At 71.3% G+C, this 57,671-nt stretch carries 47 protein-coding genes (1 of these 47 running past the window's edge); 29 read left to right on the top strand and 18 right to left on the bottom strand.

Annotated elements, in window-relative coordinates:
- The 3 genes from ACWCP0_RS12630 to ACWCP0_RS12620 form a co-directional block, all read right to left on the bottom strand.
- On the bottom strand, positions 1–1,021 hold the start of the coding sequence (locus tag ACWCP0_RS12630) for a lipopolysaccharide biosynthesis protein (RefSeq protein ID WP_451078813.1). It extends 1,160 nt beyond the left edge of the window; only the first 1,021 of its 2,181 coding nucleotides appear in the window; it begins with the start codon at positions 1,019–1,021; the stop codon falls past the left edge of the window.
- The gene (locus tag ACWCP0_RS12625) at positions 1,014–2,222 is read right to left on the bottom strand and encodes a DegT/DnrJ/EryC1/StrS family aminotransferase (RefSeq protein WP_451078982.1); all 1,209 of its coding nucleotides are present in this window, start codon (positions 2,220–2,222) and stop codon (positions 1,014–1,016) included. The genes ACWCP0_RS12630 and ACWCP0_RS12625 overlap by 8 nt, the downstream gene beginning before the upstream one ends.
- 160 nt (positions 2,223–2,382) lie before the next feature.
- Complete coding sequence (locus ACWCP0_RS12620; RefSeq protein ID WP_451078812.1) at positions 2,383–3,309, bottom strand: RNA polymerase sigma factor SigF; 927 nt, start codon at positions 3,307–3,309, stop codon at positions 2,383–2,385.
- Positions 3,310–3,549: 240 nt separating this feature from the next.
- Here ACWCP0_RS12620 and ACWCP0_RS12615 point away from each other — a divergent pair, with 240 nt between their 5' ends.
- The 6 genes from ACWCP0_RS12615 (at position 3,550) to ACWCP0_RS12590 (ending at position 9,324) form a co-directional block, all read left to right on the top strand.
- A complete protein-coding gene (locus ACWCP0_RS12615) occupies positions 3,550–3,918 on the top strand; it encodes an STAS domain-containing protein (protein ID WP_451078811.1) in 369 nt (122 codons plus the stop codon).
- A gap of 131 nt (positions 3,919–4,049) precedes the next feature.
- Positions 4,050–4,559, top strand: a complete 510-nt coding sequence (locus tag ACWCP0_RS12610; protein WP_451078810.1) for an ATP-binding protein — start codon at positions 4,050–4,052, stop codon at positions 4,557–4,559.
- A 167-nt stretch (positions 4,560–4,726) separates the two neighbouring features.
- Complete coding sequence (locus ACWCP0_RS12605; protein ID WP_451078809.1) at positions 4,727–5,395, top strand: peptidase; 669 nt, start codon at positions 4,727–4,729, stop codon at positions 5,393–5,395.
- Positions 5,396–5,408: 13 nt separating this feature from the next.
- Positions 5,409–6,389 carry a COG1470 family protein gene (locus tag ACWCP0_RS12600; RefSeq protein ID WP_451078808.1) on the top strand — a complete coding sequence of 327 codons (981 nt, stop codon included), beginning with the start codon at positions 5,409–5,411 and terminating at the stop codon, positions 6,387–6,389.
- Between the two features lie 470 nt (positions 6,390–6,859).
- A complete protein-coding gene (locus ACWCP0_RS12595) occupies positions 6,860–7,876 on the top strand; it encodes a neocarzinostatin apoprotein domain-containing protein (RefSeq protein ID WP_451078807.1) in 1,017 nt (338 codons plus the stop codon).
- Between the two features lie 14 nt (positions 7,877–7,890).
- Positions 7,891–9,324: a hypothetical protein gene (locus ACWCP0_RS12590; RefSeq protein WP_451078981.1), complete on the top strand. Its 1,434-nt coding sequence runs from the start codon at positions 7,891–7,893 to the stop codon at positions 9,322–9,324.
- Positions 9,325–9,399: 75 nt separating this feature from the next.
- Here ACWCP0_RS12590 and ACWCP0_RS12585 read toward each other — a convergent pair whose 3' ends face one another.
- Entirely contained in the window at positions 9,400–10,920 is a 1,521-nt protein-coding gene (locus ACWCP0_RS12585; RefSeq protein ID WP_451078806.1) for a peptide MFS transporter, read from the bottom strand.
- 474 nt (positions 10,921–11,394) lie between these two features.
- Between ACWCP0_RS12585 and ACWCP0_RS12580 the strand changes: the two genes are divergently transcribed.
- Together ACWCP0_RS12580 and ACWCP0_RS12575 are read left to right on the top strand one after the other, a co-directional pair.
- Complete coding sequence (locus ACWCP0_RS12580) at positions 11,395–12,072, top strand: response regulator transcription factor (protein ID WP_451078805.1); 678 nt, start codon at positions 11,395–11,397, stop codon at positions 12,070–12,072.
- A gap of 386 nt (positions 12,073–12,458) precedes the next feature.
- Positions 12,459–13,736, top strand: coding sequence for an ATP-binding protein (locus tag ACWCP0_RS12575; protein ID WP_451078804.1), 1,278 nt, complete (start codon positions 12,459–12,461; stop codon positions 13,734–13,736).
- A 155-nt stretch (positions 13,737–13,891) separates the two neighbouring features.
- Here the strand turns inward: ACWCP0_RS12575 and ACWCP0_RS12570 are convergent, their stop codons facing one another.
- Positions 13,892–14,401, bottom strand: coding sequence for a GtrA family protein (locus ACWCP0_RS12570; protein WP_351227793.1), 510 nt, complete (start codon positions 14,399–14,401; stop codon positions 13,892–13,894).
- Positions 14,402–14,571: 170 nt separating this feature from the next.
- Between ACWCP0_RS12570 and ACWCP0_RS12565 the strand changes: the two genes are divergently transcribed.
- The 3 genes from ACWCP0_RS12565 to ACWCP0_RS12555 are packed head-to-tail and all read left to right on the top strand — an operon-like array spanning position 14,572 to position 17,440.
- Complete coding sequence (locus ACWCP0_RS12565) at positions 14,572–15,711, top strand: 5-(carboxyamino)imidazole ribonucleotide synthase (protein WP_451078803.1); 1,140 nt, start codon at positions 14,572–14,574, stop codon at positions 15,709–15,711.
- Entirely contained in the window at positions 15,708–16,247 is a 540-nt protein-coding gene (gene purE, locus ACWCP0_RS12560; protein ID WP_451078802.1) for a 5-(carboxyamino)imidazole ribonucleotide mutase, read from the top strand. Before ACWCP0_RS12565 ends, purE begins: the two co-directional genes overlap by 4 nt.
- Before the next feature lie 11 nt (positions 16,248–16,258).
- On the top strand, positions 16,259–17,440 hold the full coding sequence (locus ACWCP0_RS12555; protein ID WP_451078801.1) for a dipeptidase: 1,182 nt from the start codon (positions 16,259–16,261) through the stop codon (positions 17,438–17,440).
- Positions 17,441–17,718: 278 nt separating this feature from the next.
- Here ACWCP0_RS12555 and ACWCP0_RS12550 read toward each other — a convergent pair whose 3' ends face one another.
- Positions 17,719–18,048 carry a hypothetical protein gene (locus ACWCP0_RS12550; protein WP_451078800.1) on the bottom strand — a complete coding sequence of 110 codons (330 nt, stop codon included), beginning with the start codon at positions 18,046–18,048 and terminating at the stop codon, positions 17,719–17,721.
- A gap of 110 nt (positions 18,049–18,158) precedes the next feature.
- On the bottom strand, positions 18,159–19,499 hold the full coding sequence (locus tag ACWCP0_RS12545) for a UDP-glucose dehydrogenase family protein (RefSeq protein ID WP_451078799.1): 1,341 nt from the start codon (positions 19,497–19,499) through the stop codon (positions 18,159–18,161).
- A 183-nt stretch (positions 19,500–19,682) separates the two neighbouring features.
- Here ACWCP0_RS12545 and ACWCP0_RS12540 point away from each other — a divergent pair, with 183 nt between their 5' ends.
- On the top strand, positions 19,683–20,840 hold the full coding sequence (locus ACWCP0_RS12540; protein WP_351227963.1) for an acyl-CoA dehydrogenase: 1,158 nt from the start codon (positions 19,683–19,685) through the stop codon (positions 20,838–20,840).
- A gap of 175 nt (positions 20,841–21,015) precedes the next feature.
- On the opposite strand, the gene ACWCP0_RS12535 is transcribed toward ACWCP0_RS12540, so the two are convergent.
- Complete coding sequence (locus tag ACWCP0_RS12535; RefSeq protein ID WP_451078798.1) at positions 21,016–22,233, bottom strand: LCP family protein; 1,218 nt, start codon at positions 22,231–22,233, stop codon at positions 21,016–21,018.
- 119 nt (positions 22,234–22,352) lie between these two features.
- On the opposite strand from ACWCP0_RS12535, the gene ACWCP0_RS12530 reads away from it, so the two are divergent.
- Positions 22,353–22,901: an acyl-CoA thioesterase gene (locus tag ACWCP0_RS12530; protein ID WP_451078797.1), complete on the top strand. Its 549-nt coding sequence runs from the start codon at positions 22,353–22,355 to the stop codon at positions 22,899–22,901.
- 80 nt (positions 22,902–22,981) lie between these two features.
- Here the strand turns inward: ACWCP0_RS12530 and ACWCP0_RS12525 are convergent, their stop codons facing one another.
- The gene (locus ACWCP0_RS12525) at positions 22,982–24,469 is read right to left on the bottom strand and encodes an LCP family protein (RefSeq protein ID WP_451078796.1); all 1,488 of its coding nucleotides are present in this window, start codon (positions 24,467–24,469) and stop codon (positions 22,982–22,984) included.
- A 176-nt stretch (positions 24,470–24,645) separates the two neighbouring features.
- Between ACWCP0_RS12525 and ACWCP0_RS12520 the strand changes: the two genes are divergently transcribed.
- Positions 24,646–25,662 carry a glycosyltransferase family 2 protein gene (locus ACWCP0_RS12520; protein ID WP_451078795.1) on the top strand — a complete coding sequence of 339 codons (1,017 nt, stop codon included), beginning with the start codon at positions 24,646–24,648 and terminating at the stop codon, positions 25,660–25,662.
- Between the two features lie 67 nt (positions 25,663–25,729).
- Here ACWCP0_RS12520 and ACWCP0_RS12515 read toward each other — a convergent pair whose 3' ends face one another.
- The 4 genes from ACWCP0_RS12515 to ACWCP0_RS12500 form a co-directional block, all read right to left on the bottom strand.
- On the bottom strand, positions 25,730–27,397 hold the full coding sequence (locus ACWCP0_RS12515; protein WP_451078794.1) for an LCP family protein: 1,668 nt from the start codon (positions 27,395–27,397) through the stop codon (positions 25,730–25,732).
- Positions 27,398–27,451: 54 nt separating this feature from the next.
- A complete protein-coding gene (locus ACWCP0_RS12510; RefSeq protein ID WP_451078793.1) occupies positions 27,452–29,206 on the bottom strand; it encodes an LCP family glycopolymer transferase in 1,755 nt (584 codons plus the stop codon).
- Positions 29,207–29,433: 227 nt separating this feature from the next.
- Positions 29,434–30,987, bottom strand: coding sequence for an LCP family glycopolymer transferase (locus tag ACWCP0_RS12505; RefSeq protein ID WP_451078792.1), 1,554 nt, complete (start codon positions 30,985–30,987; stop codon positions 29,434–29,436).
- Between the two features lie 127 nt (positions 30,988–31,114).
- Positions 31,115–31,867 (bottom strand): TIGR03089 family protein, encoded by a 753-nt coding sequence (locus ACWCP0_RS12500; protein ID WP_451078791.1) that lies wholly within the window; start codon positions 31,865–31,867, stop codon positions 31,115–31,117.
- 126 nt (positions 31,868–31,993) lie between these two features.
- Between ACWCP0_RS12500 and ACWCP0_RS12495 the strand changes: the two genes are divergently transcribed.
- The 3 genes from ACWCP0_RS12495 (at position 31,994) to ACWCP0_RS12485 (ending at position 35,871) form a co-directional block, all read left to right on the top strand.
- Positions 31,994–33,502, top strand: a complete 1,509-nt coding sequence (locus tag ACWCP0_RS12495) for a peptidoglycan recognition protein family protein (protein ID WP_451078790.1) — start codon at positions 31,994–31,996, stop codon at positions 33,500–33,502.
- 114 nt (positions 33,503–33,616) lie between these two features.
- Positions 33,617–34,708 carry a sugar phosphate nucleotidyltransferase gene (locus ACWCP0_RS12490; RefSeq protein ID WP_451078789.1) on the top strand — a complete coding sequence of 364 codons (1,092 nt, stop codon included), beginning with the start codon at positions 33,617–33,619 and terminating at the stop codon, positions 34,706–34,708.
- A gap of 119 nt (positions 34,709–34,827) precedes the next feature.
- Positions 34,828–35,871 (top strand): DNA-3-methyladenine glycosylase family protein, encoded by a 1,044-nt coding sequence (locus ACWCP0_RS12485; RefSeq protein WP_451078788.1) that lies wholly within the window; start codon positions 34,828–34,830, stop codon positions 35,869–35,871.
- Between the two features lie 145 nt (positions 35,872–36,016).
- On the opposite strand, the gene ACWCP0_RS12480 is transcribed toward ACWCP0_RS12485, so the two are convergent.
- The 3 genes from ACWCP0_RS12480 to ACWCP0_RS12470 all read right to left on the bottom strand — a co-directional run bounded on the left by ACWCP0_RS12480 (position 36,017) and on the right by ACWCP0_RS12470 (position 38,860).
- Positions 36,017–37,327, bottom strand: coding sequence for a coenzyme F420-0:L-glutamate ligase (locus ACWCP0_RS12480; protein WP_451078787.1), 1,311 nt, complete (start codon positions 37,325–37,327; stop codon positions 36,017–36,019).
- Complete coding sequence (gene cofD, locus ACWCP0_RS12475) at positions 37,324–38,280, bottom strand: 2-phospho-L-lactate transferase (protein WP_451078786.1); 957 nt, start codon at positions 38,278–38,280, stop codon at positions 37,324–37,326. Before cofD ends, ACWCP0_RS12480 begins: the two co-directional genes overlap by 4 nt.
- Positions 38,281–38,359: 79 nt before the next feature.
- Positions 38,360–38,860: a cysteine dioxygenase gene (locus ACWCP0_RS12470; RefSeq protein WP_451078785.1), complete on the bottom strand. Its 501-nt coding sequence runs from the start codon at positions 38,858–38,860 to the stop codon at positions 38,360–38,362.
- A 713-nt stretch (positions 38,861–39,573) separates the two neighbouring features.
- Here ACWCP0_RS12470 and ACWCP0_RS12465 point away from each other — a divergent pair.
- The 3 genes from ACWCP0_RS12465 (at position 39,574) to ACWCP0_RS12455 (ending at position 45,352) form a co-directional block, all read left to right on the top strand.
- On the top strand, positions 39,574–39,837 hold the full coding sequence (locus ACWCP0_RS12465) for a WhiB family transcriptional regulator (RefSeq protein WP_077974550.1): 264 nt from the start codon (positions 39,574–39,576) through the stop codon (positions 39,835–39,837).
- A gap of 248 nt (positions 39,838–40,085) precedes the next feature.
- Positions 40,086–43,760, top strand: a complete 3,675-nt coding sequence (locus ACWCP0_RS12460) for a glycosyltransferase (protein WP_451078784.1) — start codon at positions 40,086–40,088, stop codon at positions 43,758–43,760.
- Positions 43,757–45,352, top strand: a complete 1,596-nt coding sequence (locus ACWCP0_RS12455; protein ID WP_451078783.1) for a DUF5719 family protein — start codon at positions 43,757–43,759, stop codon at positions 45,350–45,352. Before ACWCP0_RS12460 ends, ACWCP0_RS12455 begins: the two co-directional genes overlap by 4 nt.
- 105 nt (positions 45,353–45,457) lie before the next feature.
- Here the strand turns inward: ACWCP0_RS12455 and ACWCP0_RS12450 are convergent, their stop codons facing one another.
- Positions 45,458–45,904, bottom strand: coding sequence for a metallopeptidase family protein (locus ACWCP0_RS12450; RefSeq protein ID WP_451078782.1), 447 nt, complete (start codon positions 45,902–45,904; stop codon positions 45,458–45,460).
- Positions 45,905–46,200: 296 nt separating this feature from the next.
- Between ACWCP0_RS12450 and ACWCP0_RS12445 the strand changes: the two genes are divergently transcribed.
- The 8 genes from ACWCP0_RS12445 to ACWCP0_RS12410 all read left to right on the top strand — a co-directional run bounded on the left by ACWCP0_RS12445 (position 46,201) and on the right by ACWCP0_RS12410 (position 54,991).
- Positions 46,201–46,626, top strand: coding sequence for a DUF3499 domain-containing protein (locus ACWCP0_RS12445; RefSeq protein ID WP_451078781.1), 426 nt, complete (start codon positions 46,201–46,203; stop codon positions 46,624–46,626).
- Between the two features lie 115 nt (positions 46,627–46,741).
- The gene (locus tag ACWCP0_RS12440; RefSeq protein ID WP_451078780.1) at positions 46,742–48,121 is read left to right on the top strand and encodes a phosphomannomutase/phosphoglucomutase; all 1,380 of its coding nucleotides are present in this window, start codon (positions 46,742–46,744) and stop codon (positions 48,119–48,121) included.
- A gap of 379 nt (positions 48,122–48,500) precedes the next feature.
- On the top strand, positions 48,501–48,683 hold the full coding sequence (locus ACWCP0_RS12435; RefSeq protein ID WP_351227744.1) for a Trm112 family protein: 183 nt from the start codon (positions 48,501–48,503) through the stop codon (positions 48,681–48,683).
- Between the two features lie 57 nt (positions 48,684–48,740).
- Positions 48,741–49,877 carry an SIS domain-containing protein gene (locus ACWCP0_RS12430; protein ID WP_451078779.1) on the top strand — a complete coding sequence of 379 codons (1,137 nt, stop codon included), beginning with the start codon at positions 48,741–48,743 and terminating at the stop codon, positions 49,875–49,877.
- 160 nt (positions 49,878–50,037) lie between these two features.
- Positions 50,038–51,189 (top strand): mannose-6-phosphate isomerase, class I, encoded by a 1,152-nt coding sequence (manA, locus tag ACWCP0_RS12425; RefSeq protein ID WP_451078778.1) that lies wholly within the window; start codon positions 50,038–50,040, stop codon positions 51,187–51,189.
- A 123-nt stretch (positions 51,190–51,312) separates the two neighbouring features.
- On the top strand, positions 51,313–52,290 hold the full coding sequence (locus ACWCP0_RS12420; RefSeq protein WP_451078777.1) for a cation diffusion facilitator family transporter: 978 nt from the start codon (positions 51,313–51,315) through the stop codon (positions 52,288–52,290).
- Positions 52,291–52,726: 436 nt separating this feature from the next.
- Positions 52,727–54,184, top strand: coding sequence for an adenosylhomocysteinase (ahcY, locus tag ACWCP0_RS12415; protein WP_451078776.1), 1,458 nt, complete (start codon positions 52,727–52,729; stop codon positions 54,182–54,184).
- A 192-nt stretch (positions 54,185–54,376) separates the two neighbouring features.
- On the top strand, positions 54,377–54,991 hold the full coding sequence (locus tag ACWCP0_RS12410; RefSeq protein WP_451078775.1) for a hypothetical protein: 615 nt from the start codon (positions 54,377–54,379) through the stop codon (positions 54,989–54,991).
- Between the two features lie 48 nt (positions 54,992–55,039).
- Here ACWCP0_RS12410 and ACWCP0_RS12405 read toward each other — a convergent pair whose 3' ends face one another.
- Complete coding sequence (locus ACWCP0_RS12405) at positions 55,040–56,065, bottom strand: RDD family protein (RefSeq protein WP_451078774.1); 1,026 nt, start codon at positions 56,063–56,065, stop codon at positions 55,040–55,042.
- Between the two features lie 174 nt (positions 56,066–56,239).
- On the opposite strand from ACWCP0_RS12405, the gene ACWCP0_RS12400 reads away from it, so the two are divergent.
- Positions 56,240–57,247 carry a stage II sporulation protein M gene (locus ACWCP0_RS12400; RefSeq protein ID WP_451078773.1) on the top strand — a complete coding sequence of 336 codons (1,008 nt, stop codon included), beginning with the start codon at positions 56,240–56,242 and terminating at the stop codon, positions 57,245–57,247.
- Positions 57,248–57,671: the final 424 nt, after the last annotated feature.

Raw genomic sequence — 57,671 nt, 5'->3', positions numbered from 1 at the left:
GCGCGAACACCACCAGGACCAGGACGACGGGCACCAGCAGGATCACCATCCGCCGCAGCGCGCCGCGTACCCCGCCCGCGAGGGTCTCGGGGCTGTGCGAGGCGTGCGCGGTGAGCGAGGAGGCCATGTTGATGGCCATGAACTCCATGGTGCCGCCGACGGTGTACGCGATGTAGAAGAAGCCGTTGTGCGCGGCGTCGAAGCGGACGGCGACCATCACCGGCAGCAGGTTGATCATCGCCAGCGAGAACAGCGCCCCGACCGAGTCCCCGGCCAGGAACCGCCCGATGTCCCGCAGCCGCAGCGGCTCCCGGTCCCGGTCGGCGGCGGCCTGGCGGGGGATGAGCCGGCGGAACACCAGCCAGCCGAGCGGGAGTACGGAGAGGGCGATCGCCGCGGCCCAGGAGACGAAGACGCCGAGGACGGGCATGGCGGTGGCGAACGCGGCGAGCAGCAGCAGCTTGCCGATCGAGAACACCGCGTTGCCGACGGGCACCCAGACCGCCTTGCGCAGCCCGGTCAGCACCCCGTCCTGCAGGGTCAGCAGCGCCCAGGCCACACAGGCGGCGGTGAAGACGAGCCCGGCGGTGAGCCCGCGCAGCGGGGCGTACGACGGCCCCCAGAGGTCCAGCGTGACCAGGAAGACCGCACACGCCACGCACACGACGGCCGAACTGGCCGCGTACGCCCGCCACACGAGTGGCCCGGTCGCCCGCCCGGCCCGCGGCACGTACCGCACCACCGCGCCGATCATCGTCGTCGCCGTGATCGACGCGAGCAGCCTCATCGCCGCGATCGCCGCCGACCCCTGCCCGACGGCCTCCTCGGTGTAGTAGCGAGCGGCCACCAGCCAGAACCCGAGCCCCAGCGCGGCCGACACCCCGGTCGACAGCATCAGCGCATAGGCGTTCCGGAACATCGAGTCCCCGCCGGCCGCCCCGGCGCCCTTCTCACTGTGGAGGGGCGCCACGCCGCTGTCGACGGCATCGGCGGTCTGACGGACTCGCGTCGTCTCAGCCACCGCTCGCGCCCTCCGGGCCCTCGGCCCGGCGTTCGGGATGCGGGGGTCCGGCGCCGAAGGCTGCCGGGACCTCTGCCGGCCGCGCCCCCGACTCCCGCAGCACCGTGAGGATCCGGTCCGCCGCGAGCGGGTCGGCGGGCAGCGCGTGACGGGCGAACCAGCGGGCCGGTTCGGGGGAGGGGGAGACGTCCGTGAAGAGCTCGGACGCGTAGTCGTCGAGCGGCGGGTCGTACAGATAGCCCGTGGTGATGCGCCGACGGGCGAGTGCGGCGATCGCGGCGTCGCGGTCCTCGACGAGGAGCGGGACGCGGAACAGCGGCTGGACGGGGCCGGATCCGGGCCCGGGTGCTCCCCAGGGGCTCGCCAACAGCCTTTCCGTGCCGGCGAGATGCGCGGCGAGACGCTCGTCGAGACGGTCCAGCAGCCGGGCGGTGCGCCGGTGCCGGGCGGGTCCTGCCGCGATCCGGTAGTCGTGCATGTCGACGCGTACCCAGGAGTGCAACGGAGCGAGCGCGGGCGCCTCCGCCACCGCCTGCTTCAGTTCTCCCGCGCGCAGCGGCATCCGGATCTCCTCGCGCTCCTCCATCCCGAGCAGCCGCATCACCGCCCGCGCCGCCCGCACGAGGCGCAGCCCACGCACGCCCGCCTCCGCGTACGGCCGTAAGGCATAGGCGAGTTCGGACGAAAGACGGGACGGCACGAGCAGATCGTCGCGCGCCTCCTTCAGCGACTTCCGCAGTGCCGGGTCGGCGACGGTCACAAAGCCCCCGGTCTTCGCCGCCGTGTGCTTGGAGAGGCTGAAGACCGACGCGTCACCGTACGCGCCGACCGGCCGCCCGCCCACCCGTGATCCGATCGCGTGCGCCGCGTCCTCCAGCAGCGGGATGCCCAACGCGTCGCAGCAGGCGCGCAGTTCGGGTGCCGGGTCGGGATTGCCGTAGAGATTCGTCGTGAGGACCGCGGACAGGCCGCGCCACACGGAGTCGGGCACGGCCGCCACGTCGACGGACCCGTCCCGCGGATCGAGCGGTGCCTGGACGGGCCGGAGCCCGGCGGCGAGCACCACGAAGAAGATGACGTCGTCGTTGACCGGCGACATCAGTACCCGTCCGCCGGGCCGGCACCAGTGGCGCAGCGCCACGTACAGCCCGAGACGGCACGACGGCACGTACAGACATTCCCTGCCGAGGCGGTCGCGCATCCGCGCTTCCAGCGCCTCCCCCATAGCCACACCGTCCCCCCAGAGCCCCGGCTCAATGTGGCCCATACCGGACCGCACCGTCAATAAGGCGGAAGGGCCCATCCCTTGACGGAATGGACCCTTCGCATGGCTTCGCGCGGGGGACGGCGGACCGCAGGAGTCACTCCTCGATCGTGAGGCCCTTTCGCAGTCTCCTCAGCGTGCGGGACAGCAGTCGCGACACATGCATCTGCGAGATGCCGAGTTCGTCCCCGATCTCCGACTGGGTCATGCCCGCGACGAAGCGGAGGGACAGGATCTTGCGGTCGCGCGACGGCAGCGAGGCGATGAGCGGCTTGAGGGACTCGATGTACTCGATGCCCTCGAGGCCGTGGTCCTCGTAGCCGATGCGATCCGCGAGGGCGCCCTCGGTCTCGTCCTCCTCCGGCTGGGCGTCCAGCGAACTCGCGGTGTACGCGTTGCTCGCCGCCATGCCCTCGACGACCTCGTCGTTGCTGATGCCCAGCCGCTCGGCGAGCTCCCCGACCGTGGGTGCCCGGTCGAGCTGCTGGGCCAGTTCGTCACCGGCCTTCGCAAGGTCGAGGCGGAGCTCCTGCAGCCGCCGTGGGACGCGCACGGACCACGAGGTGTCGCGGAAGAAGCGCTTGATCTCGCCGACTATGGTCGGCATCGCGAAGGTCGGGAACTCGACGCCCCGGCTGAGCTCGAAGCGGTCGATCGCCTTGATGAGGCCGATCGTGCCGACCTGGATGATGTCCTCCATCGGCTCGCTGCGCGAGCGGAACCGCGAAGCGGCGAACTTGACGAGGGCCAGGTTGAGTTCGACGAGGGTGTTGCGGACGTACGCGTACTCGTGGGTGCCTTCCTCGAGGACGTCGAGGCGGGCGAAGAGCGTCTTCGACAGGGCCCGCGCGTCGACCGGTCCGACTTCGTCGAAGGGCGGGATCGCGGGGAGTTCGAGATCTTCGAGGTGTTCGGCGTGCGTGTACTGCTCGCTGTGCGCGAGCGTGGTGGGTTCTTCGAACTGGCGCTTCGGGCGTTTCGACGGCGCGTGGGGGGTACGCGTTTCGTCGAGCCGGGGTGACATGGGTGTCCTCCATCGTTGTCGGCATAAGGCTGCCGGTGCCGTACGTGTCGCTGCGGTGTGCGGCGCCTCCAAAGCCGGCCGTCTTGGTGGTGTCCCTACTAGCCCTACCCGCTTCTGACCGAAGGTTGCAAGTGTCAAATGTCATATATGCCCGTTTTTTGGGGGAGTTCGACTACCGATGGGCCGTAGAGAAGGCGTAATGTTCTCCGAACGTCAACGGCATCGGCGAAGAGGACGTTCATGGACCGCGGGACGGTCGGTAGCGCGAATCGGGGTCGGCTTCGGGTCGAAGTTCGCACCGAGGGCCACAGTGAGGTCGTGACACCGGCGGGTGAGCTCGATCACCACACGGCCGACCTGTTGCGTGCGCCACTCGGCGAGGCGCTGGACCAGGGCCGCACACGCTTGGTGGTGGACTGCTCACACCTCGAGTTCTGCGACTCCACCGGACTCAATGTGCTCCTCGGGGCCCGGCTCAGGGCCGAGGCGGCCGGAGGAGGCGTCCATCTGGCCGGGATGCTGCCCGTGGTGGCCAGGGTCTTCGAGATCACCGGTGCCGAGGCGGTCTTCACCGTCCATGACTCGCTCGGAGCGGCACTGGCCGACTGATCACCGCCCGGGCCGCATGACGGGTGTTGTCTCGATGCGGCCGGGCAGAAGACCCCCGCGGACTGTGCAGGTTCCTGCACTCTGTGTACTGAAACCATCGCGAACCGGTGAATCGGTGAGGTGAAGCGCTGATGAGCACCACCCGGCAGCATCCGCCGGGCGACCGCGGCCCCGAGCCGGACTGCGCGGGCCCGGAGCCGTCCGCCGTCGAGGCCATGTCCTCCGGTCCCGGCGACCGTGTGCGTGCCCTCTCCCTGGGCAGTGCCAGCGGCATCGTTCCGCTCGCGCGCGACTTCACCCGGCAGGCCCTGTACGACTGGGGCTGGCTGCCTGCCGCGTCCGCCGACCGCAGAGCCGCCGCCGAGGACGTCCTGCTCGTCGTGTCGGAGCTGGTCACCAATGCCTGCCTGCATGCGGAGGGCCCTGAGGAGCTGCGGGTCTCCAGCGACACCAAGGTGCTGCGCCTGGAGGTCTCCGACCGCGGCACCGGCCAGCCTGCGCCGCGCACCCCGCACCGGGCGGGCCGGCCCGGTGGGCACGGGATGTTCATCGTCCAGCGGCTCTGTCTGGACTGGGGCGTGCTGCGTAACCCGGGGCTTCCCGGCAAGACGGTGTGGGCGGAGCTGGCTGCCCCCTCGTAGCGGCCGGAACGCCGCGGTTCGAACCCGTATTTGAAGCTGTTGTGGAGCACGGCGATCCGCCGTGCTCTTTGTCTTCCCTCCATCAGGGCCCAGGCGTACCTTGAGCGCCCAATCTGATGTGTCGTCAGTAACGTGTGGGCGACTTCCCGGCATGAGGGGAACTCGAGGTGTCGTACCAGAAGCGGACAGCTCTCACGCTGGCAGCGGCGGTGGCGGGCTCGGTGGTGCTGATGGCCGCCCCCGTCGCCCATGCCGTGGTCGTGGACGTGGACTACCAGTGTCAGACGCCGATCGGGCCGAAGGGCGCCGTGTCGCCGATCGACATCAAGGCCGTCAAGAGCGGCTCCGGCTATCAGCTCACGATGTCGTTCCAGAAGGGCGTCTCGTCCAGCCCGGTCGAGCTCGGCAAGGGCGCGATGAACCCGAGCGCGCTGATCGAACTCGGAGGCGCGGACAGCGGGACGCTGAAGGTGTCCGGGCCTCCGAACCCCGAGGCGGTGCCCGCCAACACCCCCATCAAGATCAGTGACCTGACGGGTACGTACACCCCGAAGAAGACCGGCAAGGTCACCTTCACCGCCGGGGTGCTGACCATCAAGGCGCTCGGTACGACCACCACGTGCACGCCCAAGAACGACCCGAAGCCGTCGCTCGAACTCGATGTCCGGGCAGCGGGCGGCGGCGGTGCGCAGTCGGCATCGGGCTCGGGCGAGCTGCCCAGGACCGGTCCGCTCGACTCGGCGCCGGCGCTCGGCACGCTCGGCGGCACGGTGCTGCTCTCCGGAGCGGCGGGAGTTCTGTGGCTGACGCGCCGCGGTGCGCGGTCCGCGAGCTGACCGCGGGGGAGCCGTGATCACTGCTGTTGCCGCCGCAGCCGCCGCTGCCGCTCTGCTGAGTGTGGTGTCCGCGACCGCACCCGCGACCGCACCCGCGACCGCACCCGCGACCGCACCCGCGACCGCACCCGCGACCGCAGCTGTGCGCGCGCCCGCCGCGCCGGGCGCCGAGCCGGGCTGGACGGCGGAGCCCGCGGCGGGCAGCAGACCGTACGTCTATCTGGAGGGCGCCCCCGGCACGGTGATGGAGGACAGGCTGTCGGTGACGAACCGCGGCACCGAGCCGCTGACCGTGCGGCTGCGCGGGGCCGGGGCCCACAACACGAAGAACGGCGAGTTCGCGGTGCGCACCTCCCGTGCGGGCACCGGTAGTTGGATCACCCTCGCCTCGGAGCGGGTGACCGTGCCCCCGCGCACTCGCGCCGATGTGCCCTTCGCCGTCACCGTTCCGGCGTCCGCGACGCCCGGCGACCACCCTGCCGCGATCGTCGCGACGGCCGGCGGCCGCGAGGTGGGCGTACGCCTCCATCTCCGCGTCAGCGGCCCCACGCTCGCCGCGCTCACCGTCGAGGACGTCCGCGTGGAGGGTAAGCGGATCCACTACGCCCTGGTCAACCGGGGCAATACGGTCCTCGCCCCACGCCTCGCCCTCCGCGCCGACGGCCTCACCGGCGAACTTCTCGCACGCCCGGCCCGCCCGCTGCCCATCGAGCTCCTTCCCGGCCGACGGGTCGAACTGACCGAACCCTGGCCCGATCATCCTGTCCTCGACTCCGTCGACATCACCCTCCGGGTCACCGCATCGGGCGGCGCGCACGGCGAGGCCACGGCCTCCGCGGTGTACGTCCCGTGGGCCGCGGTCATGGGCGGCGCGCTCGCCCTCGGTGCGGCGGCCGGGGCGGTGGCGCTGTGGCGCGCGCGCCGCCGTGAGGACGAGGCTCTTGAACAGACCGACACCGAACGGCACTTGGCAGAGGCGGGAGTCCAACCGTGAACGGCGGCACGCGCATCCGGCCCGTCCGGCCCGCCCGGGCGTGGTCCCGCCTGAGGCGGGCACTTCCCCGGCGCGCCCCATCCCGGACCGGGGCTTCGCCCCAGACCTCGAAAGGGGGCTCCGCGGCCATGGAGCCCGTACGGCGTTCGAGGACGGACATCGGGGCAGGCGGGACGGTGCCGGTTCGATATGAGCCGACGCGGGCGGGCGGGACGGTGCCGGTTCGATATGAGCCGACGCGGGCGGGCGGGACGGTGCCGGTTCGATATGAGCCGACGCGGGCGGGCGGGACGGCGCCGGTTCGATCCGAGCCCGTCCGGCGTTCGAGGACGGACACGCGGGTCCACCCGACGGTTCCGGGCGCCGCCCGGGGGCCCGGGTGCTTGCCCCCGGTTCGGAAAGGGGCGGGACGGGGAGAGGGCCCCCCGCAGGCGCCACGGCCCCCCGCACCCGCGCGCCGCGCACTCGCGGTGCTGCTCACCGCGCTCCTCGCCGCCGCGCTCGCCCTCACCGCAGCCGCCCCCGCCGCCCGCGCCGCCGACGGCGAACCGGCCGTCGGCCTTTCCCAGAAGCAGGCGGGCAAGGGCGGCGACATCACCGTCACCGGCACCGGCTGGCGTCCCGGCGCCCTGCTGATGATGCTGATCTGCGGCCAGTCCTCGCCCGAGCGAGGCGTGATCGGCGGCACCAACTCCTGCGCCAACGCCGACGGCCGCGCCGTCACCACCGACGCCAAGGGCACCTTCAGCAAGAAGATGCCGGTCGCGGAGCCCCCCGAGCCCTGCCCCTGCGTCGTGCACGTGGCCACCGTCACCGGGGAACAGGCCGCCGTGGACGCGCCGTTCACCGTGGCCGGCCACCCCACCGCCCCGCTTCCGCAGCCCACCGCCGGCGGAAGGCTCGCCGTGCTCGCGACCGTCGAGCTGCGCGGGTCGAGCGGGCTGCTCGTGTGGTTCGGCGCCCCGCCGAGCCGCGAGCTCGTCTTCACCGTCGGCAATCTCGGCTCGGCCCCGGTCGAGAACCCCGTCTTCCAGGTCGGCACCGCGCACGGCGTGTTCGCCCCGCAGTGGGAGGAGCGACAGTGGCGCGGCACGATCGACCCGGGGAAGAAGGCCCAGGTCAGGCTGCCCGTCCAGCTGTCGGCGGGCGCGCACGGCAACTACCAGGTCTCCGTGAAGTACGGATCGAAGGTACTCGCCGAGCAGCCCTGGGGGGTCGGCCGGCCGTGGGGCGTGACGCTCTTCTGGCTGCTGCTGGCCGTCGTCGTACCGACCGCGCTGTTCCGGATCGGAATGGCGGTCGTGGACCGCGTACGGCCGCACCGCGGCGGTGGCGGCCGCCACCGGAACGCGCCGGTCGGCACTTCGGCCCACGTACCGGCCAGGGGCGCCGGCCGGACCGTACCCACCACCACGGTCGACCTGCCGTGGTTCACCCCGGACTCCGCACCGTCAGAGAACCGACCCACAACGAAGGGACACACGTGAGCACGCAACGGAGGATGAGCGCGGCGGGGGTCGCGCTGATGCTCTGCGGCGCGGGGATCCTGCTGACCGCGGGACCGGCCCACGCCGCCGAGGTGTCGTACAGGACGGAGTGCATTCCCCCGGCGATCTCCGGCCTGCCGCCCGTCCAGGGCACCACCAAGGTCCAGATCACCGCACCCGCCGAGGCGAAGGTCGGCGACGAGATCGAGGTCGTCTGGAAGACCGTCGAGGCCGCGTCCAAGAACCCCGACGTGCTGGACCTGGAGAAGGACACGGTCAAGCCGACCGGCACGGTCAAGGTCGCCGGGTCACAGACCGCCGACCTGGCGGTGGAGGGCCCGCGGCAGAACCCGCCGATCCCCAAGAACAGCCCGATGGTGCTGCCCGACATGAAGGGCAAGCTGACACTGACGGCGCCGGGTGAGATCACGCTGACACCGGACAAGTACAACATCAACGTCTCCAAACCGATCTCGACGGACACGAAGTGCTCGCCGAAGGAGACGGTGCAGCCGGCTGCGACGATCAAGGTGACGGAGGGCGGGGGCGGCACGACGGGCGGCACGACCGGCGGTCTGCCGACGACGGGCGGTACGACGGGTGGTCTGCCCACCACGGGCGGTACGACGGGTGGTCTGCCCACCACGGGCGGCCTGATCACGGGCGGCGGCACCTCGGGCGGCAGCGACTCCGGCGGATCGACGGCGGGAGGTACGACCAGCTCCGGCGGCAGCGACTCCGGCGGTACGACCTCGGGCGGCACCACCTCCGGGGGCAGCACGTCGGGCGGGAGCACCGGCGGCGGTGGCGGCCAGACCGACTTCGAGGGCAAGGAGGTCCAGGTCGCCTACTCCTGCAAGACCCCGATCGGCGACAAGGACGCGGTCTCCCCGGTCAGGATCAACGCCAAGAAGAACGGCGGGGACTTCGACCTCACCGTGAAGTTCTCCAAGTCGGTCATGGACAGCCCGGCCGACATCCCGGCCGACTCCGTCAAGCCGTCCATGGAGGTCGAGCTCGGTGGCGCCGACACGGGCTTCGTCCACGTCGAAGGCCCCACGAACCAGGAGCCCATCAAGGCCGGCGACCCGATCGAGATCCCCGACCTGACAGGTACGTACAAGCCGGGCGCCAGCGGAAAGTCGACGCTCAGCCCGGGTGTCCTCACGGTCATGGCCCTCGGTACGACGACGACCTGCACCCCGCCCGCAGACGTCGAGGTCTCCCTGGAGCTCGACACCTCGGCCCAGCCGGGCGGCGCATCGGGCGGCTCAGCCTCCGGTTCGGCGGGCGGCGGCGACGCCTCGGGCGGCGGCCTCGCCGACACCGGCGCGGAGGACGGCGAAGCCCTCCACGCCCTCGCCCTCGCGGCGGGCACGGTGATCCTGCTGGGCGGCGCGGTGTTCACGTTCACGCCGTGGCGCAGGCTGCGGGGCACACTGCGCTGACAACGGCGAAGGGCCGCCGCACCACACGGGTGCGGCGGCCCTTCGTACGCGGAGCGCGTGCGCGAACGGACTGCGTCAGTGGACGTTGCCCATGAGCGCCTGGACCTTCTTGCGGTACATCCAGATCGCCACACCCGCGACCACGGCGAGCGCGGCCTGGAGGGCGATGATGCCCTGACCGTTCAGGTCGACACCGGCGAGCGCGAGCAGGCCCGTGGTGCAGTCGCCCGCGGTCACGGCCAGGAACCACACGCCCAGCATCTGGCTGGAGTACTTCTGCGGGGCCATCTTCGTCGTCACCGACAGACCCACCGGTGACAGGCACAGCTCGGCGATCGTCTGGATCATGTAGATCGAGACCAGCCACATCGGACTGACCTTGGTGCCGTCGCCCGCCATGCCCATCGGCACGATGAAGACGAAGAACGATGCGCCGACGAGAACCAGGGCCATCGCGAACTTCACGATGGTGTTGGGCTCCTTGTTGCGGCGCGCGAGCGCCAGCCACATCCAGGCGAAGACCGGGGCCAGCGCCATGATGAACAGCGGGTTGAGCGACTGGAACCACGTGGCCGGGAAGCCAAGGCCGAACAGCGTGTCGGCGGTCTTGTCGTCGGCGAAGAGCGACAGGGTCGAACCACCCTGGTCGTAGATCATCCAGAAGACGGCGGCGGCGACGAAGAACCAGATGTAGCCGGAGACCTTGGACTGCTCGACCTTGTCCAGGTCCTTGTCGCGCTTGATGCGGACCAGCACGGCGACCGGGATGATCAGACCGGCGAGCGTGATCGGGACCAGTGCCCAGTTCAGGGTGTACACGCCGGCGGCGACGACGATGCCGTAGAAGGCGGCGACGAGCGCTGTGCCGATGCCGAGCTTCGTGAGGATGGTCCTGCGCTCCTGCGCGGTGAGCGGGTTCGGGACGACGCTGCTCTTCGGGCTCAGGCTGCGGGTGCCGATCAGGAACTGGGCCAGACCCAGCGCCATGCCGACCGCGGCGAGCAGGAAGCCGAGGTGCCAGTTGTGCTTCTCGCCGACGGTGCCGATGATCAGCGGCGCGGCGAAGGCACCGAGGTTGATGCCGATGTAGAAGATCGTGAAGCCACCGTCACGGCGCGGGTCGTCGGGACCGTCGTAGAGGTGGCCCACCATCGTGGAGATGTTGGCCTTCAGCAGACCCGAGCCGACCGCGACGAGCGCGAGACCGACGAAGAACATCGCCTGGCCGGGGACGGCGAGCGAGACGTGGCCCGCCATGATGACGAAGCCCGCGATGGCGACGGTCTTGCGAGCACCCCAGACGCGGTCACCGAACCAGCCGCCCGGCATGGCCATGAGGTAGACCATCGAGACGTAGACGGAGTAGATGGCCGTGGCCGTGACCGCGGTCATCGCGAGCCCGCCGCCCTGGCTGCCCGTCGCGGCGTCGGCGCCGCCGGAGACCAGGTACAGAACGAGAAGGGCCCGCATGCCGTAGTAGGAGAAGCGCTCCCACATCTCGGTCATGAAGAGGGTGGCCAGGCCGCGGGGGTGGCCGAAGAAGGTCTTCTCGCCGGAGGGGGCCCCGGCGGAGTCCTTCGTCAGGCTGGACGCCATGTCGATCCTTGCTGCTCGGGACGCGTCCGCTTCGTTGAACGGAAGTTCGCGCCCGGTGGGGGCGGCCGGCACCGGCAAGGGAGGTCCCGCCCCACGCCCGAGGGGCCCGTCCTTCGTTGGCGTACGAAGACGAGGGACACGTCCGTACCGGGATCCACGCCCCGCGCGCAGCGTTGCGTTGCGCGTGAGGCCCGGCCCACAGGTCATTCACTGTCCCGGGACCGGTGCTGACCGGACCCGCGCAGAAAAGAGACCTTTGGCGCGAAGCAGCCAAAGGTCCCCGGGTGGTGCTACAGGCGTCTAGTCACCATACGGCAGGACAGTGGGGGATATGGAAGGTCTTGAGACGAGGATCACAGGCAATCGTGGAACCGCCTGCCCCGAATCGAAGGTCACCAACAGGATCTCATCCCACAGCCGCAGGCCTGGCCGATCGCCCTCCGAGGCGTCCCTTTCGCGGACTACCATCAGCCCATGACCCGTGTACTGCTCGCCGAGGACGACGCATCCATCTCCGAGCCACTGGCCCGTGCCCTGCGCCGGGAGGGTTATGAGGTCGAGGTCCGCGAGGACGGTCCCACCGCCCTCGATGCGGGGCTCAAGGGCGGGGTCGACCTGGTCGTGCTGGACCTCGGGCTGCCCGGCATGGACGGCCTCGAAGTGGCGCGCCGCCTCCGTGCCGACGGGCACACGGTGCCGATCCTGGTGCTGACCGCCCGCGCCGACGAGGTGGACACGGTGGTCGGCCTGGACGCCGGCGCCGACGACTACGTCACCAAGCCCTTCCGGCTCGCGGAGCTGCTCGCCCGGGTCCGCGCGCTGCTCCGCCGCGGCGCCACGGAGGCGGCCGTCGCACCCGCGACGCACGGCGTGCGGATCGACGTCGAGTCGCACCGCGCGTGGATGGGCGACGAGGAGCTTCAGCTCACGGCCAAGGAGTTCGACCTGCTCCGGGTCCTGGTGCGGGACGCGGGCCGGGTCGTGACCCGGGATCAGCTGATGCGCGAGGTCTGGGACACCACGTGGTGGTCGTCCACGAAGACCCTCGACATGCACATCTCCTGGCTGCGCAAGAAGCTCGGTGACGACGCGGCGAACCCCCGCTACATCGCGACGGTCCGCGGCGTCGGCTTCCGCTTCGAGAAGAGCTGACGCCTCCCCGGGCCGGTCCTGCAGGTGCGCCTCGTCTCGGTGCCCGGGCCCGGCTCCGGCCCGCGTTTCCGCCTCGTCTCGGCGGCGGCCCGATCCGGCCTGCGTGTTCGTGCTGTCCCGGCGCCCCAGGTCCGGCCCGCACTCCGCCCTGTCCCGGCGCGGCGCCCCCGGTTCGGACCGCATGTCCGGCCCGTCCGTCCTTCCAGGACGGACACACGGGCCGCCGTGACGGTCCGGAGCGCGCTTCAAGCCCGTCCGTCCTTCGAGGACGGACATCCTTGCTGCCCGCGCGGGCCCGGTCCGTACGCCTCGGTACCGGGGAGACCGAAGCCCCGCCCCGTACGCTCGAAGGCATCGTCATCGCGTAACCCCGCCCGGAGGGCCCCGTGCGCCGCCGCCTCATCAGTTCCACGCTCGCCGTGGTGCTCGTCGTCATCGCCGTGTTCGGTGTCTCCCTCGTCATCGTCGAGACGCGCACCATCAGCAACAGCGCCCAGGAGAGCGTGGACTCCGAGGCGCTGCGCCTGGTGAGCGTCGTCGAGTCCAGGGTCCTGGAGCGGGAGCCCATCGACACGGACGCGCTCGCCGAGCAGATGGGGCCCGAGCGGTACGCCCTGATCCGCATCCCCGGGACCGCCCCGATCGAGATCGGCGAGCAGCCCTCGGGCAGCGTGATCCGCGCCACCGTCCCCGGGGAGCATGGCGAGAGCGTCACCGTCGAGGAGTCCCGCTCCACGGTCACCCGCGAGGTCGGTCGCACGTTGATGATCATCGGCGCGGTGGCGCTGCTCGCCGTCGTCGCCGCGGTTCTCCTCGCCCTGCGGCAGGCGAACAGGCTCGCCTCACCCCTCACCGACCTCGCGGAGACCGCCGAGCGCCTCGGCTCGGGCGATCCCCGCCCGCGCCACCGGCGGTACGGCGTTCCGGAGCTCGACCGGGTCGCGGACGTCCTGGACTCCAGCGCGGAGCGGATCGCGCGGATGCTCACCGCCGAGCGCCGGCTCGCGGCCGACGCCTCGCATCAGCTCCGTACGCCCCTGACCGCGCTCTCCATGCGGCTGGAGGAGATCTCCACCACCGACGACCCGGAGACGGTGAAGGAGGAGGCGATCGTCGCGCTCACCCAGGTGGAGCGGCTCACCGACGTCGTCGAGCGGCTGCTCACGAATGCACGCGACCCCCGCACCGGCTCCGCCGTCGCCTTCGACGTCGACGAGGTCGTCAAGCAGCAGATCGAGGAGTGGCGCCCCGCCTACCGCAGCGCCGGCCGCGCCGTCGTCTGCTCCGGCAAGCAGGGCATGCGGGCCGTGGGCACGCCGGGTGCCGTGGCCCAGGTGCTGGCCGCGCTGATCGAGAACTCGCTGATGCACGGCGGTGGCACGGTCGCCCTGCGCACGCGCGTCACCGGCAACCAGGCGGTCATCGAGGTGACCGACGAGGGGCCCGGCGTACCGGCAGATCTCGGCGCGCGGATCTTCGAGCGGACGATCAGCGGCCGGAACTCGACGGGCATCGGGCTGGCCGTCGCCCGAGATCTGGCGGAGGCCGATGGGGGCCGGCTGGAACTCCTCCAGCAGCAGCCGCCCGTGTTCGCGCTGTTCCTGAGCCGGGAGGCGCGCCGCCCCAAGGACCGCCCGAGGGAGCACGAGCGCCCGATTCGCTGACGTGACGTACATCACGGCGTGATGTCACGGGTGGGCGGGCCGGGCCCGGAGTGTTCCCCTGGAGCTTCCTGGAGCTTCCTGGAGCTTCCCGGAGCTTCCCGGAGCTTCCCGGAGCTTCCCGGAGCTTCCACGAGCTTCCCGGAGCTCCGCAGCGCTCAGCTGCCGACCCGGTCCGGCTGCTCCGCGCGCCGCTGCTCCAGGAACGACTCCGCCGTCTGTACGGCCTCGCGCGCGGGCAGCGCCCGGAACACCCAGGTGCGGTAGGACCAGAAGCGGAACAGCGTCGCGACGCCGATCCCGAAGAACTTGAAGAAGTTGCTCTGCAGTGGGCTGTCCCAGTCGAAGCCGTACGTCGCTGTGTACAGCACACCGTTCTCGATGACCGCTCCGGCCGCGCTGAACAGCAGGAACAGCGTCAGCTCCTTCGTACGGCCGCTCTTGTCTCGGTCCCGATACGTGAAGTAGCGGAAGCCCACATAGTTGAAGAGGATTGCGATGAAGGTCGCCAGGAGACTCGCACGCACCACCGGGATCTCGGTGGTGTGCCGCACCAGGTTGAACACCGCCATATTGACGAGCAGACCCATGGCACCGACAGCGCCGAACTTCGCGACCTCGCGCGCGAGCCGGTTCAGTCGCACACGCAGTGCGCCCCGTTCGCTCATGGTGATCGCTTGCCCCGTCCGTTCGGCGTCGTTCGGCAACCTCGAAACGTCAACCAGACCACTCTAACCAGCACCCCCGTGAGTTGCCTGTGGACAATCGCAAAGGTGTGGCACAGCTGTCACATCGCCCAGATTCCTGAGCGGTCCGGCTCGGCGGATACCCTGAGAGAGTGACGTTCCCGGTAGTCGGCATGGTCGGCGGCGGTCAGCTCGCCCGTATGACCCACGAGGCGGGCATCCCCCTCGGCATCAGATTCAAGCTCCTCAGCGACACCCCCCAGGACTCGGCGGCCCAGGTGGTCAGCGAGGTCGTCATCGGCGACTATCGCGACCTGGACACGCTGCGTGATTTCGCGCGCGGCTGCGATGTGATCACCTTCGATCACGAGCATGTGCCGAGCGAGCACCTGGCTGCCCTGGAGGCGGACGGCGTCGTCATCCGCCCGGGGCGCGACGCGCTCGTGCACGCCCAGGACAAGGGGGTGATGCGCGCGAAGCTCGACGAGATCGGCGCGCCCTCGCCCCGGCACCGCATCGTCGCCGACCCGGCGGACGTCGCGGCCTTCGCGGCCGAGGTCGGCGGGTATCCCGTGATCCTCAAGACCGTGCGCGGCGGCTACGACGGCAAGGGCGTCTGGTTCGTACGAAGCGACAAGGACGCCGAGGAGCCGTTCCGCGCCGGTGTCCCGGTCCTCGCCGAGGAGAAGGTCGACTTCCGTCGCGAGCTCGCGGCGAACATCGTCCGCTCGCCGCACGGCCAGGCCGTCGCGTACCCCGTCGTGGAGTCACGGCAGGTCGACGGCGTCTGCGACACCGTGATCGCCCCGGCTCCGGACCTCGACGAGGAGCTGGCCGGCCAGGCCCAGCAGCTCGCCCTGCGCATCGCCAAGGAGCTCGGCGTCGTCGGGCACCTCGCGGTCGAGCTGTTCGAGACGGCCGACGGGCGCATCCTCGTCAACGAGCTGGCCATGCGGCCCCACAACTCCGGCCACTGGACCCAGGACGGCGCGGTCACCTCCCAGTTCGCCAACCACGTCCGGGCCGTGCTGGACCTGCCGCTCGGTGACCCCCGCCCCCGCGCCAAGTGGACCGTGATGTGCAATGTCCTGGGCGGCGACTATCCGGATATGTATGGCGCGTACCTCCACTGCATGGCCCGGGATCCGCAGCTCAAGATCCACATGTATGGCAAGGACGTGAAGCCCGGCCGCAAGGTGGGCCACGTCAACACTTACGGCGACGATCTCGACGACGTGCTGGAGCGCGCGCGTCACGCAGCCGACTACCTCAGAGGAACGATCACCGAATGACCTCCCCTCTCGATTCGGGCCCTCGCATCGGCATCGTCATGGGCTCGGACTCCGACTGGCCCGTCATGGAGGCCGCGGCCCAGGCGCTCGATGAGTTCGAGATCCCGTACGAGGTCGATGTCGTCTCCGCCCACCGCATGCCGCGCGAGATGATCGCGTACGGCGAGGAGGCCGAGGGCCGCGGACTGAGGGCGATCATCGCGGGCGCGGGCGGCGCCGCCCACCTCCCGGGGATGCTCGCCTCGGTCACCCCGCTGCCGGTCATCGGCGTTCCGGTCCCGCTGAAGTACCTCGACGGCATGGACTCGCTGCTCTCCATCGTCCAGATGCCGGCGGGCGTGCCCGTGGCGACGGTCTCGGTCGGCGGTGCGCGCAACGCGGGCCTGCTCGCGGCCCGCATCCTGGCGACTCAGGACCCCGACCTGATGAACCGGATGCGGGAGTTCCAGCAGGAGCTGAACGACCAGGCCACGGAGAAGGGCAAGCGGCTCCGTACGAAGGTCGAGGGCGCGGCGGCCTTCGGCTTCGGGAAGTAGGGCGGCCACCGGTGGACTTCCTCGCTGAGGCCCGTTCCCTGCTCGCATCCCACCCCGTCGTCGACGGCCACAACGATCTTCCGTGGGCCCTGCGCGAGCAGGTCCGCTACGACCTGGACCGTCTCGACATCGCCGGCGACCAGACCGGCAGCCTCCACACCGACATCCCGCGGCTGCGGGCGGGCGGGGTCGGCGCGCAGTTCTGGTCCGTGTACGTCCGCAGCGACTACGCCGGTGACGAGGCCGTCAGCGCCACGCTGGAGCAGATCGACGCCGTCGCCCAGCTCCTCGCCCGCTACCCGGCGGACCTGGCGCGCGCCCTGACCGCGGACGACATGGAGGCGGCGCGCAAGGAGGGCCGCATCGCCTCGCTCATGGGCGCGGAGGGCGGCCACTCCATCAACAACTCGCTCGCCACACTGCGGGCGCTGCACGCGCTGGGCGTCCGCTACATGACGCTCACGCACAACGACAACAACGACTGGGCGGACTCGGCGACCGACGAGCCGCGCGTGGGCGGTCTCTCGCCGTTCGGCCACGAGGTCGTCCGGGAGATGAACCGCACCGGCATGCTCGTCGACCTCTCGCACGTCGCCGCGACGACGATGCAGGACGCGCTGGACACGTCCGCGGCGCCGGTGATCTTCTCCCACTCGTCGGCGCGGGCGATCTGCGACCACCCGCGGAACATCCCGGACGACGTGCTGGAGCGGCTCCCGGCGAACGGGGGCGTGGCGATGGCCACGTTCGTGCCGAAGTTCATCCTGCCCGAGGCGGTGGCCTGGACCCTCGCCGCGGACGAGAACATGCGCGCCCACGGACTGCACCCCCTCGACACGACCGAGGCGGGCATGAAGGTCCAGCGGGCCTACGAGGCGGCGCACCCGCGCCCGATGGCCACGGCCGCGACGGTCGCGGACCACCTCGACCACATGCGCGAGGTCGCGGGCATCGATCACATCGGCATCGGCGGCGACTTCGACGGCACGGCCTTCACCCCGGCGGGCCTCGAGGACGTCGCGGGCTACCCGAACCTGATCGCGGAGCTCCTCCGCCGTGGCTGGTCGACGGCGGACCTGGCCAAGCTGACCTGGAAGAACGCGGTCCGTGTGCTGCGCGACGCGGAATCGGTGGCCGCCGGCCTCCAGTCGTCCCGCGCCCCGTCGAACGCGACACCGGCCTCCATGGCCTGACGCTGCGCCCCACCACCCCGTCCGCCGTCCGACGGGGTGGTGGGGGTGCATTCACGGCCCGTGCGGCCTCTGAGGCCGGTCGCGCGGGCCGCCGTGCCGGTTGCCGGTCGCATCGACAGCCCGTCCGACGTTTGGGGACGCGCGGGGTGCTGTCACGGGGTGCGGCACATCCACTCCGTCCGGCGCCTGAGGACGGCCATGTGGCTGTCGTGTTCGCAGCCCGTCCGGCGCCTGAGGACGGACACACCGCCCGCCCTGACGGCGCGGCGTCATTCGGGTCACTGCGGCCCGGGATCGGCCTCGGCCTCGGTCCCGGGCCCGGTCCCGGGACCCGCCCCGGGCCCGGCCGGGGACCGCGCATCGCGGCGCTCTACGAGGTGCTCGCCTACCTCCGGCCGTCCCCCGTGGTCCTGCTCAACCGGGCGGTGGAGGTCGGCATGGCCGACGGTCCGGCACGCGGCCTGGACCTCGTCGACGAGCTGACCGGGGAGCGCGCGCTCAGGAACTATCCGCAACTTCCGGCAGTGCGCGGAGAGTTGCTCGCCCGGCTGGGCCGTCCCGACCAGGCGCGCGCCGAGTTCGAACGCGCCGCCGAACTCACGCGCCATGCAGCCGAGCGCGGGCTCTTCCGTAAACGCGCGAACGGACTGAGTGAGCCGCCCGCATGGACGGGGCGGCGGTCGTACGGACGGGGCGGCGGCGGTACGGGAGCCGGGCGTCAGGCGCGGGGCCGCCCCATCGCCCGGTACGTCCACCCGGCCTCGCGCCACAACGTCGAGTCCAGCGCGTTCCGCCCGTCCAGCATGATGCGGCGGGTCGCCACCTCACCCAGCTCCGCCGGGTCCAGCTCGCGGAACTCGCGCCACTCGGTCAGGTGCAGCACCACATCGGCACCGCGCACCGCGTCAAGCGCGCTCTTCGCGTAGCCGAGCGTCGGGAAGACCTGGCGGGCGTTGTCCATGCCCTTCGGGTCGTAGACCGTGACCTGGCCGCCCTGGAGGTGGATCTGACCGGCGACGTTCAGCGCGGGCGAGTCGCGTACGTCGTCCGAGTCCGGCTTGAAGGTCGCGCCGAGCACCGCGACCCGCTTCCCGAGGAAGGAGTCACCGCCCACGGCCTCCCGTGCCAGCTCCACCATGTGCCCGCGGCGCCGCATGTTGATCGAGTCGACCTCGCGCAGGAACGTCAGCGCCTGGTCCGCGCCCAGCTCACCGGCGCGCGCCATGAACGCCCGGATGTCCTTCGGCAGACAGCCGCCGCCGAAGCCGATCCCGGCCCGCAGGAACTTCGCGCCGATCCGCTCGTCGTAGCCGATCGCCTCCGCCAGCTTCGCCACATCGCCACCCGCGGCCTCGCACACCTCGGCCATCGCGTTGATGAACGAGATCTTCGTCGCCAGGAAGGAGTTCGCGGAGGTCTTCACCAGCTCCGCCGTCGGGAAGTCCGTCACCACGAACGGCGACCCCTCCCCGACCGGCGTCGCGTACACCTCGCGCAGCACCTTCTCGGCGCGCTCGCTCGCCACACCCACCACGATCCGGTCCGGGTGCAGCGTGTCCTGGACGGCGAAGCCCTCGCGCAGGAACTCCGGGTTCCACGCCAGCTCCACGCCCTCCGGCGACCGCTCGGCGAGCATCCGGGCGAGCCGGTCCGCCGACCCGACGGGCACGGTCGACTTCCCGACGACAAGCGCCCCGCTCTTCACGCGCGGAGCGAGCGAGTCGAAGGCGGCGTCGACGTACGACATGTCGCACGCGTACTCGCCGTGCTTCTGCGGGGTGTTCACGCACACGAAGTGGACGTCGCCGGCGAACTCCTCGAGCTCGTCCCACGACGTCGTGAAGCGCAGCCGCCCGCTCGCACCGGCGATGCCCGCGACATGCTTCTCCAGCAGTTCCTCGAGCCCCGGCTCGTACATCGGGACCCGTCCGGCCGCCAGCATCTCGATCTTCGCGGGCACGACATCGAGCCCGAGGACGTCGAAGCCGAGCTCAGCCATGGCCGCTGCGTGCGTGGCGCCGAGGTATCCGGTGCCGATCACGGTGATCTTGAGGGCCATGCGGTGCTCCTGAGGGGGTACGAGGGGAGTGCCGGGCTGAGCATAGTCGGGTGGGGCCGCGGGCATTTTTCCGCTGTCAGCAAGCTCACGTATGCCCGTCCGGGGCAGCCCTCTAAAATTTGTGTTACTTAACGGTAGTTAGCGGCCGCTCAGGGGTGCGAGAGACCTTGGCGCCAAAGGGAGATTTGCACAGTGCCTGACTTCGACCTGTACCGCCCGTCCGAAGAGCACGACATGCTCCGTGAGACGGTCCGCTCGCTCGCCGAGGCGAAGATTGCGCCGTTCGCCGCGGCAGTCGACGAGGAGGCCCGCTTCCCGCAGGAGGCCCTCGACGCGCTGGTCGCCTCCGACCTGCACGCCGTGCACGTCCCCGAGGAGTACGGCGGCGCGGGCGCCGACGCCCTCGCGACCGTCATCGTCATCGAGGAGGTCGCCCGCGTCTGCGCCTCGTCCTCGCTGATCCCCGCCGTGAACAAGCTGGGCTCGCTCCCGGTGATCCTGTCCGGCTCCGAGGACCTGAAGAAGAAGTACCTGGGCCCGCTCGCCAAGGGCGACGCGATGTTCTCGTACTGCCTCTCCGAGCCCGACGCCGGCTCGGACGCCGCCGGAATGAAGACCAAGGCCGTACGTGACGGCGACTTCTGGGTCCTCAACGGTGTGAAGCGCTGGATCACCAACGCCGGTGTGTCCGAGTACTACACGGTGATGGCCGTCACCGACCCGGAGAAGCGCTCCAAGGGCATCAGCGCCTTCGTCGTCGAGAAGGGCGACGAGGGTGTCTCCTTCGGCGCCCCCGAGAAGAAGCTCGGCATCAAGGGTTCCCCGACCCGCGAGGTCTACCTCGACAACGTCCGCATCCCCGCCGACCGCATGATCGGCGCGGAGGGCACCGGCTTCGCCACCGCGATGAAGACCCTGGACCACACCCGGATCACCATCGCGGCCCAGGCCCTCGGCATCGCCCAGGGCGCCCTCGACTACGCCAAGGGCTACGTCCAGGAGCGCAAGCAGTTCGGCAAGCCCATCGCCGACTTCCAGGGCGTCCAGTTCATGCTCGCGGACATGGCCATGAAGCTCGAGGCCGCCCGCCAGCTCACCTACTCGGCCGCCGCCAAGTCCGAGCGCGTCGACGGCGACCTCACCTTCTTCGGCGCCGCGGCCAAGTGCTTCGCCTCCGACGTCGCCATGGAGGTCACCACGGACGCGGTCCAGCTGCTCGGTGGCTACGGGTACACCCGCGACTATCCGGTCGAGCGCATGATGCGCGACGCGAAGATCACCCAGATCTATGAAGGCACGAACCAGGTCCAGCGGATCGTGATGGCCCGCAACCTGCCGTAACGCGACTCATCTGCACGGCCACGGACGGCCCCCGGCGCGATGCCGGGGGCCGTCCGCGCGTGGCGGAAGGGGCCCGCATCCTGCATGACGAGGGGCCCGCACCCTGTACGCAGAGGGGAGGCCCGCACCCTGTGGTCGGTGCGGGCCCCTTCGCGTGCGTCGGGTTTCCGGGATGTCAGCGGTTGGACGTGACCGTGACCGGGTCGTCGTTCTTGATCTCCTGGACGAGCCGCTTGACCTTGTCCTTGTCCCAGACGAGGTTGCCGCCGCGGCTGCCCGAGATCGGGATGTTCATGGACTTGCCGTTGCCGCTGTTGATGCCCTTCATCGCGAAGAACATCTCACCCAGGTCGAACAGGGACATGTCCTTGTCGACGATGAGGGTGTCCAGGCCCGCGCCCAGCGTCGGGTACAGCTTGAACGGGTTGAGGATCGTGCCCGGGGTGGCCGCCTGGTTGGCGAGGGCCGCGAGGAACTTCTGCTGGTTCTTCGTACGGTCCAGGTCGCTGCCGGCGAAGGCGTAGCGGGTGCGGACGAAGGCGAGGGCCTGCTCGCCGTTGAGGGTCTGCTTGCCGGCCTGGAAGTCGGCGCCGGACTTCTTGTCCTTGAAGGCCTTCGGGATGTCCATCTCGACACCGCCGAGCGAGTCCACGATGTTCGCGAAGCCGGCGAAGCCGATCTCGGCGTAGTGGTCGATGCGCAGGCCGGTGTTGTACTCGACGGTCCGGACCAGCAGCTCCGGGCCGTCCTCCGCGTACGCCGCGTTGAGCTTGACGTGGCGGCCGGTGCCCTTGAAGGTCTTGCCGGACTCGGAGCCGACGAAGGTCGGTATCTCCACGTCCGAGTCGCGGGGGAGCGAGATCATCGTGTTCCCGCTGCCGCAGGCCGCGAGGATCATCATCGAGTCGGTCCGCTTGCCCTCGGCAGAGCCGGTGTGGAGCTTTTTCTTCTCCTCGGCGGTCATGCCCTCGCGGCTGTCGGAGCCGACGATCAGATACGTCGTGCAGTCGCCCTCTTCGGGCCGTTCTATGACCTTGGAGAGGTCGACCTCGCGGCGCATCTTGGAGTCGGCCCAGAAGTACGTGCCTATGGAGACGCCGAGCACGGTGACGAGGACGACGACCGTGCCGATCTTGAGGCGGCGGCCCCAGCTGGGCGCGGGGCGGCCGTAGTCGGGCGGCGCGTCGCCGTAGCCACCGCCGTGGCCGCCGCCACCGGAGGGGGCCCCGTAGACCTGGCCCGTGTTGTAGCCGCTGTCGTACGGGGGTGCGTAGTCGTCGTACCCCTGCGACGGCTGCTGCGGGACCGGTCGGCGCTGCACATGGCGCATGGCGCGAGCGCCCTCGGGCTCGCCGTAGCTGCCGCGTCCGTATCCATCGGGCCAATCATTCATGCGGAACAGTGTGCAGGCCGGGGTCCGGGCGCTGACAGAGAGGGTGGCGAATCGGGTCGGGGCTGTTGCCAAGCTGATGCAATGCAGCGCCCCGCAGGTCGCCGCATAGGGTGGAGGGCATGACAGATCACGCTCAGCACCCGGAGGGCGACATTCCGGGTAAGCCCACCGCGGCTTCGCGCACCACCCTCAGCCACATCATGACCGTCAACGACACCAACCTCCTCGGCACGGTGCACGGTGGCGTGATCATGAAACTGGTGGACGACGCGGCGGGCGCGGTCGCGGGACGGCACTCGGGCGGCCCGGCCGTCACCGCCTCCATGGACGAGATGGTCTTCCTGGAGCCGGTCAGGGTCGGGGACCTGGTCCATGTGAAGGCGCAGGTCAACTGGACCGGTCGGTCGTCGATGGAGGTCGGCGTACGAGTCCTGGCCGAACGCTGGAACGAGTCGACGCCCGCGACGCAGGTCGGCTCCGCGTACCTGGTCTTCGCGGCGGTCGACGAGGACGGCAAGCCCCGCGTGGTGCCCCCGGTGATCCCGGAGTCGGAACGCGACAAGCGCCGCTACCAGGAGGCGCAGATCCGCCGCACCCACCGGCTGGCCCGGCGGCGTGCGATCAGGGAGCTCCGGGAGAAGCGCGCGGCCGAGGGCTACGAGGACTGACGCCTTCGGCGCCCCCGGCCTGGCGGGCGCCGCGCCGGGGGCGGCCTCACGGGCACGCCACCCTCACGGGCACGCCACCCTCACCGGCACGCCACCACGTCCCCTGTCATCGTCCCGAACCTGCCCCTGCCCTTAGGCTGGGTCTCCGCGCGGACCGGCGTGACCTTGGTGAAGTCCGTGCCGGCCGTGACGTGCAGGGTCGGGCCCAGGCCCTTGACCGGGCGCAGCTCGGCGCCGGGGAGTGCCGCCGCCAGCGACTGCGCCGAGCGGTTCCAGCGCGGGTCGTACGTGATGAGCGTGCGGCGCAGGTCACGGCGGTCGCTGTTCAGCGGGCCCCGGGTCGTCGCGAAACCCGTCGCGCGCAGCCCGCCGTCGACCCGGGCCCCGAGGCCGCCGATGCGGGTGCCGTTGTAGACCTGCACCCGGACCTGCCCCGGCGGTACGTCGACGACGACCTTCGCCGCCGGCTCCGCAGGCTTCTTCGAGCGCCGCGGCGACAGCGGCCGGTCCTCACGCAGCGCCCGGAAGAGCTGCTGCGACTTCACCGGGTCCCACTTCACCGTGGACCCGATGCCCCTGACCGGATGGCTGACGTCCCCCACCGGCACGGACGTGAACTCCGACGAGGCGAGCGTGACGCCCCGCATCGCCTTCCCGAGCGTCAGCATCTGATCGGGCCCGAACCCCGTGTCGGCCCGCACCGAATTCAGCACCGTGTTGCCGACCTCGCGGAACTTCACCGGATTCAGCAGCACCCCACTGCCCGTCGCCTGCTGGATGAGCGCCGCGACGAACCGCTGCTGCCGCTGCATCCGGCCCAGGTCCGCCGCCCCGTCGACGTGCCGGGACCGCACGTACTGCAGCGCCTTCCCGCCGTCCAGCTCGTGCTTGCCCGCCGGCAGATCCAGACCGGTGTACGCGTCCTTCATCGGCCGGGCCGTGCAGATCCGCACACCGCCGACCGCGTCCACCGTCCTGATGAAGCTCGTGAAGTCGACCTCCAGATAGTGGTCGACCTTCACCTTGGTCATGTGCTCGACGGTGCGCACCGTCAGCGCGGGCCCGCCCTCCGCGTACGCCGCGTTGAGCTTCACCGGGTGGGGCAGGTGCCGCTTCCCCGTCGCCGCGTCCGTGTGCGCGGGGATCTCCGCGTACGAGTCGCGCGGCAGGCTCACGACGCTCGCCCGCTCCCGGTCCGCCGAGATGTGGACCAGCATGATCGTGTCGGTGCAGCGGCAGGGCGCGCCGCCGAGCCGATACTTGCGGCGCTCGTCCGGGGTGATCCGGTCCCGGCCGTCGGTGCCGACGAGCAGGATGTTCGTCCCGTGCCCGGACTCCGGCCGGTTCTTCATGTCCTTGAAGGGGTCGACGCGCCCGATCCCGCTGTCGAGCCCCGCCACCAGCGCATGCCCGATTCCGCCCACCCCCAGCACCAGCATCGACAGCGACGTCGCCACCCGCATCCCCCAGCGCGGCCGCCGGACCGCGACCCTGGCCTGAGGTCTGCGCCGCGGCGGCTGTGCACGGACCACGGGCCTCGGACGGGGGGAGCGGGGCGGTGTGGGCACGAGGGGCACCTCTGCAGGTGGTGTGGCAGGCGGCCGGTGGCAGTCGGCAAGCGATCCCGGGAACTTTAGGCCCGTACGGGCGGGGGCCCCGGGCGGCGCGCATCGGTGTCCCCCGTTCGCGGTAACGTGGCGGGCGATACTGCTGTCTCCCGGGGCGCGACCCCCATGAGGAATCCATGCCCGCCGTCACCCCAGCCGTCTCCGTGATCATGCCGGTCCTCAACGAGGAGCGGCATCTGCGCGACTCGGTGCGCCACATCCTGGAGCAGGAGTACGACGGCGAGATGGAGGTGGTGATCGCGCTCGGCCCGTCCACGGACCGCACCGACGAGATCGCCGCCGCGCTCGTACGCGAAGACCCCCGCGTCCACACCGTGCCGAACCCCACCGGGCGTACGCCCGCGGCACTCAACGCCGCCATCAAGGCCTCCCGGCACCCGATCGTGGTGCGGGTCGACGGCCACGGCATGCTGTCGCCGAACTACATCGCCACCGCCGTCCGTCTCCTCGAGGAGACCGGCGCGCAGAACGTCGGCGGCATCATGCACGCCGAGGGCGAGAACGACTGGGAGCACGCCGTCGCCGCCGCGATGACCTCGAAGATCGGCGTGGGCAACGCGGCCTTCCACACGGGCGGCGAAGCCGGTCCGGCCGAGACGGTGTACCTCGGGGTCTTCCGGCGGGAGGCACTGGAACAGCAGGGCGGCTACAACGAGGAGTTCATCCGCGCCCAGGACTGGGAGCTGAACTTCCGGATCCGCGAGGCGGGCGGGCTGATCTGGTTCTCGCCCGAGCTCAAGGTCCAGTACCGGCCCCGCCCGAGCGTCAAGGCGCTCGCCAAGCAGTACAAGGACTACGGCCGCTGGCGCCATGTCGTCGCCCGCTACCACCAGGGCTCGATCAACCTGCGCTACCTCGCCCCGCCGACCGCCGTGTGCGCGATCGCCGCGGGCATCGTCGTGGGCGCCGCGGTCACCCCGCTGGGCTTCATCGTGCCGGCCGGCTATCTCGCGGCGATCACCGCGGGTTCGGTCCCGGCGGGCAACGGCCTGCCGCTGAAGGCCCGGCTGCAGATCCCCGTGGCGCTGGCCACCATGCACATGTCGTGGGGCTTCGGCTTCCTGACCAGCCCGCGCTCGCTCGCCAGGAAGGTCATCGCAAGCCGTCGCCCGGCCGTGCGAACGGCGGCCTGAGCGCAAGAGCCGTGAACCGAGAGGGCCCCGGGTGCGCACCGCGCCCGGGGCCCTCTCGGCTGCCGGTTCACCCCCAGCTGAAGCCGGGCTGCACGTCCATACAGGCCCCGGTGTCTCCGCCGTTGAGCGGTCGCGCCGACTTCGGTGCCTTGCCGTCGTCCGTCACGGCGGCCTTCGGATAGGCGGTGCCCTCGCGCCAGTCGGCACCCACGAGCAGTGTCACCCCGGACACATCGGTGGACCTCTTCACCGAGGAGACCGGAATCCCGAGTGCCTTCGCGACCGCCTGGGCGTCGCCCTCCAGATCGACGCTCGGGTAGTACACGACCGTCCGCTCCTGCGGATCGGTCTGCTGAGCGTCTGCCTTCGCCTCGGTGAAGCCCTTGCCGTCCAGCACGCCCGCGATCTCCGTCGCCCGGCCCCTCGCCGACCCCAACTGGGCGGTGTAGGTGCCGTTGCGCACCATTACGCCTATCTCGGCTGCGGGCGCTGCCGGGTCCTTCGTGGCCTCCGGCGTCTTGCGCCTGGACGCCTTGCCGTCCAGCGGAATGTCCTCGCGGACCATCCGGAACAGCTGCTCGGCGTCCGGCTGCTTGGGCTCGACCTTGCCCTGGAAGAAGGGCTTCTGGGAGTAGAAGTTCGGCATCGTGGTCATCGTGATGCGGTCGGTGGGCACCCGCTCGAGCTCTTCGGCGAGGTCGTACAGCTTGGTGACCGTGTCCAGGCCGGTGTCCACGGTGAGCGCCGTCGTCGCGGCCTCGGCCAGCCTGCGCAGCTTGTCCGGGTCGGTGAGCTGGGTGCTCTTCCGCAGCTCCCGGACCATCGAGTTCATGTACATGTGCTGCGCATGGGTACGGGCCAGGTCGGTGCCGTCCTCGAATCCGTAGCGCGTGCGCAGCCACTGCAGGGCCTGCTCGCCCTTCACCGGGTGCGTGCCCTCAGGCAGTTTCAGACCGGAACCCTTGCCGTCGGATGTGCGTGAGTGGACGTTCTCCTTGACGCACACCGGGACACCGCCGATCGCGTCGGCCATCGAGACGACACCGGCGAAGTCGACCATCATGAAGTGGTCGATGGTGATACCGGTCAGCGCGTACCAGGTGGCCACGGTGCAGCCGGGGCCACCGCGGTTGAGCGACTCGTTCGTGAGGGTCCAGCCGGTCGCCTCGTAGGTCTTGTTCTTCTCGCGGTCGTGGCACTCCGGGATCTTCAGCACGGTGTCCCGCGGCATGCTGATCACGGAGATGTTGCTGCGGTCCGCGGAGAGATGGAGGAGCATCTGCACATCCGCGAGCGGCGGCCCGTCGAAGGTCTCCTTGGCCCCGCCGAGCTGCTGGTTCTCCTTGGAGTTCCGGGCGTCGGAGCCGATCAGCAGGATGTTGAGGGGAGTCTGGCCGGCGGCGTTCGCCTTGTGCTCCACCATCGTCTTCTGGCCGAGGTTGAGATCGTCCTTCTTGATGTTGCTGTTGAGATGGCGGATGTAGAGGTATCCGGCGCCGGCCGTGCCGAGTATCAGCAGGGACAGGACGGAGGCGACCCAGCGGAACACGCGCCGCTTGGCGCGGCGGGGCGGATTGCCCTGCGGACGCCCTGAATCCTCGGCCGGCGGTGTGCCGTTCCCGTCCCCGCGGCCGGCGAGCGCGTCCTCCTCGTACAGGCTGTCGTCCCAGCCCCGTTCACCGGCGTGCCGGACGCGTTCTCGCGTCCCCTCCCCACGCACGCTGCTCTGTCCCACCCCTGGACCCCCTGCTGTCTTTTCAGGCACGCCGCATGCCCCGGGCGTCCGGGGTCACTTGGCGCACACCTGCTTGTCGGCTTCGACCTGATCCACGTCCAGTTTCGCCGGACCGGTGAGGGGCACCCCCGCGCCCCTGAAGTCGGCGCCGAGGGTCAGGGTCATGGCCTGCAGCCCTTCGGCGTCCTCGGTGCCCGGCTTGAGCGCCGTGGCGGGCAGGCCCATCAGGTCAGCCAGCTTGCGAGCCTGGTCGGCCTGGTTGGGCGCGTACTCCAGCTGTGTTGTGGCCACGTCGGCCGCGGCGTTGCCCTTGTTGGTGGACTTGAAGACTCCCTCGGAGTTCTGCAGCCAGTCGAGGGTCTTCTGCGCGGAGCCACGTGGGCCGCCACCGTTGAAGACGTCGACGCGTATCTCGGACGCTTCGGCCCTCGCGCCCTTGAGGAGCGCGTTCTGCTTGTCCTTCTCGGCCTGCTGGGCGTCCTTCTTCTTCTGCTCGACCTCGGTGAGCGAGACGTCGTTCTTCACCATGGAGAACAGCGCCTCGGACTTGGGCTCGTTGAGGACGACCGTGGCCTTGACCTTCTCGGCCGGGTTGTCCAGGACGGGCACTGTGGCGAAGGTCAGGTTCTTCATGTCGAACTTGCCGAGCTCCAGGCCGAGGTCGCGGAGCTTGCCGATGTCGCTGATCTTGTCGTCGACGGTCAGCGCCTTGGTTCCTGCCTCCGCCAGCTTGACCAGCTTGGTGGGGCTGGTGAGCGTGTCGTTCGACTTCAGCTTGCGCATGAGGGCGCTGAGGAACTGCTGCTGGATCTTGATCCGGTCGAGGTCGCCGCCGAAGCCCACGGCATGCCGGGTACGCACGAACGCCAGCGCCTGCTCGCCCTCGATCACGTGCTCGCCTTGCGGCAGATTGAGCTTGGAGCCCGGGTCGTTTATGTCCTTCGCCAGGCAGATCGGCACGCCGCCCACGGCCGACGTCAGTGTCTTGACCGCGTTGAAGTCGGCCACCATGAAGTGGTCCGGCGTGATGCCGGTCATCTCCGTGACCGTGCGCATCGTGCAGCTCGGCGTACGGCCCGCCTGGCCGAGGCTCGTGTTGAACCGGACACCTTGCTGTCCGGGGATGACCTTGGTGGAGCCGTCCTCCTGCGTGGTCGGACAGTCCGGAATGTCCGTGATGAGGTCGCGGGGGATGCTCAACGCCGTTGCGTTCGTACGGTCCTTCGACACGTGCAGCAGCACCGTGGTGTCCGCGTGGCCCGGGCTGTTCTTGTCGCCGTAGCTCTCGTTGCCCTTGCCGGTGCGCTTGTCCGTGCCGATCAGCAGGATGTTGATCGACCGGTCCGTGCTGAAGCCGCCGGTGCCGGCGCCGTCGTCGGAGAAGGACTTGATGTTGGAGTTCAGGTGCTCGTAGTAGAGGTATCCGGCGGATGCCGTGCCGGCCATCAGCAGCGCGAGCGTGCCGCCGATCCACAGCAGTGCCTTCTTCTTGCGGCTCTTGCGCTGCTTGCGCTTGCGGCGGCCGGGGCCGTTGGGGGGCGTGAGGTTGTCGCGCGTGCCTTCCGGTGCGCCCCCGCTCCGGTTCGAGCGGCGTGTGCGCTGCCCGGGGACGTCCGTCCTCGGCGGTGCCGTCCGTGTGGCACCTCGGCGGGCGGCCGTTCTCGAGGGGGAGGCTCCGGCGGAGCGGGAGGCGGTCGACTGCCCTGCGGAGCGGTCCAGTCGCAGTTCGTAATTGCCTGTCTGCGGGTTCATTACCCACTGGTCGGCGGGGTCGATGTCCTCCGCCCGTCCACGGCTCTGCGCATCCACGGTTGCTTGAGTCCTCCGTCGGTGCCACGCGAGGCGTCTTCCTCCCCCGGTGAGACGCTCGGTTCGTCGATCCGGTTGTACGCGACCTGGCGGCCGGATGTACCGGATCGCGTCACACTATCCGCCCAGTTCAGCGCCGAGCGACGACAGTGACAAATTCCACGCACCTTACAACTGGGCATTCCGCGCAAACCTCATGGACTGACGGCCATGCCTTGGGTATCGCTTTACCTGCATGCGCCGGAAGCCGCGTTCGTGCCGGAAAAAGTCGGTGTGGGGCTGGGGTTCGAGGAGCCCGCGCTCTCCTCTCCCTCCGTGGTCGTCCCGGCGCTCGGCGTTGCGTCCGGCGCGACCACGATCACGGGCGCATCCCTGCGCAGCCGCTTGAAGAGTTCGCTCGCGGCCGGCTCGACGAGTGCGTCCCGGTTCGGGTCCGCCGCGTACGGCCGCCGGGGCACGGTGAGGAACTGCACGCGCTCCGGCGGTACGCCCCGCATCGAGCGCGTCAGGTCGTAGAGATCCTTCAGGGAGTCCAGGCCCGGGTCGGTGGTGAGGGATCTGGTCGCCGCGTCGAGGACCGGGTAGAGCTTGGTCGGATTGAGCAGGACGCCGTTGCTCTGCACCTTCTTGAAGAGTGCGCCGAGGAACTGCTGCTGCCGGTCCATTCGTTCGGTGTCGCTGCCGTTGCCCAGCGACTTGCGGGCGCGTACGAAGCCGAGGGCCTGCTCACCGTTGAGGGTCTGTTTGCCCGCGTTCAGTACGAGATGGGCGTCTTTGTCGTCGATCGGCTTCTTCAGGCAGACCTGAACGCCGTCCACGGCGTCGACCATGTCCCTGAAGCCACGGAAGTCGATCACCATGTGGTGGTCGATCCGGACGCCGGTGAGACGCTCGACCGTCCGGATCGTGCAGGCCGCGCCGCCGTACGAATAGGCGATGTTGAACTGGGTGAACTGGGCGCGCGTGAGGGAGCCCTTGCCCGTACGGCAGCTGGGGATGTTCACCATCAGGTCGCGCGGCACGGACACCGCGGTCGCGCTGCGCCGGTCACCGGCGATGTGCAGCAGGATCGTGGTGTCGGAGCGCTGCCCCTTGGCCCGGCCGTATGTGCGGTTGGCGGCTCCCGCGCGGGTGTCGGAGCCGATGAGGAGGATGTTCCGCGCGCCGTGGGCGGCGGGCAGCGGGCGCTCCCTGTCGTACCGCTCCAGCTCCTCGGCAGTGGTGATGTCCGTGGTGATGTTGCTGTCGAGCTTCCGGTAGAGCCACCAGCTGACACCGGCGACGGCGAGAATGATCAGCGACACCCCGAACGCCGTCCAACGCAACCAGCGGCGCCTGCGCTTGACTGCGCCCCTGCCGGCCTCGGCCGTACCGCCCCCGGCACCACCGCCCCCGGCCGCACTGCCACCACCGGCCCCGGCCGCACCGGCCCCGGTCCCGGCCGCACCGCCCCTGGCCGTACCGCCACCACCGGCCTCGGCCGCACCGGCCCCGGTCCCGGCCGTACCGCCCCTGGCCGTACCGCCCCTGGCCGTACCGCCCCCGGCCGCACCGCCACCACCGGCCTCGGCCGCACCGGCCCCGGCCCCGGTCCCGGCCGTACCGCCCCTGGCCGTACCGCCGCCACCGGTCCCGGCCGCACCGTCGCCCGCGCCCGCACCGTCGCCCGCGCCCGCATCGGCGCCCTCGTCGGCGTCGGCGGCCGGGGCGTCGGCCGGGCCCTCGGCCGGTTCGTCCGGTTCGGCGGGCGTGCCAGCGCTGTCGGTCACTTCTGCGTCCATCCTCGGGGCGGTTTATCCGTGTATGTACCGCCGATGATGTCCCGCAGCCGACCCTCAGGCCCGAGGGCTCGGCCCGTGGTGAGCCGTACGAGTGGACTTCAGAGCGCTTGTCGTACCGCGGTGTTGGTCAGACCTCCGTGCCCGTGACCCGCTCGCTCTCGACGCGCTTCTCCAGTCCCTCCGGGGACAGTTGGTCCAGGTTGCGGCAGAGGACCACCGAGCCGCCCGAGGCGAGCGGCGCGTACAGCCCGGCGGACAGTCCTGCCCAGGTGTCGTACGGACGCCCCGACAGCAGCCGCGACCCGGCGGACAGGCCCAGTGCCTCGGCGTCCGCGCGGGCGCGCTCCACGAGCTGGACGCCCGTCAGTTCCGCACCGTCGACACGGAGCGCGGGGGAGTCCGGATCGACCGGTACGTACGGGGAGAAGCGGTCGCCCTGGCTCGGGACCTCCACGGCGTAGTCGGCGAAGCCCTCGGGCGGCTGCGGGAACCGGCCACCGAGGGGGCGCAGCGCGAGCGCGATCCGCTCCCCGGAGCAGGCGCGTGCCGCATCGAGGGTGTCCGGGCCGCTCACCACCAGGTCAGCGGCCGTCGGGTCGCCGCCGACGTCCGCCACCACCCCGGTCGACGCACAGGCCAGCAGCCACACCGCCGTCTGCCAGTGCGCGGGCAGCAGCAGCGCCAGCCGGTCGCCCGGCTCGGCGGACAGCCCGTCCTGGAGGAGGTTCGCCGTCTTGGCCACCCAATTGGCGAAGGTCGCGACGGACAATTCGACGCGCTCGCCGGTGGCGTCGTCGTAGAAGGTGACCATGGGGCGGGCCGGGTCCGCGGCGAGCGCGGATCGCAGCAGGTCGGCAGGGGTGCGGTCGCTGGCGTTCACCCGCGCAAGGTTACGCCGCACAGGTTGCGCGGGCGTCCGTACCGGTGACGGCGTCCCCCGGTCGGACCGACGGGCCGTCACTTTTCCGAGGGGCGGCCATGGCCCGTGCTCTTCAGGATCATCCACATGCGTGCTTTCCTTGCATCCTCGATCGGCGCCGCGTGCACCATGGCGCTCGTCCTTCCTGCACTTGCGCTGTCGGCCGGTCCGACCGGGCCGGACCCGGCGTCGCCGGCCGGTGGGGCGCCGGCCCGGCCGGATGTACCGGGCGTCACGCAGTCCCTGCGGCTGGCCCCCCTCCCGGAGCTCGGGCGAGTGGGCGGCGAGGGGGTCGCGCAGGGTCTCGGGCGGCGCGACGTCCGTCCGTTCTCGCTGGTCGGGGTCGTCTGGGACCAGGTGGACGTCGAACTGCACGGGACGGTCCAGGTCCGTACGCGCGCCGCCGACTCGGGTGTCTGGTCCGAGTGGCAGGACGTGGAGACCCACAACCACGAGCACGGGGCCGACCCGGACTCGGCCGAGCTGACCGAGGGCGGCCCGGTGCGCGGCTCGACCGCGCCGCTGTGGGTCGGCGCGTCGGACGGCGTGGAGGTGCGCGTACGTCCGGAGCCGGCCGGGACCGGGACGCTGCGCGGAGTGAGCCCGCCGCTGCCGCGCGGGCTGCGGCTGGAACTCGTCGACCCGGGCCCGCCCGCGGAAGCGGAGGTTCCGGCCTCGCAGGTTCCCGCCTCGCAGGTTCCGGCCTCGCAGGTTCCGGCCTCGGAGGTTCCGGCCTCGGAGGAGCCGGAGGAGTTCGTGTCGGACCCGTCGGGCGAACCGCCGGAGGGATCCGGGCCCGAAGAGGAGGAACTCCCCTCCTCCGGCGGCCAGTCCGGGACCGAGGCCGCCGAGGTCGCGGCCCTGTCGCCCGAGGCCGCGGCCGCCTCCGCCGTGAACGCCGATCTCGCGCCGCTGGGCGCCGGGCTGATCCCCGCCTTGACGAAGGCCGCGACGGAAGAGGGTGCCGCCCTGTACGGCGTCGCCAAGCCGTACATCGGCCCGCGGCCGGCCATCGTCACGCGCAACGGCTGGGGGGCGGACGAAACGCTCCGTGAGAAGCAGTTCGCCTACACGAGCACGGTCAAAGCGGCCTTCGTCCACCACACCGCAACGGGCAACCGGTACACCTGCACGCAGGCTCCCTCAGTCCTCCGCAGTATTTACCGCTACCACGTAGTGAGCAACGGCTGGCGCGACTTCGGCTACAACTTCGCCGTCGACAAGTGCGGAAACATCTACGAAGGGCGCGCGGGGGGCGTGGCCAAGGCGGTCCTGGGCGCCCACACACGCGGTTTCAACAGCAACAGCATGGGCATTGCGGTCCTCGGAACGTACAGTGCGACCACCCCAGCGCCCGCCGCGGTGAACGCTGTGGCCAGGCTCACCGCCTGGAAGCTGGGTCTGTACGGGGTGAATCCGAAGACGACGACGTATCTGACATCCGGCGGCGGCAACAAGTTCAAGAAGGGCACGCAGGCCAGGCTCCAGGTCATCTCCGGGCACCGCGACGGATTCTCGACGGACTGCCCCGGCGCCCGTCTCTACGACCAACTGGGCGAGGCGCGCAGCGCTTCCGCGAAGCTCCAGGGGCGTTGAACCAGGGGTGTCGAGGTCGTACCGCGGTGCCGCATACGTACGTACGAACAGGCTGCATACACTGGCCGGTCATACGCACGAATCGCCCGGCCCCAGCAGGAAGCAGAGAAGGCATTGACTCAAGCCCAAGAAGCGATCCTCCTGGTCGGCGGCAAGGGCACGCGGCTGCGGCCGCTCACCGTGAACACGCCCAAGCCGATGGTCCCCGCGGCGGGCGTGCCGTTCCTGACCCACCAGCTGGCACGGGCCCGTGCGGCGGGCGTCGAGCACATCGTGCTCGCGACGTCGTACCTCGCGGAGGTCTTCGAGCCGTACTTCGGCGACGGTTCCTCGCTGGGACTGCGCCTGGAGTACGTGACCGAGGAGGAGCCGCTCGGCACGGGCGGGGCGATCCGGAACGTGGCGTCGCGGCTCAGGTCGGGGCCCGACGACCCGGTGCTCATCTTCAACGGGGACATCCTGACGGGCCTGGACATCGGCGACCTGGTCGCGGCGCACGAGCGGTCCGGTGCCGACGTGTCGCTGCACCTGACCCGGGTGGAGGACCCGCGGGCCTTCGGCCTCGTGCCGACGGACGCGCAGGGGCGCGTGACGGCGTTCCTGGAGAAGCCGCAGACCCCGGAGGAGATCGTCACCGACCAGATCAACGCGGGGGCGTACGTCTTCCGCCGCTCGGTGATCGACAGCATCCCCGCGGGCCGCCCGGTCTCGGTCGAACGGGAGACCTTCCCGGACCTGCTGTCGGCCGGGGCGCATCTGCAGGGCCTGGTCGACTCCACGTACTGGCTCGACCTCGGCACGCCCCATGCCTTCGTCCGCGGTTCCGCCGACCTCGTCCTCGGCCGCGCACCCTCCCCGGCGGTGCCGGGCCGCTGCGGCGACCGGCTCGTCCTGCCCACCGCCACGGTCGCCCCCGACGCCAAGCTGACGGAGGGCACGGTCATCGGCGCCGGCGCGGTGATCGGCGAGGGCGCCCGTATCTCGGGCAGCACGGTCCTGGACGGCGCGGTCGTCGAAGCCGGCGCGGTCGTCACGGACTCGCTCATCGGCGCCCGCGCCCTCATCGGCGCCCGCACGGTCCTGACCGGCGCGGTCATCGGCGACGGCGCGACGATCGGCCCCGACAACGAGCTGCGCGACGGCGTCCGGGTCTGGTGCGACGCGACGCTGCCCGCGGGGGTGATCCGCTTCTCGTCGGACCAGTAGCCGCGTCGGACCAGTGGCCGCGCCGTCGGAGCGGCAGGCACGAGCGGCGGGGTTCGCTGCACGGGCGGGCGGCGCGGGCCCTACCCTCGAAGGGACCCCGAACCCCCGAGGACCCACCCGTGGCCGGACGCTTCGAACCCCGCCCCGCCGTCACCCGCACCACCACGCGCGGTGGCGAGGTGGCCGTACCCGCACCCGCGCCCAGGGCAGTGGCGCGCCCGCACGGGGGCCGGGAGCGGCGCTACGTGCCGCCGGGCCCGCTCGACCTGGGGCTGGTGCTCGGGCCGCTGCGGCGCGGGCTCGCGGATCCCACGTTCCGTACGGCACCGGACGGTTCGGTGTGGCGGGCGACCCGCACCCCCGCGGGCCCCGGCACTCTCCGCGTCGCCGCACGCGACGGCGCCGTGCACGCCGAGGCCTGGGGTCCGGGTGCCGAGTGGCTGCAGGAGCAGCTCCCCGCGCTGCTCGGCGAGTCCGACGACCCTGATGCCTTCGAGCCCCGCCACCGTCTTGTCGCGGACACCCACCGCCGCCGCCCCGGACTGCGGCTGACCCGCACGGGGCTCGTGATGGAGTCGCTGATCCCGTCGATCCTGGAGCAGAAGGTCACCACGGACGAGGCCTACCGCGCCTGGCGGCTTCTCGTACGCAAGTACGGCGAGCCCGCTCCGGGCCCGTCCCCCTACGACCTGGGGCGTGGGGGGACCCCCACGGAGCGGATGCACGTCATGCCCGAGCCCCGCACCTGGGCCCTCGTCCCCTCCTGGGAGTGGCACCGCGCCGGCGTCGACAACAAGCGCGCCTCCACGATCCTGCGTGCCGTCCGCGTCGCCCGCCGCATGGAGGAGGCCGCGGCGATGGACCCCGAGGCTGCCCAGGCGCGCCTGGAACTGATCCCCGGCATCGGCCCCTGGACCTCCGCCGAGACGGTACAGCGCAGCAACGGCGCCCCCGACGCCGTGACCGTCGGCGACCTCCACCTTCCCGGCATCGTCGGCTACGCCCTTGCCGGCGACCGCGACGCCGACGACGACGCGATGCTCGAACTCCTCGAGCCCTACGCGGGCCAGCGCCACCGCGCCGCCCGCCTGATCCTCCTCAGCGGACGCACCCCGGCGCGCCGCAAGCCCAAGATGCCGCGGCACGACATCGCCGCGCTCTGACGGCAGGCGCTCTGACTGACGGCAGCCGCGCGGGACGAGGCAGTGCGGGGCGAGGCGGTGCGGGGCGAGGCGGTGCGGGGCGAGGCAGTGCGGGTTGAGGCAGTGCGGGTTGAGGCAGTGCGGGGCGAGGCCGTGCCGTGCTCAGTCAGCGCACCTCGATGAACGCCGACGCCTCCCGCGCCGGCCGGTCCTTCGGCGGGGCCGCCGGCTGTCCCACGGCGACCGCCCCCATCGGGTCCCACGACTCAGGCAGCCCGAGGACCTCGCGCACGACGTCGCGGCAGAACATCGTCGACGACACCCACGCCGACCCGAGCCGCTCACCCGCCAGCGCCACCAGGAAGTTCTGCACGCCCGCGCCGGCCGCGACCACGAACATTTCGCGCTCCGCTGCGTCCCGCCGGGCGTCGCCGTACGTGTGCGAGCCGTCCATCACCAGGCACGGGACGACCAGATACGGCGCGTTGCGCAGGACGTCGCCGCGCTTGATCCGCCGGTCGACGGACGCCTCGGACTTACCGTCGCGCCGCAGGTCGGCGATCCATGCCTCCCGCATCGCGTCCAGCAGCCGCACCCGTGACCCCTCGGACTCGAGCAGAACGAAGCGCCACGGCGTCGTGTGATGCGGCGCGGGCGCCGTGACCGCCGCGGCGACCGCACGCCGCACCGCGGCCGGGTCCACCGGGTCGTCCGTGAATTCCCGCACCGTGCGGCGCAGTGTCACCGCTTCCCGTACGGCCTCCGACGTGCCCAGCCGGAACATGTCGTCCGCGGCCACCCGCACCAGGGCCCGCGCCCCTTCGGCCTCCGCGGAGACCACGTGGCCGAGTCCGCGCACCACCGCGACCGGCAGCCCGGCCGCCTTGCCCTTGACCAGGTCGCCGGCCGCGGCCAGCTCGTCCGCGGTGGCGACGACGGTCGCGCTCAGCGGATTCCCGTACGCGTCCTCGCCGCCGCGCAGATCGTCCAGGACCCGCACGCCCGCGGCCCCGATCGCGACATCGGTGAGCCCGGTCCGCCAGGGCCGGCCGGAGGTGTCCGTGACGACCACACCGACCTCGACGCCGAGTGTGTCCCGCAGCCCTTCGCGGAGGCGGGCGGCCGAGGCGTCGGGGTCCTCGGGGAGCAACAGCACGGTCCCGGCAGGGGTGTTGGAGGCGTCGACCCCGGCCGCTGCCATGACCAGGCCCTGCCGGTTCTCGACGATACGGAGGGCGCCGCGCCGCGCCACGACCCGTACCGTCTCCGCGTCGATGGCGGCCTCGCGGTCGTCGGCCGTGACGATCCGCCCTTCCGCCTTGCTCACGATCTTCGATGTGACGAGCAGGACGTCGCCGTCCACGAGACCCGGTTCGGTCGCCGCGATCAGCTTGGCGATGTCGTCGCCCGGCCGGACCTCGGGCAGCCCGGGCAGCGCCCAGGCCCGGTACGACGGAGGAGTCTGTGCCCCGGTCATGCCCGTACCTCCTCCGCGAGCGCCAGCGCCTCACGCGCCATCGTGGCCGCGGCCTCGACGTCCGTCATCATCAGCGGCACGGCCTTGCACCGGATTCCGGCCTCCTCGACCTCGGCCACGGCACCGGCGTCCACGGTGTCCACGAGCCAGCCGTCCAGCAGGCCCGAGCCGTAGTGCTGCGCCACGGCCGCCGCCGTCGACTCGACACCGACCGCCGCCAGCACCTTGTCGGCCATGCCGCGTACCGGTGCGTCGCCGACGATGGGGGAGAGGCCGACGACCGGGACGCCCGCCTCCGCGATTCCCTCCCGGATGCCGGGCACCGCGAGGATCGTTCCCACGCTCACCACGGGGTTGGACGGCGGGAAGAGGATGACGTCGGCGGTGGAGATCGCCTCCAGCACGCCCGGCGCGGGCTTGGCCTGCTCGGCGCCCACCGGCACGATGGCGTGGGCGTCGACGGAGGCGCGCAGCCTGACCCAGTACTCCTGGAAGTGGATCGCCTTGCGCTCGCCGTCGACATCGACGGCGACGTGGGTCTCGACGCGGTCGTCGGTCATGGGGATGAGCCGCACGCCGGGCTGCCAGCGGTCGCACAGCGCCTCGGTGACGGCGCTCAGCGGATAGCCCGCGCCCAGCATCTGCGTACGGACGATGTGGGTGGCGAAGTCACGGTCGCCGAGCCCGAACCATTCCGGGCCCACGCCGTATGCCGCGAGCTCGCTCTTGACCAGGAAGGTCTCGTCCTTGCGTCCCCAGCCCTGCTCCTCGTTGATGCCGCCGCCGAGCGTGTACATCACCGTGTCGAGGTCCGGGCAGACCTTCAGCCCGAACAGATGGATGTCGTCACCGGTGTTGCCGATGACCGTGATGTCGGCATCCGGGGCGGCGGCCTTGAGGCCACGCAGAAAACGAGCACCGCCGATGCCACCGGCCAGAACCACAATGCGCATGAAGACAGTCTGTCAGCCGGAGGCGGTGCGGATGGGGGGTGGTGGGAGGGGCGGCGGGAGGGGCGGCGGGAGGGGCGTGTCAGGCGACGGCGACGTCCTCGCGGGCCGGGGAGCAGTGCGAGGCGTGCATCGGCATCTCGGTCAGGCCCGGGAAGTAGATGTGCAGACTCACGGCCGGTTCGAGCGAGTCGTTGACCACCTCGTGCACATATCCGGGTGCGAAGACGCGCTGGGCGCCGGCGGCCAGGGACCGGGCGGCGGTGGCCGTCCGTTCCGTCAACTCGCCGTCGAGGACGGTGAGTACACCGGACGACCGGCCGTGGTCGTGGAGCCCGCTGCTCTGGCCGGGGACCCAGGAGAGCAGCCAGACCTCGTACCCGGGGCCGGTGCGCAGCCGGTGGTACCAGCGGGTGGTGGCGTCGTAGCGGACGAGGTGGGCCCACTGCGCGCGGTCGGCGGCGATGGAGCGGGCGAGGCCGGCGAACTCGGCCACGGTCGCCGGGTGCTCGCGGGCGGGCTGGAGGAGGTGCTGGACCTCGAGGATGTCGCCGGCGATCTGGAGGTCGCTGTCGCTGTTCATGGGTGCGGTGGTTCCTCGGCAGAAACAGAATGGTCAGTGCTGGGGTGTCGCGAGTCCCCGCGCGGAGGCGGAGGGGAAGAGGAGCTGGAGCGCTACGGCATCAACAGCTGGAACAGCAACAGCAACAGCGACCCTGGACAGCGCTGCGGAACCCACCGATGGGGGTCGCGGAAGACGCTGCGGTCGCTGGCATGCCTTCCAAGGTGGCCAACACACTCCCGAATGTCAACTCGATGCCCGGTTTGGCGGCAATGTTTCACCTCATCCGGTTACTCCAGCCAGGGAAAGGTTTGTGCAGCCGTGCGGCCGGAGACATCGCGCAGCAACCGCGCTCGCAAACGCCGTCGCGGTCTCGTGATCGGACTGTGATCCGGATCGCTTGTGCGCCCGGATGGCAACAAGATCGAACCGTGCGGCGTCCTTCCCTCGTGAGGACCGGTGCAATGCCGGTCCCGCAGCGGGAGAAGGAGAGGGTGCGGGGCGCGCGGACGGGTCGGTGGGCCGGTCGGCGGACAGGTCAGTGGCATATGTCGCGTTTTTGGTGATTTGAACACTTTCCGCATAGCCTTGGTTCCGCAGAGTGAATACCGGGCCCAATAGCAGATCTCGGCTTGACTGGCCCGGATCCGCACACTTGTAATTTCACTCGTGTCGTTCGGCCGATATCGGTAACGGCTACGTCACGGGGACGCAAAGACAGACGAGGGGCGCACATGACCGAGCTGTTCCAGCAACTGCTGGTCGAGGACGCGGAAGAGGAACTCGGCTGGCAGGAGCGCGCGTTGTGCGCCCAGACCGACCCCGAGTCCTTCTTTCCGGAGAAGGGCGGTTCCACTCGCGAAGCCAAGAAGGTCTGCCTCGCCTGCGAAGTCCGCTCCGAATGCCTCGAGTACGCCCTCGCCAACGACGAGCGATTCGGTATCTGGGGCGGCCTGTCCGAGCGTGAGCGCCGCCGTCTCAAGAAGGCCGCCGTCTGACCGGGCTGCCGACGCAGCTGTCCCGCCGGCTCCCCGGCCGAGCCTTGCGGCCGCCCCCTGTGCTGTCCGACCAAACAGCACACACCCGCACGTAAGACAGCACGCACCCGCACGTAGGAACGGTCCGTTGCCCGTGGCTCTGTCCACAGGCGGCGGACCGTCTTCGTGTCAGCCGTTAGTGTGGGGCCCCGTCCCAGACGCTCCAGGCCCCCTCGCGGGGTGACCCCGGCCGGAGGGCCCGTACCTCAATGTCCGCCACCACCGCCGTGTTTGTTCCCGCAACGCCGCCCGAGTTCCCTCGGCACGTCGTCACCGCCGTTCTCGTCTCGCACGACGGTGCCCGCTGGCTGCCGGACGCGCTCGCCGGGCTGCTCGGCCAGGAGCGCCCCGTGCAGAACGTCGTCGCGGCCGACACCGGCAGCGCCGACGACTCCGCGCACCTGGTCACCGACGCGCTCGGCGCCGACCGGGTGCTGCATCTCGCGCGCCGCACGGGATTCGGTACCGCCGTGGACGAGGCCGTCCGCACCGCCGCCGTGCTCACGCCCGACGACCTGCCCTACCTGAAGCGGCCCAGCGGCTGGGACCCGGTGACCAGGACGTGGCGCGACGAGGCCTACGAGATGCCGGAACTGCCCTACGGCGAACCGGTCCAGTGGCTCTGGCTGCTCCACGACGACTGCGCCCCCGCCCCCGACGCCCTCGCCGAACTGCTGCGCGTCGCCGACTCCGACGCATACGCGGCGATCGTCGGCCCCAAGCTGCGCGGCTGGTACGACCGCAAGCAGCTCCTCGAGGCCGGCGTCTCCATCGCCAACAGCGGCCGCCGCTGGACCGGACTCGACCGCCGCGAGCAGGACCAGGGCCAGCACGACCAGGTCCGCTCCGTCCTGTCCGTCTCCTCCGCCGGCATGCTCATCCGCCGTGACGTGTGGGAGGAGCTCGGCGGCTTCGACCGCCGGCTGCCCCTCATGCGCGACGACGTCGATCTGTGCTGGCGCGCACACGCCGCCGGGCACCGCGTCCTCGTCGCCCCCGACGCCGTCCTCCGCCACGCCGAGGCCGCTGCCCGCGAGCGCCGCACCGTCGACTGCGCGGGCCGCTCCGTCGCCAGCCCGCACCGCGTCGACAAGGCGGGTGCCGTCTACACCCTGCTGGCCAACGCGCGCGGCCGCGCCCTCCCCTTCGTCCTGCTCCGGCTCCTCCTCGGCACCCTGGTGCGCACCCTCGCCTATCTCGTCGGCAAGGCGCCCGGCCAGGCCGTCGACGAGGTCATGGGCCTCTTCGGCACCCTGCTGCGCCCCGAGAGGATCCTCGCCGCCCGCCGCCGGCGCAGAAAGCCCGCGGTGGACGCGAGCGAACTGCGATCGCTGTTCCCGCCGCCCGGCGCCACCGTCCGGGCCACGGCCGAGCAGGTCGCGAGCAGCCTCGGCGCCGGCAAGGACTCCGACTCCGGAGGCTCGCGCCACGGCGTCGTCGAGTCGGGCCCCGGCGGCGACGACGCGGACTTTCTGGAGATCGAGCAGTTCGCCCGGCTGAAGCGGATCGCCCGCAAGCCGGGACCCGTCCTCTTCGCGCTCCTGCTCCTCGTCTCGCTCGTCGCCTGCCGCGCACTCCTCACCGGCGGCGCACTCGCGGGCGGTGCGCTGCTGCCCGCGCCCGACGAGGTGTCAGGTCTCTGGGGGCGGTACGCCGACGCGTGGCATCCCCTCGGCACCGGCGGCACCCAGACGGCGCCCCCGTATCTCGCGGTCCTCGCCGTCCTGTCCGGGCTCTTCCTCGGCTCCACCGGCTTCGCGCTCACCCTGCTGCTCGTCTGCTCGGTGCCGCTCGCCGGTGTCACGGCGTACTTCGCGTCGCGGCCGCTCGTCGAGTCCCGGCCGCTGCGCGCCTGGGCGTCCATCGCCTACGCCTTCCTGCCCGCCGCGACGGGCGCCCTCGCCACCGGCCGGCTCGGCACGGCCGTCCTCGCGATCGTGCTGCCGCTGATCGCACGCGCCGCGACGGCGGCGTACGGAATCGGCCGCGAGGACGGTGCGCGCGGCAGCTGGCGCGCCACCTGGGCGTATGCCCTGCTCCTGACCTTCACGATGGCCTTCACGCCGATCGTGTGGCCCATCGCGGTCGTCCTCGGGATCGCCGCCCTGGTGCTGCGGCGCGACGACCTCACCGCGTACGGGCTGCGTCTCGTCGCCGTCGTCGGGACCCCGCTGCTGGTCCTCGCGCCCTGGTCGCTGTCCCTGCTGACCGACTCTTCGGGCTTCTTCCGCGAGGCGGGCCTGGACTTCGGTGCCGGCTCGGCCTCCGCGCTCGATCTGCTCGGCATCAGCCCCGGCGGCCCGAAGGCCCTCGGCGGTCTGGTGCTCATCGGCGTCGTCCTCGCGGCGCTCGCTGCGCTGCTGCGCGGTGAGCGGCAGTTCGCGATCCGGACCGCATGGGCCGTCGCGGTCGTCGGCCTCGTCTTCGCGGTCGTCGCCAACGGTTCGGGCTGGGCCGGGCCCGCCACGCTCCTTTACGGCATCGCGCTGCTGACCGCCGCCGTGCTCGGCGCGGAAGGCGCCCGCGAGCGCGTCGCCGCGGAGTCGTTCGGCTGGCGGCAGCCCGTCGCCGCGCTCATCGCCCTTGCGGCCGTCGCCGCTCCGCTGCTCGCCGCGGCCAACTGGATGATCAGCGGGGCCGCGGGACCGCTGGAGCGCCGCGACCCGGTGCAGGTCCCGGCGTTCGTCGCCGAGGAGAGCGGCACCCGCGACCAGCCGCGCACCCTCGTCCTCGGCGGCACCTCCGCCGCCGAGGTGTCGTACAGCCTGGTCCGCGGCTCCGGCGCCCGCCTCGGCGACGCCGAGCTGAGCGAGACCGGTGGCAGCGACGCCCGCCTCGACAAGGTCGTCGCCAATCTGGTCGCGGGTTCCGGCGCCGACCAGACCAGCCAGCTCAGCGGCTTCGCGATCCGGTACGTGCTCGTACGGGACGGGGCGCCGCGCCAGATGAGCCGTGTCCTCGACGCCACGCCGGGCCTGTCCAGGCTCAGCCAGCTCGACGGCAGTGCGCTGTGGCGCGTCGACCGCCAGGTCGCCCGCGCGGTCATCGTGAACGGCAAGGAGGACCCGCTGCCCGTGGCCTCCGGACCCGTCGAGGCCCACACCGAGATCCCGTCGGGCCCGTCCGGCCGCGTGCTGCGCATCGCGGACCGCGCAGACGACGGCTGGCAGGCCACGCTCGACGGCCGGGCGCTCTCGAAGACGACCGTCGACGGCTGGGCCCAGGGCTTCGAACTCCCCACGGAGGGCGGCAAGCTCGACCTCACCTACGAGGAGCCCGTCACCCACACCGCGTGGATCTGGGCGCAGGGCGCGCTCGCACTCGTCCTGCTGGTCCTCGCCCTGCCCGGCCGCCGCCGCGAGATCGACGACGATCTCCCGGACGAGGAGGCCGCGATCCCGGCCCAGCCCGTGGAGGGCGAGGGGCGCAGGGCCCGCAGGCTGCGGGCGGCGGCCCAGGCGGAGGCGGAAGCGGAGGGCCTGGCAGCTCCCGAGCACGAGCACGAGTACGAGCCGCAATCGGCGCCGGACCGGGAGCCGGAGCCGGAGCCGTATGCGGCGGTGCCCCAGCAGCAGTACGGCGAATGGGACGGCGCCCGGACGTACGCGGACGCGGACACCGACGCGGAATACGCGACGTACGGAGAGCAGCAGCAGTACCAGCAGCAGTACGGGTACGGCGAGCAGCAGCCCTACTCCGAGCCGTCGCAGCAGTACGGCCAGGACCAGTACGGCCAGGAGCAGTACGGGCAGGAGCAGTACGGGCAGCAGCAGTACGCACAGGACCAGTACGGGCAGCAGCAGTACGACCCGTACGGCACGGGCCAGTACGACCCCTACGGCTACGAGACCGAGCAGCGTCCCGACGGGAGCAGCAACCAGTGAACCGCACGACCCTGTCCCTCCTCGCGGCCGCCACCGCCCTCGCCGCCGCGACCGGGCTCGCCGCGCTCACCGCGCCCGACGGCGGGGAAGCAACTGCCGGGGCGAAGGCCCCCGCCCGGCTGCCGGTCGAGCGCTCCAGCCTGCTGTGCCCGGCGCCCACCACGTCCGACATCGGGGAGACGGCGTACACGTCGTTCGCCCCGGCGGGCAGCGAAGCCGACGCCGACGCGGAGTCGACGGCCGCACTGACGCCGTCCGTGACGACACTGGCGGACCTCGACAAGGGAGCCGCCGACAAGGACGCGGAGAAGGACGCGGACGAGACGGCCGACGAGGAGAAGAAGGACGAGGAGGAGAAGACCGGCACGGCGAAGCAGCCCACGCCCGACAAGCCCTTCCTCACCCTCATGGAGCCCGGGAAGCCGGTCGGCGCCGAGGAGTCCGGCAGCGACGCCCCCGCGCTCGTCGGCACCGCCACCGGCACGTTCGCCCCCGGCTGGACGACCCAGCAGACCACCACGGTCCCCGCGGGCAGCGGCCGCGGTGTGCTCGGCGTCAGCTGCACCGTGCCCGACACCGACTTCTGGTTCCCGGGCGCGAGCCTCGCCAAGGACCGGCAGGACTACGTCCACCTCACCAACCCCGACGACACCGCCGCCGTCGTCGACATCGAGCTCTACGGCAAGGACGGCGCCCTCAAGTCCCAGCTGACCGAAGGCATTCCGGTCCCGGCCGGAGCGAGCGTGCCCGTGCTGCTGCCGACCCTGACGACCGACAAGGCCGAGGACGTGACGGTGCACGTCGCCACGCGTACCGGCCGGGTGGGCGCCGTGGTGCGGGGCGCGGGCGACGAGACCGGCAGCGACTGGCTGCCCGCGTCCACGGACCCGGCCGGCACGCTCGTACTGCCGGGCATCCCGGCGGATGCGACGTCCGTACGGCTCGTGGCGTTCGCACCCGGCGACGACGACGCCGATGTGAAGCTGCGGCTGGCGACCGCGTCGGGCACCATCACTCCGGCTGGCGCGGAGAGTCTGCGGGTGAAATCGGGCATGACCGCGTCCCTCGACCTGAAGGACGTCACCAAGGGCGAGGCCGGCTCCCTGCTGCTCAGCCCGTCGGAGAGCGGCGGCCAGGCGACGCCCGTCGTCGCCGCGCTCCAGGTCACGCGGGGTACCGGCGACAAGCAGGAGTTCGCCTTCATCCCCGCGACCGCGCCCGTGACGGAGCGGGCCACGGCCGCCGACAACCGCGCCAAGGGCTCGGTGCTCTCCCTGACCGCGCCCGACGCCACCGCCGAGGTGAAGGTCACGGCGTCGGCCGGCACCGGGGGCGGCGAGCCGGTCGTCAAGAAGTACACGGTGAAGGGCGGCACGACCCTCGCGATCACCACCCCACCCGTCCCGGCCGGCCTCAAGGGTTCGTACGCGCTGACGATCGAGCCCGAGTCCGGCGGCCCGGTCCACGCGGCACGCACGCTGCTGCTGCCGCAGAAGGGGATCGAGATGTTCACGGTCCAGACGCTTCCCGACGACCGCGGCACGGTCGAGGTCCCGCAGGCGGAGCAGGACCTCTCGGTGCTGGACGAGTAGCCCCGTACGGGAGGTCCGGTACGGGAGGTCCGGCACGGGAGGTCCGGCACGGGAGCTCCGGTACAGGAGGTCCGGTACGGGACGTCCTCTACGGCTTCGGACCGGCTAGTCCTGCCCGTACCGGGGATCGACGGACTCCGGCGAGAGGCCGAGCAGGTCCGCCACCTGCTCCACGACGACCTCGTGGACCAGCAGGGCGCGCTCGTCGCGGTTCTTCGTGCGGATCTCGACCGGCCGGCGGTAGACGACGATCCGCGCGGGCTGTCCCTTGCCGGCCGGGACCGAGTTGCCCAGCGGCACGGTCTCGTCCTGCGTACCCGGCACATCCTGGACCAGGAACTCCACCTCGGTCAGCTGCGGCCAGCGCCGCTCCAGCCGCTCGACCGAGTCCTGCACAAGATCGCGGAACGTCTCCGCCCTGCTGGCGGAGAGCGGTACCTGGGGCGGGGCGACGGGCCCTCGCATACCGCGGCCGTGCCGGTCGCGGCGGCGTGGCCGCGGCTCCCTGGCATCCCTCGGCTCGGTCGGGCGGGGCGGTACAGGAGTGTCCATCACTGACGCAGGGTAGCTCTCCGGGGCGTGCACGCACCGGGGCCGCGCGCCTGCCGCGCGGCATGTCGCTCCGCCCGAGGCGGCATGTCGCTTATTGAACATTCCGGCCAAGCTTGGGCTCGATTCCTAGCCTCCCTGCGATCGCCGTTCTCATCGCGATTGGCGCGATTTGTATCGGGCCCTGACCGGATCGCTCACGGCCGCCAACCGGCCCCTTTCCTTCCCGCCCAGGTCAGAGTGGTCGCCCGGAAAGGGGCTGTGCCGGACGTCACAGGACGACACGGTGGAGTGACCTGGTGGAGAGTCGTCGCGGCCCGCTCAAGAGTGCGGTACCGTCCAACGTCGTGAGCCCTGTACGTCGCTGTTCGCGCACCGCGTGCGGCCGCCCTGCCGTCGCGACACTGACGTACGTCTATGCCGATTCGACCGCGGTCCTCGGCCCGCTCGCCACCTACGCCGAACCCCACTGCTACGACCTGTGCGCCGAGCACAGCGAGCGCCTCACCGCCCCGCGCGGCTGGGAGGTCGTACGGCTCGCGGACAGCTCCGGCCCGGCCCGGCCCAGCGGCGACGACCTCGAAGCGCTGGCCAACGCGGTCCGCGAGGCGGCACGCCCCCAGGAGCGTGCGGCGGAGGCGGGCGGCGGCGGTGCCCGCAGGGCGGATCCGATGGAGGTCGGGCGCCGCGGCCATCTGCGGGTGCTGCGTTCCCCCGACTCCTGAGCTCCCGTGCCTCCCCGAGCCGACTTCCGGACGGCCGGACTCTGCGTGAGGGCACTTTGAGCCGTCTCCTGCGGGTAGTTTGAGGCGACCGCAGAGACTTCAGGAGGGTTGGGCCGTGGCCGCTGCATCTGCTGCTGATCTGTCGCAGATCATCAAGGCGTACGACATCCGCGGGGTGGTGCCCGATCAGTGGGACGAGCCGCTGGCTGAGTTGTTCGGCGCCGCCTTCGTGCGGGTGACGGGAGCGGACGCGGTCGTCGTCGGCCACGACATGCGCCCGTCGTCGCCCGGGCTCTCGGCGGCCTTCGCGCGCGGCGCGGCGGACCAGGGCGCGGACGTGACCCTGATCGGGCTCTGCTCCACGGACCAGCTGTACTTCGCCTCGGGGCAGTTCGGGCTGCCGGGCGCGATGTTCACGGCCTCGCACAACCCCGCGCAGTACAACGGCATCAAGATGTGCCGGGCCGGGGCTGCGCCCGTGGGCCAGGACTCGGGACTGGGGGAGATCCGCGGGCTCGTCGAGGGATGGCTCGCGGAGGGAGCGCCGGCCCCGGTCGCCGCCCCCGGCCGGGTCACCGAGCGCGACACGCTCACGGACTACGCGGCCCACCTCCTCTCCCTGGTGGACGTCGGGTCGATCCGCCCGCTGAAGGTCGTCGTGGACGCGGGCAACGGCATGGGCGGCCACACGGTCCCGACGGTCTTCGCGTCGCTGCCGGTCGAGCTCGTACCGATGTACTTCGAGCTCGACGGCACCTTCCCGAACCACGAGGCCAACCCGCTGGACCCGAAGAACATCGCCGACCTCCAGGCCCGCGTGCGCGCCGAGGGCGCGGACATCGGCCTCGCCTTCGACGGCGACGCGGACCGCTGCTTCGTCGTCGACGAGCGGGGCGAGGGGATCTCGCCGTCGGCGATCACGGCGCTGGTCGCGGCCCGCGAGCTGGAGAAGCACCCCGGGGGCACGGTCATCCACAACCTGATCACGTCGTGGTCGGTGCCGGAGGTCGTACGCGAACACGGCGGCACGCCGGTCCGTACCCGCGTCGGCCACTCCTTCATCAAGGAGGAGATGGCCCGCACGGGCGCGATCTTCGGCGGGGAGCACTCCGCCCACTACTACTTCCGTGACTTCTGGAACGCCGACACGGGCATGCTCGCCGCCCTCCACGTCCTCGCCGCCCTCGGCACCCAGGACGGCACCCTCTCGGCCCTCGTCGCCCGCTACGACCGCTACCGGGGCTCCGGCGAGATCAACTCCACGGTCGCCGACCAGACGGCCCGCACGGCGGCGGTCCGCCGGGTCTTCGCCGACCGCGAGGACGCCACCATCGACGAACTCGACGGACTGACGGTGGCCACCCCGGACTGGTGGTTCAACCTCCGCCCCTCCAACACGGAACCCCTCCTCCGCCTCAACGTCGAGGCCCGCGACGAACTCACCATGATCGCGGTCCGCGACGAGATCCTGGACCTGGTCCGGACCACCCTCTGACAGAGCGCCGGTACCGGATCGTCCTGAGCTCGTCGGGCGTTCGAGGACGGGCACGTGGTCGGTCGTGGCGGTGCCGGGGAGCATCTCGAGCCGGTCCGGCGTTTGACGACGGAGACCGTCGAGGGGCCGGCACCGGAGCATCGTGAGGCCGTCCGGCGTTTGAGGACGGACACCCCGGGCACCCCTGCCGGGGGCGGCGTCGGAGTACGGACCGTCAGGTCCCGAGGCCGTGACGGCGGCGCGGAGCTGCCGCGCCGCCGTCACGGCATCGCGCCCGGGGCCGCGGGGGCCGCCCGCACCCCGCCACGCCGAGCCGCGTCGGCCGGTCCCCGGCGGTAGGCTGACCTGGCCCAAACCGCATGTTCGAAGGGACACCCTCATGCCGCTCGAAGCCGGTCTCCTGGAGATCCTCGCCTGCCCGGCCTGCCACGCCCCGCTCAGCGACGAAACGGCAGCGGAATCGCCCGAGCTGATCTGCACCGGCAAGGACTGCGGCCTGGCGTACCCCGTACGCGACGGCATCCCCGTCCTCCTCGTCGACGAGGCCCGCCGCCCCGCCTGACGCGCCCCGCCTGAGCCCGCCCCCGCACCCCGTACGGCGAATCGGAGGCCCACCATCATGCTCGACGAGTCACTCCTCGACGCCCCGGAAGCCCTCGCCCGCGCCGATCGCCGCGCACTGCTCCGCGGCGCCGCGGAGGCCGGCGCGCGCGTTCGCACCGCCGCCCGGCACGCGGCAGAGGCCGGGATCGCCGAGGTGACGCCCGAGGGCCGCCCCCGCGCGGTCCTCATCGCAGGCCCCGGCACCGCCGCCACCGGAGTCGCCGACCTCATCGCCGCGCTCGCCGGCGCCTCCGCCCCGGTCGCCCGACTGCACCCCACCGGCGTCGCGCCGGCCGCCGGAGCACTCCGCTGGGCGCTCCCCGGCTGGGCCGGCTCCGTCGACCTGCTCCTCATCGCCACCACCGACGGCACCGAGCCCGGGCTCGCCCTCCTTGCCGAGCAGGCGTACCGCCGCGGCTGCACCGTCGTCGCCGTCGCCCCGCAGCGCTCCCCGCTCTCCGAGGCCGTCGGGGACGTCCACGGCCTGGTGGTTCCCATGGCGGCCGGCCCGCAGGAGATGTACGACGAGACGCAGGCGGCGGCCAGCCCCGGCGCGCTCTGGGCCCTGTTCACCCCGCTCCTCGCGCTCCTCGACCGCGTCGGCCTGGTCAGCGCACCCCCGGACGCCCTCCAGAGCGTCGCCGACCGCCTCGACCGCATGGCCGAGCGATGCGGCCCCGCCATCGCGACGTACAGCAACCCGGCCAAGACGCTCGCCGCCGAGCTCGCCGACACCCTCCCCCTGATCTGGACGGAGGGCACCGCCGCCCCCGTCGGCCGCCGCTTCGCCGCCGTACTGGCCGAGCTCGCCGGCCTCCCCGCGCTCGCCGCCGAACTCCCCGAGGCGCTCCCCGCCCATAAAGTCCTCCTCGCGGGCGACTTCGCCGCGGGCGCCGACCCCGAGGACTTCTTCCGCGACCGCGTCGAGGAGCCCCAGGCCCTGCGCGCCCGCGTCCTGCTGCTGCGCGACCGCACGGAGGGCAACCTCACCGCGGCCCCCGCGGCCCGCGAACTCGCGCTGAGCCACGACACGGCCATCAGCGAGCTGGAACCGGAGGAGGGCAGCGAGCTGGAGACCCTCGCCGAGCTCCTCGCCGTGACCGACTTCGCCGCCGGGTACCTGGCCCTGGCGGCGTCCAGCGCCCAGTCGTGACACGCGGCACCGAGCACCTCACGGCTGCGTAAGAGCACCTCACGGCTACGTAAATCCATGTAAAGCCACCCGAAGCGCCCCAGATCAGCCACGCACCAGCCATAGATCAGTCACGTACGAGCCACGTGCCGGCCACGTACCGAGTCGAGGATCGCCCCTCATGGACCGCCTCACCAACACCGTGCGCCCCTACGCCTGGGGCTCCACGACCCTCATCCCGGATCTCCTCGGCACCGCCCCCACCGGTGAGCCCCAGGCCGAGATGTGGATGGGCGCCCACCCCGGCGCGCCCTCGCGCACCGACCGCGGCGCCCTGAACGACGTCATCGCCGCCGACCCCGGACGCGAACTCGGCGCGGCATCCGCCGACAAGTTCGGCCCCCGCCTCCCGTTCCTCCTCAAGCTGCTCGCCGCCGGCGCCCCTCTCTCCCTCCAGGTCCACCCGGACCTCGCCCAGGCCAAGGAGGGCTACGCCGCCGAGGAGCGCGCCGGCATCCCGATCGACGCGCCCCACCGCAACTACAAGGACGACAACCACAAGCCGGAACTGGTCTGCGCCCTCACCCCCTTCGACGGGCTCTGCGGCTTCCGCCCGCCCGTCGAAGCGGCGGACCTCATCGCCGGCCTGGACGTCGACGCCCTCAAGCCGTACGTCGACCTCCTCCACGCCCACCCAGAGGAGGCCGCCCTCCGCGAGGTCCTCACCGCGGTCCTCGCCGCCGACCCGGAGGAAATGGCCCGCACCGTCACCGAGGCCGCGGCCGCCGCGGAACGCCTCGGCGGCCTGTACGCCCCGTACGCCGCCATCGCGCACCACTTCCCCGGCGACCCGGGCGTCATCGCCGCCATGCTGCTCAACCACGTCCAGCTGCAGCCCGGCGAGGCCCTCTTCCTCGGAGCCGGCGTCCCGCACGCGTACCTCGGCGGCCTCGCCGTCGAGATCATGGCCAACTCCGACAACGTCCTGCGCTGCGGACTGACTCCCAAGCACGTGGACGTGCCCGAACTCCTGCGCATCGTCCGCTTCGAGGCGTCCGACCCCGGCGTCCTGCGCCCGGAGGCGTCCCCCTCCGGCGAGGAGGTGTACGACACCCCGATCGACGAGTTCCGGCTCTCCCGTTACGCACGGTCGGAGGGCGCGGCGCCCGTCGATGTCACCGCCGCCACCCCGCAGATCCTCCTGGCGACGGCGGGTCGCCCGAAGGCGGGCGAGTTCACGCTCGCGCCGGGCGAGTCCGTCTTCATACCGGCAGGAGAAAAGGCCGAACTGTCCGGTTCAGGAACGGTCTTCCGTGCCACAGTGGTGGCCTGACGCGCCGTCCGTGCCGACTGCTGCAACAATGGCCCGCCGTGCCGAGGCCTGCCCCGGCACGACGGGCCCGGGTGCTTGCCGAGCCCGTACACCAGGAGCTTCGAGGAAGGACACCCCGCACCCATGAGCGCGTCAGGCGGAACCAAGGCCATCGTGGCGGCACTCGCCGCGAATCTTGCGATCGCGGTAGCCAAGTTCGTGGCGTTCCTCTTCAGCGGCTCCTCGTCGATGCTCGCGGAGAGCGTCCACTCGGTCGCCGACTCCGGCAACCAGGGCCTGCTGCTCCTCGGCGGCAAGAAGGCGCAGCGCGAGGCCACCTCGCAGCACCCGTTCGGCTACGGCCGTGAGCGCTACATCTACGCCTTCCTCGTCTCGATCGTCCTCTTCTCGGTCGGCGGCATGTTCGCGGTCTACGAGGGCTACGAGAAGATCACCCACCCGCACGAGATCAAGGACTGGTACTGGCCCATCGGCGTCCTCGTCTTCGCGATCATCGCCGAGACGTTCTCGTTCCGTACGGCCATCAAGGAGTCCAACGTCCTGCGCGGCAATCGCTCCTGGAAGGAGTTCGTCCGCCACGCCAAGGCCCCCGAGCTCCCGGTCGTCCTGCTGGAGGACCTCGGCGCGCTGGTCGGTCTGGTCCTCGCGCTCGGCGGCGTCGGCCTCGCCCTGCTCACGGGCAACGGCGTCTGGGACGGCATCGGCACGCTCTGCATCGGCATCCTGCTCATCCTGATCGCGCTGGTGCTCGCCGCCGAGACCAAGTCGCTGCTCCTCGGTGAGGCGGCAGGCGCCGAGGACGTCGAGAAGATCCAGGCGGCGGTCGTCGACGGCAGCACGGTCACTGCCATCATCCACATGCGTACGCTCCACCTCGGCCCGGAGGAGCTGCTGGTCGCCGCCAAGGTCGCGGTCCAGCACGACAACACGGCCGCCCAGGTCGCCGACGCGATCAACGCAGCCGAGGACCGCATCCGCACCGTCGTCCCGATCGCCCGCGTCATCTACCTGGAGCCGGACATCTACAGCGAGGCGGCGGCCGCGAAGGGCGCCGACCCGGCCAAGTCCCCGGGCGGCCCGGGCGCCGACCCCGGCCACTGACACAGGCCCGCACCGACGCGGGCCCGCGCACGCGCGGCCCGTACACGCACAGGCCCCGGACCGACCAGCTCGGTCCGGGGCCTCTAGCGTCCGTACGGTCGTACGGGCGCGGGGATGCGCGCGTACGACCCACCCGGATCACCTTCCAGGGACCCTCTTCCGTAGGTCTCCGGACCGGTTCCGGCCGCGGCGTGGCCATGGGCGGGCTGTGGGCGCCAAGGCCGATCGGTGTAGATTCGTGCCCAGAGCCAGACGTCGCTGCTGATGGCGGTCGGGCGGTCCGCGAGTGTGGACCGGCCGAGGGAGAGAGGGCCTCCGACGGACTGCGCTGCGGACGACCGCGGGCGTCCGGGCATGCGTGTGCCCGTATCGCCGCAGCGGCCGCAGAGCCAGCCAGCCCTACCCATCCCTCGACCCTCTTGAGGAGCAGCTCGCAATGACGACTGTCGCCGCCGGTCAGGACTTCAAGGTCGCCGACCTTTCCCTCGCCGCCTTCGGCCGCAAGGAAATCACCCTCGCCGAGCACGAGATGCCCGGTCTGATGTCGATCCGCAGGGAGTACGCGGAGACGCAGCCGCTCGCCGGCGCCCGCATCACCGGCTCCCTGCACATGACCGTGCAGACCGCCGTACTGATCGAGACCCTGGTCGCCCTCGGCGCCGAGGTCCGCTGGGCGTCCTGCAACATCTTCTCCACCCAGGACCATGCCGCGGCCGCCATCGCCGTCGGTCCGAACGGCACGCCGGACAACCCCCGGGGCGTCCCGGTCTTCGCCTGGAAGGGCGAGACCCTGGAGGAGTACTGGTGGTGCACGGAGCAGGCCCTGACCTGGCCGAACTCGCCCACCGGCGGCCCGAACATGATTCTGGACGACGGCGGTGACGCCACCCTCCTGGTCCACAAGGGCGTCGAGTTCGAGAAGGCCGGCGAGGCCCCGGACCCGTCCACCGCGGACAGCGAGGAGTACGGCCACATCCTCACCCTGCTGAACCGCACCCTCTCCGAGAACCCGCAGAAGTGGACCCTCCTGGCGTCCGAGATCCGCGGTGTGACCGAGGAGACCACGACCGGCGTTCACCGGCTCTACGAGATGCAGCGCGACGGCACCCTCCTCTTCCCGGCGATCAACGTCAACGACGCCGTCACCAAGTCCAAGTTCGACAACAAGTACGGCTGCCGCCACTCCCTGGTCGACGGCATCAACCGCGCCACCGACGTCCTCATCGGCGGCAAGGTCGCGGTCATCTGCGGCTACGGCGACGTCGGCAAGGGCTGCGCGGAGTCCCTGCGCGGTCAGGGCGCCCGCGTGATCATCACCGAGATCGACCCGATCTGCGCGCTCCAGGCGGCGATGGACGGCTTCCAGGTCACGACCCTCGACGAGGTCATCGACAAGGCCGACCTGTTCATCACCACGACGGGCAACAAGGACATCATCATGGCCTCGGACATGGCCAAGATGAAGCACCAGGCGATCGTCGGCAACATCGGCCACTTCGACAACGAGATCGACATGGCCGGCCTGGCCAAGGTCGCGGGCATCGTCAAGGACGAGGTCAAGCCGCAGGTCCACACCTGGACCTTCCCCGACGGCAAGGTGATCATCGTGCTGTCCGAGGGCCGCCTGCTGAACCTCGGCAACGCGACCGGCCACCCGTCCTTCGTGATGTCCAACTCGTTCGCGGACCAGACGCTGGCCCAGATCGAGTTGTTCACCAAGCCGGAGGAGTACCCGACCGACGTCTACGTGCTGCCCAAGCACCTCGACGAGAAGGTCGCCCGCCTCCACCTCGACTCGCTCGGCGTGAAGCTCACGACGCTCCGCCCCGAGCAGGCCGCCTACATCGGCGTCGAGGTCGAGGGCCCGTACAAGCCCGACCACTACCGCTACTGACGCACCCACCGCAGGCCCCCCGCCCCCCGGCGTCCGGGGGGCCTGCGCCCGGTCCGCGCTCACGTGTGGGCGGGTCGGTCGAGCCGGGCCTTCCTGGCTCACCGCCCCGCAGCGGCACCCCGGACCGGCACCTCGGACCCGGCGGTCCGGAGGCCGCTACCTGGCCTCAACGCATCGCAAGGACCCTGCCCCATGCCCCGCGGCCGCTATTCGCTCCATGATCCGCACGATCACACCCCCCTCGGTGAAGAGCACTTCCACTGCGCCCCCGGCCCTTCCGGCTGGCGCTACGTCTCCCAGGTGACCACCCCCTCCGGCGACCACGCAGGCTCCGTCGACCTGGCCCTCGACGAACTCGGCCGCCCCATCCGTCTCGAGCTGCACGCGGCGAGCTGGCAGGTCCGGGGCGCCGCAGTCGACGGCGTCACCTGGGTCCGCACCGACCCCACCGGCGCTCATGCCACCGAAGGCAATGTCCGCGCCCACGCCTTCACCGGCACGTCCCCCGCCTTCCTCGTCGCGACGTCCCGGCTGCTCCGGCTCACTCCCGGCGCCCCCGCGACGCGCGTCCGACTCGTCGCTTTCACGGACCCGGTCCTCGCCCCCCGCACGGTCGACCAGTCCTGGGCCCTGATGAAGAGTGAAGCGCACGCCACTGACAACGGCTCCCTGAGCGTGGACGAATACCAGGTCAGCGAGCTCGACACGGGGGAACAGCACACGATCCACATCGCCGGCGACGTGGTCCTCTCGGCCCCCGGCATCGAACTCGAAGACCTCGAGAGCCCACCATCGGTCTTCCCCTGACCGATCCTCTCCCGACCGGTCTCCCGTGACTCCGACCCGCGTCGGCGCTCAGGCGGGCGGCGCGAACCCCGTCGCAGGTGGCGTGGCCTCTCCGCCCGACTGCCCATCCGCACTCGTACCCGCACTCGCTGCCTGGGACGGAGACAGGGACGGGGACGGCGTGGCCGGCGCGGGACGGACGGCCGGAGCCTGGTACGCCGGCGCCGTAGCCGGACTCGGCGCTCCGGGCGCCACCGCCCCCGGGTACGGAGCCGGATACCCGAATGCCGCCCCAGCCGGCATCGCGCTTCCCGCGCCCCCCGAACCCGCAGGCCCCGCGGCCCCCGCCGCGGTGAACGCCTTCCGCGTTTCCCGCGCCTGCCGCTCGTTCACCACGGCCGCCAGATACGCCGCCGCCGGCACCCCCGCAGGCGCGGGCGTGCCCGTGCGCGCCACCAGATCGTCGGCGAGGCGCCCCGCCAGCGACCAGCTCACCTCACCATCGAGCTGATTCATGCGCGTCAGGTACTGACGTATCGCCAGCCACAGCTCATCGGGCACTCCCGACAGATCCAGCTCCGCGAACCGTCCCACCAGCCACGGCGGCGGCGGAGGCACCGGCACGACCCGCCCCGCCGGCACCCGTTCCCGTACGACCAGAGTCCCCGCGAACACGTCCCCGATCCGCCGCCCCCGCGCCGACACCAGAGAAGCAATACAGGCGATCACACCGAAGGTCATGAGGATCTCCACGACCCCCATCGCTCCACGCACGAGCGCGTGCCGGAAGCGGATGGGCCCGCCGTCGTCGCGCACCACCCTCAGCCCGCACGCCAGCTTCCCCAGCGAGCGACCATGACTGAGCGTCTCCACCGCGATCGGCGCCCCCACCAGCACCAGCACGAACGTTGCGATCGACACCGCCGTGACCGCGGCCTCGTCCAGCGAGGCCGTCGCGATGGCGAGGCCGATGGATATCAGCAGGTACGCCGCCCACACGACGGCGAGATCGATGGCGAGCGCCAGCGCCCGACTGGGCAGCCTCGCCGGACGAAGCCCCAGTACGACGGCGTCCCCGGTCACAACCCCGCTCACGCGCCCACCCTCTCTCCCGCTTTCATGACGGTTCTTCGACCTTCACGACCCCTCCGAACGCCAGTCTGCCAAGCTGACCCGAAGCGCGCCGCAGTAGTACGAGCAGTTGTACGAATCGTCCGTACGAAAACGAACCATCCTTCCGTACGAACCAGCCTGGAGCAGCAGCCGACCATGGATCTCGACGTCTTCGTGATGACCCACCGCGCGGAGTGGGACCGTCTGGACCACCTCCTGCGCCGCGGGCGCCACCTCACCGGCGCCGAGACCGACGAACTCGTCGCCCTCTACCAGCGCACGGCCACCCATCTGTCGCTCATCCAGTCCAGTGCCCCCGACCCCATGGTCACGGCCCGGCTCACCCAGCTCGTCGCCCGTGCCCGCTCCACCGTCACGGGCACCCGCCGCGCCTCCTGGAAAGACGTCGCCCGCTTTCTGACCGCCGGTTTCCCCGCCGCGGTCTACTGCTCCCGCCACTGGTGGATCCCCACCGCCGTGCTGTCCACCCTCCTGGCGGCGGTCATCGGCTGGTGGATCGGCGCCCATCCCGAGGTCCAGTCGGCCATCGCCGCCCCCGAGGAGCTGCGTCAGCTCACCCGCCCCGGCGGCGAGTACGAGACGTACTACTCCAGCCACCCCGCGGCCTCCTTCGCAGCCCAGGTCTGGACGAACAACGCCCAGGCCGCCGCCATGTGCCTGGTCCTCGGCGCATTCCTCTGCGTCCCGGTGCTGTGGATCCTCTTCCTCAACATGGCCAACCTCGGCGTCGGCATCGGCCTCATGTCCTCCGCCGGCCGCCTCGACACCTTCCTCGGCCTCGTCCTGCCGCACGGCCTGCTCGAACTCACCGCGGTCTTCGTCGCCGCCGGCACCGGCCTCCGACTCGGCTGGACCCTCATCGACCCGGGCCCCCAGTCCCGTCGCGCAGCACTCGCCCAGCAGGGCCGCGCCGCTCTCGGCATGGCCATAGGCCTTGCCCTGGTCCTCTTCGTCTCCGGCCTGATCGAGGGATTCGTGACCCCCTCCGGCCTCCCGACCTGGGCCCGCATCACCATCGGAATCGTCGCCGAGCTGGTCTTTCTCGCGTACGTGTACGTCCTCGGCGGCCGTGCGGCCCGATCCGGCGACGTGGGCGACGTGGACGCTTTCGAACGGAGCGCCGAGCTCCCCACCGCCGCCTGATGTGCGCACAGGGCCTGTGAGCTGCTAGTCTCCTCTCCGCCCACGAAAACCGTTGACAGGGTTGGAGTGGGGAGGTAGATTTAGACAGTTGCCTCGGACTGGACAGGTCCGAGTGTCTCGACTAGAATCTCTCTCGCTCTCGACGGAAACGAGATTTCCGCGGAGCCACCCGATTCCTTTATTCGGATCACGAAGCCGATTAGCTCGGCCGAAAAGACTCTGATAAAGTCGGGAAAGCCGAAAGGCAGTCGAAAGACAAAAGGCCCTCCAACGGCCACCGGAAACAGAATCCGAACCGGAAACGGAACGGAAAATGAATCTGGTAAGGTTGGAAACACCGAAGGGAAGCGCCCGGAGGAAAGCCCGAGAGGGTGAGTACGAAGGAAGCGTCCGTTCCTTGAGAACTCAACAGCGTGCCAAAAAT

The sequence above is a fragment of the Streptomyces sp. NPDC001970 genome, from assembly GCF_053594115.1.
The sequence above is the reverse complement of the archived record's forward strand: the minus strand, read 5'-3'. Positions and strand labels throughout refer to the sequence as shown.

Excerpts from the sequence above, each read along its gene's own strand:
- ahcY (WP_451078776.1), top strand. The coding sequence starts at position 52,727 with ATGACGACTGTCGCCGCCGGTCAGGACTTCAAGGTCGCCGACCTTTCC.
- ACWCP0_RS12435 (WP_351227744.1), top strand. The coding sequence starts at position 48,501 with ATGCCGCTCGAAGCCGGTCTCCTGGAGATCCTCGCCTGCCCGGCCTGC.
- ACWCP0_RS12465 (WP_077974550.1), top strand. The coding sequence starts at position 39,574 with ATGACCGAGCTGTTCCAGCAACTGCTGGTCGAGGACGCGGAAGAGGAA.
- ACWCP0_RS12615 (WP_451078811.1), top strand. The coding sequence starts at position 3,550 with ATGGACCGCGGGACGGTCGGTAGCGCGAATCGGGGTCGGCTTCGGGTC.
- ACWCP0_RS12400 (WP_451078773.1), top strand. The coding sequence starts at position 56,240 with ATGGATCTCGACGTCTTCGTGATGACCCACCGCGCGGAGTGGGACCGT.
- ACWCP0_RS12570 (WP_351227793.1), bottom strand. The coding sequence starts at position 14,401 with ATGAGCGAACGGGGCGCACTGCGTGTGCGACTGAACCGGCTCGCGCGC.
- ACWCP0_RS12505 (WP_451078792.1), bottom strand. The coding sequence starts at position 30,987 with ATGGACGCAGAAGTGACCGACAGCGCTGGCACGCCCGCCGAACCGGAC.
- ACWCP0_RS12580 (WP_451078805.1), top strand. The coding sequence starts at position 11,395 with ATGACCCGTGTACTGCTCGCCGAGGACGACGCATCCATCTCCGAGCCA.
- ACWCP0_RS12450 (WP_451078782.1), bottom strand. The coding sequence starts at position 45,904 with ATGGACACTCCTGTACCGCCCCGCCCGACCGAGCCGAGGGATGCCAGG.
- purE (WP_451078802.1), top strand. The coding sequence starts at position 15,708 with ATGACCTCCCCTCTCGATTCGGGCCCTCGCATCGGCATCGTCATGGGC.
- ACWCP0_RS12625 (WP_451078982.1), bottom strand. The coding sequence starts at position 2,222 with ATGCGCGACCGCCTCGGCAGGGAATGTCTGTACGTGCCGTCGTGCCGT.
- ACWCP0_RS12535 (WP_451078798.1), bottom strand. The coding sequence starts at position 22,233 with ATGAATGATTGGCCCGATGGATACGGACGCGGCAGCTACGGCGAGCCC.
- ACWCP0_RS12545 (WP_451078799.1), bottom strand. The coding sequence starts at position 19,499 with ATGGCCCTCAAGATCACCGTGATCGGCACCGGATACCTCGGCGCCACG.
- ACWCP0_RS12610 (WP_451078810.1), top strand. The coding sequence starts at position 4,050 with ATGAGCACCACCCGGCAGCATCCGCCGGGCGACCGCGGCCCCGAGCCG.
- ACWCP0_RS12480 (WP_451078787.1), bottom strand. The coding sequence starts at position 37,327 with ATGACCGGGGCACAGACTCCTCCGTCGTACCGGGCCTGGGCGCTGCCC.
- ACWCP0_RS12590 (WP_451078981.1), top strand. The coding sequence starts at position 7,891 with ATGAGCGCGGCGGGGGTCGCGCTGATGCTCTGCGGCGCGGGGATCCTG.
- ACWCP0_RS12530 (WP_451078797.1), top strand. The coding sequence starts at position 22,353 with ATGACAGATCACGCTCAGCACCCGGAGGGCGACATTCCGGGTAAGCCC.
- ACWCP0_RS12520 (WP_451078795.1), top strand. The coding sequence starts at position 24,646 with ATGCCCGCCGTCACCCCAGCCGTCTCCGTGATCATGCCGGTCCTCAAC.
- ACWCP0_RS12410 (WP_451078775.1), top strand. The coding sequence starts at position 54,377 with ATGCCCCGCGGCCGCTATTCGCTCCATGATCCGCACGATCACACCCCC.
- cofD (WP_451078786.1), bottom strand. The coding sequence starts at position 38,280 with ATGCGCATTGTGGTTCTGGCCGGTGGCATCGGCGGTGCTCGTTTTCTG.
- manA (WP_451078778.1), top strand. The coding sequence starts at position 50,038 with ATGGACCGCCTCACCAACACCGTGCGCCCCTACGCCTGGGGCTCCACG.
- ACWCP0_RS12430 (WP_451078779.1), top strand. The coding sequence starts at position 48,741 with ATGCTCGACGAGTCACTCCTCGACGCCCCGGAAGCCCTCGCCCGCGCC.
- ACWCP0_RS12620 (WP_451078812.1), bottom strand. The coding sequence starts at position 3,309 with ATGTCACCCCGGCTCGACGAAACGCGTACCCCCCACGCGCCGTCGAAA.
- ACWCP0_RS12460 (WP_451078784.1), top strand. The coding sequence starts at position 40,086 with ATGTCCGCCACCACCGCCGTGTTTGTTCCCGCAACGCCGCCCGAGTTC.
- ACWCP0_RS12585 (WP_451078806.1), bottom strand. The coding sequence starts at position 10,920 with ATGGCGTCCAGCCTGACGAAGGACTCCGCCGGGGCCCCCTCCGGCGAG.
- ACWCP0_RS12420 (WP_451078777.1), top strand. The coding sequence starts at position 51,313 with ATGAGCGCGTCAGGCGGAACCAAGGCCATCGTGGCGGCACTCGCCGCG.
- ACWCP0_RS12470 (WP_451078785.1), bottom strand. The coding sequence starts at position 38,860 with ATGAACAGCGACAGCGACCTCCAGATCGCCGGCGACATCCTCGAGGTC.
- ACWCP0_RS12495 (WP_451078790.1), top strand. The coding sequence starts at position 31,994 with ATGCGTGCTTTCCTTGCATCCTCGATCGGCGCCGCGTGCACCATGGCG.
- ACWCP0_RS12550 (WP_451078800.1), bottom strand. The coding sequence starts at position 18,048 with ATGGCGCGTGAGTTCGGCGGCGCGTTCGAACTCGGCGCGCGCCTGGTC.